This is a genomic window from Neobacillus sp. B24 (assembly GCF_055381825.1).
In genome coordinates, this window is the sequence record NZ_AP035777.1 from 782843 (window position 1) to 840513 (window position 57671).

Below are 57671 nucleotides of genomic sequence, written 5' to 3' on the forward strand. Positions count from 1 at the left end.
GAAAGCGTCTCTTTTGTTGAGGGAGCAGATTGGAGTGAAGAGGAGGTTGGCACAAACGCCATCGGCACTTGTATTAAAGTAAATAAGCCGCTGCAAGTTTTTCATTATGAGCATTATTTAAAAATTTTACAAGAATGGACATGCTCCGCATCACCGATTAGGGGAACAGGAGGAAATATACTCGGTGTGCTCAACGTATCCGGTCCTTATGATAAAGTACATCCGCATACGCTTGGAATGGTGGTCTCCGCGGCAAAAGCAGTAGAAAATCTGCTGAAATTGCAAGAAAAGAACAGGCGAAATGAGGTAATGAAAAGTTACTTAGAGGTAACGATGAATTCACTCACTTCGGGGATTATTCTTGTAAATCAGCAAGGTGGCATCATTCAGGCTAACAAAACATTACAAGACATGATTCAACTGAGCGAGGAAGATCTTGTTGGTAAAAAAATTGCCCAAGTATTTACAAACCAATTATTTCAAACTGATCTGTTTATGTTCGATAACATAAAAGATAGAGACATCACGCTTAAAACGAAGATTAACCAGAATACAAACCATGTTCTGCTAAATTGCAAACCAGTCTATCAAGGAGAAATGCGAATTGGCTCGTTGCTCACTTTTCAGGAGATTCAAAAAGTACGCCAGTTAGTCAATCGTTTTACCGGCAATCGGGCGACCATTGCGTTTAAGGATATTATTGGAAAAAGTCCGCTGTTTCTCAAAAGCATAAATGAAGCAAAGGCAGCTTCGCATTCTCCATCAAATGTGCTGCTTTTAGGTGAAAGCGGTACGGGAAAAGACTTGTTTGCTCAGGCTATTCATAACAATAGCAAACGCAGTTCCATGCCGTTCATTGCCATCAATTGTGGGGCGATTCCAAGAGATTTATTAAGTAGTGAATTATTTGGATACGTGGAAGGCGCTTTTACAGGTGCCAGAAAAGGCGGGAATTCCGGGAAGTTTGAGCTTGCCGATGGAGGAACGATTTTCCTTGATGAAATCGGTGAAATGTCTTTGGATATGCAGGTCCTTCTATTAAGAGTCCTGCAAAATAGAGAGATTAATAGAATTGGCGACCATAAAGTCATTCCCGTCGACGTAAGAATTATTGCGGCAACCAATAAAAATTTGAAAGAAGAAGTTAGAAAAGGAAATTTTCGAGAGGATCTATATTTTCGTCTTAATGTTCTTCCCATCCTGATTCCAAGCTTGCGCGAAAGGGGCGAGGATATCATGTTGTTAGCCTCTCATTTTGTAAAACAATATAATCAAAAAATCCCCAGAGTAATACAATCAATTTCACCCTCATACTTGAATGCAATAAAGAAATATGACTGGCCAGGAAATGTCCGCGAGCTTCAAAATGTCATCGAAAGATCCTTGAATCGATCTATCTCAGGGGTTCTTTTAATCGATTCTCTTCCAGATGAAATCACGGGCCATCAGGTCGAAACAACTGTTGGCCCAAATGTTCCAGGTAAAAAAGATGAGATTCAAAAACAATTATTACTCAATACATTGATGGATTGTCAATATAATTACAGTAAAGCAGCAAAGAAGTTACAAATATCAAGGAGTACTCTATACAGATGGCTGGATCGCTTCAATCTGAAATAATATTGTCCCATTTTGTGTCAGTGTATCATTTATTGTGATACATTTTGATACAGAATGGTACATTTTTTCGAAATATCTAAAAGGTATGAATTTTGCTTCTGGATAGTTGAAGTAGTAATAAGGAAAGAAATGCTAGTGTTCCAGAGGGTTTTCTTGCTGCATAGGAGGCCTTTTATAAAAGAAATGAAAGCGGTTACCAACTTGGCACAAATCTTGCAAATTAAATGAGAGTGAACATCCATTTAATAAAAGGAGGATTCAAGATGTCAATTCCCAAGGAAAAACTGCTTTGGATGTACGAAACAATGGTGAAAAGCCGCTATTATGAAGAATTGCTTGTCGAGGCTTACGCGGAAGGGAAAAAACCAGTGTTTAATATTGGTGCGGGACCTGTTCCCGGTGAAATGCACCTTTCAAATGGGCAGGAGCCTGCTGCTGTCGGGATCTGCGCCCACTTGACAAAAGATGATACTGTTGCTTCGCCACATCGTCCACATCATCACGCAATCGCAAAAGGTGTGGATTTAAAACGGATGACAGCGGAGATCTTCGGAAAGGTAACAGGGCTGGGAAAAGGCAAAGGCGGCCATATGCATTTGTTTGATCCAACGGTGAAATTTTCTTGTGGGGGTATCGTCGGTGCAGGGATTCCTCAAGCGGCTGGAGCCGCTCTGGCAGCGAAGCAAAAAGGAAAAGACTGGGTGGCTGTTGCGTTTATCGGTGAAGGCGCCGCCAATGCCGGTGCTTTTCATGAAACATTAAATATGGCAGCACTTTGGAAACTGCCACTCATTGTTGTGGTAGAAAATAACTCTTGGGGTATTTCTGTTCCTAAGTCGGGCTCAACAGCCATTTCATCAAATGATCGGCGGGCGGCAGCTTACGACAATACCGTGGGTTATTCTGTAAAGGATAATGACCCGCTTGAAATGTACAGGGTTTCTGAGCTAGCAGTCGAAAGAGCCCGTCGTGGAGAAGGCCCATCGATTATTGAGATTGAAACGTACCGCTTTTTAGGACACTTCCAAGGGGATCCAGAATTGTATCGTGACAAAGAAGAAGTTCCTTCTTTACGTGAAAAAGACCCGATTGTTCGATTAAGAAATCATCTGCTATCTGAAAGAATCGCTTCAGAAAATGAATTAGATCAAGTAGAGAACCTTGTGAAAAATGAGGTTGATGCAGCTTTCCAATTTGCACGGGAAAGTGAATATCCGCTTCCGGAAGCAGCACTTGAAGATGTATTTTGTTAATTTACTAGATAGGAGATGAATGAAATGCAAACAACGAAACGTATGCTGACAGGAAATAAAGCGATGGCAGAGGCCATTGCTCAAGAAATGGAACGCAACCCAAATGTAATTGTGATGGGGGAGGATGTCGGTAAATATGGCGGCATATTTGGAGCGACTCAAGGATTGATCGAAAAGTTCGGCGATCAAAGAGTGCTGGATACACCGATCTCTGAAACTGCATTCATTGGAGCTGCCATTGGTGCAGCTGCAGAAGGTATGAGACCGATTGTGGAATTAATGTTTGTTGATTTCTTTGGTGTTTGCATGGACCAAATCTACAACCATATGGCGAAAATTCCCTATATGTCCGGCGGGTCGGTCAAGCTGCCAATGGTGTTAATGACTGGGGTTGGCGGCGGATACAGTGATGCTGCGCAGCACTCACAGACACTTTATGCGACCTTTGCTCATCTACCGGGAATGAAGGTAGTCGCACCTTCCACCCCGTATGATTTGAAAGGAATGATGACGGCTGCCATCAGAGATGATAATCCGGTTGTATTCATGTTCCATAAGACATTGCAAGGCTTGGGCTGGATGGACCAGGTGGAGGAGTCGGTAGGCGAAGTACCTGAAGAGTCTTATTCGGTCCCACTTGGAAAAGCAAAGGTTGTTCGTGAAGGGACAGACGTGACCATTGTGGGAATCCAAATGATGACCCATCAAGCAACGGCTGCTGCAAAAATCCTTGAAAATCAGGGGATCAGCGCAGAAGTCATTGATATTCGTTCACTTGTCCCGCTTGATAAAGAAGCAATTCTAAATTCTGTGCGCAAAACACATCGCTTGGTAGTGGTCGACGAAGATTATCTTTCCTATGGTTTCACGTCCGAAATTGCCGCAATCGTTGCGGAAGAGGCACTTTATGAACTGGAAGCGCCAATTAAACGGCTCGCCATTCCGGATGTACCGATTCCATATAGCCGTGACCTTGAAAAATATGTGATTCCAAACGCACAGAAAATTGCCGATGCAGTAGTTAAATTAATGGAATAAGAGTAAATGGAAATTTTGCAGGCGGCTGTTCCATTCCAGGAATGCCGCTTTTATGCTTAATGTTGGGAGGAATCGGAATGCAAGACATCAAAACATTACATGAGATTACATTACCGCGTCTGTCTGAAGCGGATGAAGAAAGTCTGATCACATTTTGGCATAAGTTGGAGGATGATCGTGTCAAAAAAGGGGACGTCCTTGTCGAAGTTCAGACAGAAAAAGCGGTTACCGAAATAGAATCTGATGTTGATGGTGTGATTGCGAAAATCCATAAAAAAAGGGGAGAAGTCATTGGAATGGGAGAAGTCCTTGTCAGCATAGCCTTAGATGATAAGGGTGAATCGGGACCAATGGCAAACCAAGCACAACCGATAGACACATCAGCTCCGGGTCAGCAAGAAATGGAAACAACCAAGCCGTCATTTGTAAAAGCTTCTCCACGAGTACGGAAAATGGCTAAAGATTTAGGTGTTGATTTAGCAACAATAACTGGAACTGGTAAAAACGGAGAACTAACGATTGAGGATATTCAGAGAGCAGCAAATAGTGTTCTCAACGCCGAAACAGCAATCCAAAACCAACCTCACGAACAACAAAGAGTGATTGCATCACCTTCGGTAAGAAAGCTTGCCAGGGAAAAAGGAGTAGATCTTGAGGCAGTACAAGCTAGTAATGGAAATGGGAGAATTAATCGTGAAGATGTGCTGAAATTAGCAGAAGAAAAAGAACAGCCATTGCAAATGGAACAGGCGATCAAAAAGGTGGAACCAGCTGCCGAAGCAAATAACGGTCAAATCGAACGTGTTAAGCTGGGAGGCATACGAAAAGCGATTGCCAAAGCGATGGCTCATTCAAAACAAACGATTCCGCATGTAACACATTTTGCTGAAGCGGATGTGACAAGTTTGGTCATTCACAGAAACAGGCTAAAGGAAGTGGCAAAAGCAAAGAATATAAAATTAACCTTTCTTCCATATGTGGCAAAAGCACTTATTAGTGCCTTAAAAGAATATAAAGAATTAAATGCTTCCATTGATGAAACGGAAGAAAACATTCTATATAAAAAGTTTTATAATATTGGAATTGCCGTCCAGACCGAGAATGGCCTTGTTGTACCCGTGGTGAAGGACGCGGACGATAAAAACATTACTTCACTTGCCAAGGAAATCGACCTGCTGACAAAAACAGCAAGAGATAACAAATTAACAATCGACCAAATGAAGGAAGGAACCTGTACCATCTCGAATATTGGCACAGCAGGAGGACAATGGTTTACTCCCGTCATTAATTTTCCCGAAACTTCAATCCTGGGGATAGGAGAAATTATTGAAAAGCCGATCGTACGGAATGGAGAAATTACCATTGGCAAAATGATGCCACTTTCCCTAAGCTATGACCATCGAGTGATTGACGGGGTGATTGCCCAAAATGCATTAAACCATATTAGAAGATTATTGGAAGACCCAGAACTCCTGTTGTTGGAATTACAATGAAATTATGGAGTACTATAAGTTAATTTATGACATTCACTGCATCTTCTATTTGGAGATGCAGTTTTTTGTGGTGTATCTGTAGAAAAATATCGGCACCTGACACAGCAGGGCATATTTTGTCCCACGGTGTCAGGCACCATGTTGTTTGGCATAAATATTGCATAAATAGTTGGTAAATGAAACAGGGAGGTGAAATAATGAAACCTAATACCACTTTGGTGGTTTCCGCAATCCAAATGGATTGTGTAATGGGGGATAAAGAAAAAAACCTGGCCCGCGCAGAACAATTGATAACCGAAGCAGCCGCTAAACATGCGAAATTAATTGTCCTTCCAGAGCTTTTTAGTACAGCCTATCGTGTTGAGGAAAAGGATTATGAACTGGCAGAGGCGATCCCGGGCCCTACAAGCACGTGGATGAGCAAACTAAGTCAAAAATATGATGTCACATTAATCGGCTGCATCCTCGAAAGGGGAGAGGGGCGGGGGATTGTGTTTGACACCTCCCTTATTACCACGAAAGATGGATTAATTGGCACCTATCGAAAAATTCACCTGTGGGATCAAGAAAGCAGGCGCTTTAAACGAGGAGATCAACTGCCCATTTTCGAACTGGAGTGGGGGAAAATCGGATTGCAAATCTGTTATGAAATCGGTTTTCCCGAAGGAGCAAGAATACTGGCCTTAAAAGGAGCCGACATTATCGTTTACCCCTCCGCATTCGGCAAACCGCGTTTTTATGCTTGGAACCTGGCAACCCGCTCAAGAGCACTGGAAAATGGCTGCTTTGTCATTGCCCCCAATCGGACCGGGACGGAAAAACAGGAAACCGTTTTTGGCGGCAAAAGCAGGATTGTCGACCCGTCTGGACAGATTCTAGCGGAAGCCAGCAGCGACAATGAAGTCATTATTGCGGAAATCGATTTGAACCTGGTGAAAGAGCAAAGAAGCAAGATCCCTTATCTCAAGGATTTTAACAAGCAATTAATTATTAAAGAATTGGAAAACTTATGATGTAATTAATGTAAGGCTGCCACAGGAAGTTTCAGCTCTTTTCCGGACCGGTTTTGGACTCGGGAAAAAGGGCTTCCTGTGCAGCTGTTTTATTCCTTTTATTCCAGTTTATTTAACTTGCGGCTGATGGTTGATTGATTGACGCCTAAAGCTTCGGCTATTTTGACAGTCGTATGATACCGTTCCTTGGCCATATGCAGGAGCTGATATTCAACCAATTCGACGCATTCTTTCAACGGCATGACATCATATACCTTTACTTTTGAAGGGGGCCGGTTTTTGCTGTTTTTAATAGATTCGGGAAGAAAGCGTTCGGTAATTTCCGGTTCATCAGATATGACCATTAATCTTTCCACCATATTTTGCAGTTCTCTGACATTGCCTGGCCAGTCATAGTTGCAAAGGGTTTCCAGCAGCGCGGGAGAGAAGGTCTTGGAGTCAATATATTTGTGATTATAACTGTCGATAAACTGAAGCGTGAGAGCAAGAATATCCTCTTTTCTCTCCCGTATAGGCGGAATCTGGATGGGAATGACATTAATGCGGTAGAATAAATCTTCGCGGAAGGCGCCTTTCTTGACCTCTTCCTCTAGATTTTTATTGGTGGCGGTAATCATCCGGACATTGACTTTAATAGGTTTAATCCCGCCAATTCTGGTAATCTCCTGTTCTTGAATAACGCGCAAGAGCTTGACTTGAAGGTTAATAGGCATTTCTCCTATTTCATCCAAAAATAAGGTTCCTTGATTGGCAAGCTCAAACAACCCCATTTTTCCTTCTCTGTTCGCTCCTGTGAAAGCGCCCTTAGAATAGCCAAACAGCTCTGATTCCAGAAGATTGTCGGGGATGGCGCCGCAGTTGATTTTAATAAACGGCTTATCCTTCCTTAAGCTTTTCTGATGGATAAAGTTGGCGATAACTTCCTTTCCGGACCCTGATTCCCCGAGAATCAAGATAGTGGAATCCACCTCAGCCACCCTTTTGGCCAAGTCAAGAACCTGCGCCATCTTCCGGCTTTGAAAAATAATCTTGTTTTCTTTTTCGGTCTCCTGTCGAAGTTCTTTCAGTTCTTGTTTGTAACCTTCAATCAGCTTTTTCATTTCTTCAATTTCATTTTTCAATTGACTGATCTCGGTTATGTCCTTGGAGGCATTGACAACCCGGATAATCTCGCCCTGTTCATTTTTGATCGGTGTTCCCACGACCATCAATCTTTTTCCCGTGCTGGTCGTTTGAATGGTCGATACTTTTTCCCCCGTCTCAAGAACCAGGCGGGTAATCGAAGGGCTGTAGACACCCAGTTTCTCAAGGTCTCTGACATTCCGGCCCACCAATTCATGCGCCTTTTTCCCCCATAATTTTTCACAGGCGGAACTGACCCGAAGTGTATTGCCCTTATGGTCGGAAACATAAAGAACATCATATGACAGTTCAAAAATAGCTTTTAAATCAGCGCTCATGTCTCTATATTCTTTTTCAAGCAGTTCATGATGGGGGATATTCACTTTTTCGACCATTTAAGTATCGCCCCTTTGCTAATTCGTTGATAATACAAAATATTCTAAAAACTATTCTAATCGTTTTGACTCCCGCTTTCAAGTTTTACTATGCGGGGGTGCATAAAAGCTATGCATTTTTGCATTTTTTACCAATAATAGAGGAAAAGTTTAGAATATAATGAATAGTTATTAAGAGAGGAAATGATTCTTTTTTCATAATGAACCCTCCTTGTAAATATCAATAGACTTATAGAGAATGTTTGGCATAATTTTTGCATGATAGTGTTAAAGGAAGGTTCAAAAAATATTAAGGGAGTGACGGCTTATGTCAAAAAAGGAAATTTTAGTAGCGTATGGCGTTGATGTGGATGCAGTGGCCGGATGGCTGGGTTCTTATGGCGGTGAAGATTCTCCGGATGATATTTCCCGCGGTTTGTTTGCCGGAGAGGTTGGAACACCACGCCTTTTAAATCTGTTTAAAAAATACAACTTGAAAACAACTTGGTTTATTCCGGGCCACTCCATTGAAACGTTCCCCGAAGAAACAAAAATGGTCGTCGAACACGGCCACGAAATTGGCGCCCATGGATATTCCCACGAAAACCCCATTGCCATGACACAGGAGCAAGAAGAACAGGTGCTGCTAAAATCGATTCAGTTAATCGAGGAATATACCGGCAAAAAACCGACTGGCTATGTGGCTCCATGGTGGGAATTTTCCAATGTCACGAATGAATTGCTGCTGAAACATGGGTTTAAATACGACCATAGTTTGATGCATAACGATTTTACCCCTTATTATGTCAGGGTTGGTGATAAATGGACGAAAATCAATTATGAAAAGTCGGCATCCGAGTGGATGAAGCCGCTCGTCAGGGGGGAAGAAACCGACCTGGTTGAAATTCCGGCAAACTGGTATCTTGATGACCTTCCTCCGATGATGTTTATTAAAACATCTCCAAACAGCCATGGTTTCGTCAATCCACGCCAGCTTGAGGAAATGTGGCGCGATCAATTTGATTGGGTCTACGAAAATATGGATTATGCGGTCTTTGCGATGACCATTCATCCGGATGTCAGCGGCCGTCCGCAAGTATTGAAAATGCACGAACGGTTAATTGAACACATTAACACCCATGAAGGAATCCGCTGGGTGACATTTGATGAAATAGCCGATGATTTCGCCAAACGCTTTCCAAGGGCAAAATAAGAATATGATAGACATTTGTCGTTCGTTTTAAATGACAAATGTCTCCTTTTTAAAGGAGGGACCTTCATGTGTGTCTTATGCGGGGAGTTTATCATGCAGATTCATTGGACGGATTACAAAACGGCCGATTCCGATGAGGTCGTGGTTGGCGAACTCCAGCGTGACAGAAAAAGAATGCGCATGCATCGAACAAAGCTGTGCAATTTGGTATTACAGCCATACAATCTGAAATTGGAAGAATGGAATAATAGTAAATATATTCTCCGCGATAAAAAAGGCCGCACGGTAGTCATTCACGATCTTGGCTCATTGTGGAGGATGGCTGAAAAAATCATTGGCAAACCAATCGATCCTCTTTCACAAGAACTATTGTCCAGATTAAAACAAAATACCGGTTGATGGTGCTAAAAGGAATGAATACCCGTGAAAAAACCAATTATTGTCGTGACAGGATGTTTGGGCAGCGGCAAGACAACGCTGCTGAAAACATGGCTGAAAGAGTACGATGCATTTAAAGATACAGCTGTGATTGTAAATGAGTATGGCAAGGTGGGCCTTGATCATTACTTGCTCCGGCGCGTCGATGAGAGAACTATTTTAATGGAAGGGGGGTGCATTTGCTGCAGCGCCCGGGAGGATTTGGAAGAGGAATTAACCCAGCTGTTGAATCAAGAAAGCAGTTCCTTTCAGAAAGTCATCATAGAGACAACAGGGATGGCAGATCCTGCCCCCATATTATTCACAATCAATACCAATCCATTGCTGCAAAACCATTTCTATGTGCAGTGTGTCATTTCCACTGTTGATGCAGTCAACGGCATGCTCCAGTTGAAGAATAACCCGGAACTAATCAAGCAGGTGGTTTGTTCTGATAAGGTAATTATTACAAAAACAGATATTGCCCCCAAACGGGTAAAGGAAGCTGTAATCGGGCAAATCCGGTCCATTAATCCTGCCTGCGAGATTCTCGAAAGTATTTATGGTGATATTAGTCCAGAAATTATAGACCAATCCAACCATCATAATTTGACAAGAAACCTGACAACTAACGAAGCATCCCCCCATCAAGGCTTGCAAATTAAATCGATCTCCTTCACTTTTAAAGACCAGCTGGATTGGACTGCCTTTGGAATGTGGCTGAGCATGCTCCTGCATGCCCACGGTGAAGATGTGCTGCGAGTCAAGGGGCTGCTGGATGTAGGAGAGCAAGGGCCAATCGTTTTAAACGGGGTCCAGCATATCATCCATCAACCAGACCACCTTAGTCAATGGCCTACAGAAGAAAAATATTCCTATTGTGTTTTTATTGTCCGCACTATTGACCCGAATCTTATTCGGGAATCTCTTCAAACCTTTCAGTTTATGCTGGGTTCAAAGTCAGAGCTAATCGAATTAAAAGTAGAAATATAGACGGAGCATACACACATCATTCCAACTCAGCCTTATCTGCCTGTCAACATAGCGTTTTCACAAATGATCTTCTCAATAAGTGTAATAAAAAATAATTGGATGAGAGGGATTATATGAAAAAAAATACGCTGATACAAAAAGATATTGTACCTACGCTTGCCAGACACCGGGTAGTGTCAGGCCTCGGCTTCTTTAATATCTGGGTTGGAATGGCAGTCATTATTGCTACCTTCCAGATTGGGGCAAATGGAATTGATTCCATGTCCCTTTGGGCGGTTGCAGGGGCGATTTTCCTCGCCAACTTTATCATTGCCATTATTGGAAGTTTAACAGGGGAGATTGGAATTGAACACGGCCTCTCATTTGCTGCCTATTTGCGGGCGCCTTTTGGGACACAAGGGGTCCATATACCTGCTGTCAGCCGTGGAATAGTGGCCTCCATCTGGTTTGGAATCCAAACCTACCTTGGAGCGATTGCGATTAATTATCTTGTAAATAGCTTAACAGGATTTGATTCATGGTTTTTCTGGTATGCCCTGTTTGCCATCGTCCAAATTATAAACACTGCGTTAGGAATTAAGGCGATTGACCGGTTTGCTGTCATTGCCGCTCCATCGATTATAATGATTTCCATTTGGATTTTTGCCAAAATGAATGGGATGGCAGTCGATAAAGGGATTGACATCTTTACCTATGATGGATCTGCTAACAATGTAACCTGGATGGTGATAATGATTGGTAATATGGGCTTTTGGGCAACACTTGCGATTGATATCCCCAATATTACCAGGTTTATTAAAGCGCCGAAAAATGAGCGAAACTGGTTTAAACGGAATAAGAACAACTTCTGGCCGCATATTATTGCTCTTCCGTTGGTCCAAACCTTTATGGGTGTGATTGGGGCTGTCAGTGTCCTAGCTACCGGGTTATGGAATCCGATCGAGGTAATCCAAGTATCCGCTACCGGCTGGACGATGGTCATTCTGCTGCTCATGATTGTCCTTGCGCAATGGTCGACCAATACGGCGGCAAACCTCATACCTGCCGCGTTAACCTTTGTCAATGCCGGTTCCAAAATAAAACTGAATTTTGTCTGGGCACTTGTGATTGCCGGGGTTGTCGGGACGTTGTTCCAGCCATGGAACATCCTGGACCAATTGTTCCTGTACCTCGGTTATTTTGGGGCGATTCTTTCGAGTGTTGCCGGGATTATCATGTGTGACTACTATGTCTTAAGAAGAAGACGCATGAATGTAAAAGAACTGTATGATCCAAACGGCCAATATCGATATGATGGGGGCGTTAACTGGGCCGGGATGATTTCTTGGGTTATTTCCGGCGGACTGGCGCTTTATTTCATCGAATACATGTATTTGGTTGGTTTCCCACTTGGCTTCATTTGTTATTACGTCCTGATGAAGGGCTGGTATTTAAAGCGGCATCCGCAAAAAGAAATCGAATCCGGTTTTTCAGACGAATATTTGGGCATTTCGGCCGGCCGGGATTGGGAGATTATTGATCAGTCAGGCGAAGAAGAGGTGGCGTCAACAAAATAAACGTAAGGATAGGAGCAGGCTTGATGCCAGATGGTTTGCCTGCTCCCTTTATCAAGGAGGCACCATGCTAAATAGAAGGATTGAGGAACATATTCAGACATTGGCGGAGATTACATCCACTCCGGGAAAAGGGGTAACAAGAGTTGTTTACACTCAAGAAGATGTCCGAGCCAAGGACTATTTAAATAAGCAAATGAAAGAACTCTCGCTTGTTGTCGAAGAGGACCAGATTGGAAATATTTTTGGCACATGGAAGGGGGAGAACCCGGACCTGCCGCAATTATGGACAGGATCTCATATTGATGCCCCGACAAACGGAGGAAAATTTGACGGGGTTGTCGGTGTAATCGGAGCGCTTGAAGCCATTCGGTCCCTTAAGGAAAGCGGCTATATGCCAAAAAGGGATATCGTCATGGTCATCTTTGCAACGGAAGAGCCTACCCGCTTCGGAGTGGGATGTATTGGAAGCCGAGGGCTTACCGGCATGATTGGCGATCAGGAATTGGATTCCTGGAAGGATGATGACGGAAGTTCGCTAAGGGAGGTACTTCTTCATGCCGGCCGGAACCCGGAAAAAGTTTTAACAGAACAACTGGAACCGGAACGAATCTCAGCCTTTATCGAGCTGCATATTGAACAAGGGCCGGTACTGGAAAATGAGCAGCTGGCGATTGGTATCGTTGATAGTATTGCGGCACCAACCGAAATTCGGTTATCCATTTATGGTGAGCAGCGGCATGCCGGCAGCACCCCAATGACTGTGCGGAAGGACCCTGTTCCGGCTGCTTCAGAAATCGTTCTTGCGGTTGAAGCGATTGTCAAAAACGTCAGTTCCGCCAGTGTTGGAACAGTTGGAAAAATTGATATTACTCCAGGTGCAAGCAATGTCATAGCTGAAAAGGTCGATTTAACTATTGATATCCGTGATGTCCGGAAAGATACAAAAGACAGAATTGTATCAAAGCTGAAAGAATCAGTGGAAGGGATAACAAAAAACAGGGGATTATTTTACAAGTGGGAGATGAAGGTGGATGATGTTCCCGCTCAAATGAACAGCGAAAATGTGTCGGTCCTGGAAGAGATTGTAAAGGAATCCGGAATGCCCTATAAAATCATGCCAAGCGGCGCTTACCATGATGCGTTAATTATGTCTCAAAAGGTGCCTGCCAACATGATTTTCATTCCAAGCAAGAAGGGGATTAGTCACGCGCCCGATGAATTCACCTCTACTGAAGAAATTGCAAAAGGTGTTGAGGTTTTGGCCAAGGCGCTGAAAAGATTATCGAAGTAAGGTTCATTACTTGAAGGGAGGAATAGTGATATGAAAACCCTCATTAAAAATGGAAAAATCATCACCTCTACAGATCTGTATGAGGCAGATATTTTAATAGAAAATGAGAAAATCGCACTAATAGGTTCGAATATAAAGGGTGATGCCGATACAAAAATCATCGATGCAAAAGGGAAATATGTGTTTCCCGGAATGATAGACCAGCATACCCATGTGGAAAGCCCGTTTGGCGGGACAATCACTGCCCCATGGAGGACAGAAAGTATCGCTGCCGCCGTGGGAGGGACAACGACCATCGTCGACTTTGCCTTGCAGACAAAGGGAAAATCGCTGATGGACGGGATCAACGTCTGGAAGGCGAGAGCGAACGGTCAATCGGCAATCGATTACGGTTTTCATATCGGGGTGACGGATTTACGGGCGGAAGTGATTGAGGAGATTCCCAAGATTGTCGAAGAAGGAATCCCGACCCTAAAGGTATTTATGGCCTACAAAAGTGATCTGATGGTTGATGACCAAACGCTTTACCAAACACTGGAGGCAGCAAAGGATGTCGGAGCATTGGTGCTCGTTCATGCTGAAAACGGGGCCGTGATCGACCTGCTGCAACAAAAATGCCTGGAAAAGGGACAGACAGAACCCTATTATCATGCTGTCAGCAGACCGATTGAAGTGGAAACAGAAGCAACGGGCCGGGCCATATCCATTGCCGAGATCGTCGGTGCACCACTGTTTGTAGTACACGTCAGCGGTGAAGAGCCTGCGCAAAAAATCAGAGAGGCAAAAGCAAAGGGGCTGCCGATTTATGGAGAAACATGCCCGCACTATTTATTTTTAACTATAGATGAATTAAGGAAACAAGATTTTGAAGGGGCAAAATATGTCTGCTCACCTCCGCTAAGAGAGAAAAAACATCATCAGGCATTATGGAATGCATTAAGTGACGGCACTTTGCAAACGATTGGGTCGGACCATTGTGCGTTTAATTTCAGGGGCCAAAAAGAGTTGGGAAAGGATGACTTTACAAAGATCCCCAATGGCGGAAATGGCATTGAACACCGTTTTACCCTCCTTTATACTCATGCGGTGAGAACAGGCACGCTTTCATTAAATAAATTGGTGGATTTGCTCTCCACCACTCCGGCGAAGGTACATGGCCTGTTCCCGAAAAAAGGAACCATCGCCGTTGGCAGCGATGCCGATTTAGTGCTGTTCGATCCCAATGGCAAGAAAACCATCTCGGTTGAAACATCCCATCAAGGGATCGACTACGACATGTTTGAAGGCTTTGAAACGGATGGCCTTGTATCCGATGTATTCCTGAGAGGAAAACAAATCGTCCAAGGGGCCAAATATGTCGGCGAACTCGGCGACGGAAATTTCCAGAAGAGAAACCCGTATGGGTTATGCTATGAAAGCATGCAGCAAACAAAAAAATCGCTCCAAAACGTCTGAGACGCAGCGGAGTAATATGCAGGTGCCTGACACCGTGGGACATGTCCTATCCAGTGGTGTCAGGCACCTTTCTTCAGCCTCGCCACTTAAGTGGTCTCATCAAACAGACTTATTTATTCCAAATTACATTTTCCTGTTTTTTTTCGTTTACAACGAGCTGGAATATATCTGGTCTTGAGTAATGTCCGACTACATCAAAATCAAACTGCGCTTTAGCAATCCTGTCCAAATGAATGTCTGCATAAAGAATCTTTTCCTCTCCCAAAACAGGCTCAACAATAAATTCGCCTAGTGGATCGACAATACAGCTTCCCCCTCGAGTAAGCTCTTCGGGCAAGTTCTCAAATTCTTTTCGTGAAGAAATTTCTCCTGGATACATTTCTTTTGTAGAATACTGATTGCATGACAAGACAAAGCATCTTCCTTCCACCGCAATATGCCTCATCGTAGAGAACCAAGTATCTCTTCCGTCTGCAGTTGGTGCAATGTAGATCTGAACTCCTTTATCGTACATCGCTGCCCGGGCAAGCGGCATATAATTTTCCCAGCAGATTAGCGAACCAATTCTTCCGTACGGTGTATCAAAAACAGGCAGTGTGCTCCCATCGCCTTCTCCCCAAATAAGCCGCTCCGATCCGGTAGGCTTTAACTTCCGATGCTTTCCCAATAGCTCTCCATCGGGACCGAAAAATAATGCTGTACAATAGAGCGTTCCTTGGCTGGATTCACTATCTTTTTCAATCACCCCTATGACAACATAAGCATTCGCCTTCCTTGCTGCCTTGCCGATTTCGGCTGTTTCCTGTCCCGGTACCATAATGGAATTATCCCAATATCGAAAGAAATCGTTCCTCCCTTCATCCGACCGTGAACCAACCACCGTTCCAAAGGACATCCCTCTTGGGTACGCTGGTATGAATGCTTCCGGAAACACAATGATTTTTGCATTTTCTTGGCTTGCTTCCTCAATCAAGCGAACTGTCTTCTTTATTCCTTTTTCCTTGTCCATTACTTCTGATCCAGCCTGAACGACCGCTACTTTAAACTGATTGATTTTCTCCAACATAATCATCCTTTCATTTTGACTCATCAGGGAAGAAAGTGCCTGGCACTACCCGAAGTTTGTCGAAAGTCATCGACATTTTACGGGGAATGACAGGCACTTATTTTGATTTTTTCAACTTTCCCGAACTTCCCCTTATTCCGTATATTGGTTTCTCGCTAGTTCAGTAAGTCCCAGTTTATCCAGATAATTGATTGGGGCAAGGAAGGTAATCGTAACGACCCCAGGGTGGCGGCCAATTTCAATCGAACCGGTTATCGTTGCACGGTTCATCACCTCAGGAACAGTTATTTCAAATAAATCTGCTGCCCGCTTTAGCCCAATTTCTGTTGCCTCATTTAGATTTGCACCCGTGCCGATGATTGAGATTGGAAGTGATTCTTCCAATTCCTCCACGCCCCATTGTTTTGCTACAATCAACGCCCTTTCTTTTTCGGCATCTGTAAATGGCTTTGCCAAGTATGGCAAATCCTCCTCTACCGGTAAAAGTATTGGCCCTTCAAGTTTTAAGCCTTTTATCACATGTGTCTGAAGAGAAACAATACCGGCAACATCTGCAGTATGCCCAGCAATCTCACCATTTCCCTGCATGGCATGCATATCTCCTAAATAAATGCCGCCACCAGGAACTTTTACCGGACATATAAGAATAGCCCCCTCACGGACCCTGTTAATATCCATATGGCCATCCGTTCGCTCTTCCAATTGTTCCTTAGAAAGTCCGTATTCATGTGGAGCATTGATTAAAAATTGCCCAAAATCGCCAGCGTTATGGGAGTCAGGAAACGATCTGGAGGGAGTGGTTCCGAGCTGCCCCAGAAATGGCCTAAGTCTTGCAACGGTTCCAACCAAATCATGTGGTGCAAACGTCACAATTGGGTTTTGAACAGAGTTCTCAGGAGTTGACATGTATTTTTTTCCATCTGCTGCGACCTTTTCAGCAGCTTGTTTATTTAATGTAACCCCTACTTTTCGATCAGAATCGAACGCGATTGTATAGCCGTTTGTAAAAACAAATGGAGTGACATCTGCACCGCACTGTTTACATCGGATTGCTTCTGGCCCCGTTCCTTCAATGATTGTTTCAGGATGCATTTCTCCACATTCGGGACATTTGACCGCAACAAACGGGTCACCTATGAATCTTCCTTCAACAGGTGCATCATTTCCGGAAGAAGTAACGATTGACGTGACTTGAATACTGTTAATCTTGATTGCGATTGCATCACCAACTTCTGCCCCTTCAACATACACAGGTTTGGTCACTTCATGGCCACCGCGAAGGCAAGGTGTTATCATCGGTCCCCAACAACCTGGCGCCGTATTGGCAATAATGTGACCCCCATCTTTAACAGGACCAAGCATCTCCTGGGCAGGATCCAAAATTCCGTTAGTAAATTCGTTTACAAATACTGTTTGTTTTGCTACCATCACAATCCCTCCAAAGAATTAAATTATGTAACCCCTTTTATTATAAATCATGAAAGTGCTTATTTTTTGGAAAATACAAAATTTTTACAAATTATTATTCTTCTAAAAAAATGAAAAGGTTTACCGCAATTTTGTTGGGAAAATATCAAAAAATTACGGGGAATGATAGGCACTTATTTAATAACCTCGCTTGATTTAAAGAGACAAATGAGTTAATGTAATTTTCAGAAAATATGATAGGAAGGTGATAACTTTGGCTGGAAGAAGGACTGAAAGTATAAAAGTTGCAGCCGTACAATTGCAACCAGTAATTGGGGATGTAACAGCGAATTTAGGAGCATGTGAAAAACTAGCAAATGAGGCAGCGGAAAAAGGGGCAAAGTGGATTTTACTTCCTGAGTTCTTCTCAAGCGGGATGGCATTTGACGAACGAATTGCAAATACGGTACTTCCCCCTGATGGTGCCGCTATGAAACTGATGACAAATTTGGCAACACGGCATAACGCGGTGGTCGGAGGGTCTTTCCTTTGCCGTGACAAGGATCGACTTGTCCGCAACGCATTTTTTCTAGTTTCCCCGGAAGGAATTTTGGGCAGGCATGACAAAGATTTGCCTACTATGTGGGAAAATTGCTTTTATGTCGAGGGTGCAGATGATGGAATTATAAATGCAGGCGACATGGCAGTTGGTTCTGCACTGTGCTGGGAATTTATGAGGACCCAAACAGTACGCAGGCTTCGCGAAAAAGTAGACGTGGTCGTAGGCGGAAGCTGCTGGTGGAGTGTCCCTTCATGGTCACCGAAATCATTAACCAATAAATGGGAGATAGAAAATTCACAGACAGCGATGGAATCTGTCCGGTCATTTTCAACATTTGTTGGCGCTCCGGTCATCCATGCTTCTCATTGTGGAAATATAGAGTGTGCCATGCCATGGATGCCTCTAAAATACAGAGGCTACTATGAGGCGGGTGCCATGATCGTAAATGCTGAAGGGGAAGTGTTGGCAATCCGTGACCGGCTAGAGGGACCCGGCATAGTTGTGGGTGACGTGGTACCCGGTAAGGTGACACCTAAACAGGAAGTACCCGATTCTTTTTGGCTCCACAAGAGAGGACCATTACCTGCGTTTGCCTGGAGCTATCAAAAGATTCACGGGAAGCGCTGGTATTCGAAACACATGGGCACGTCCGGTAAGACCGCTTCCGACGGAAACCAATAGTACAGGTGCCTGACCCACCCGAAGTTTATCAATAAATCATAGACAAATTACGTGTAGTGACAGGCACTTATTTTCACCAGATTATGAATTTTTTACTTTATCCGATCAGCCCACGCTGTCACCTTTTCTCGAAGCTGCTGATTTTGTTGTTGGAATTGCTTTATGCGGTGTCCGTTTGCCCCGGACGGATGTGGAAAACCGGTTAGATAGTAGTGATTTGGCAGCTTCTGTTTCTCAGAGAGTCTGGAGATTGTTTGTTCTACTGTTTTTCCAAGCGGTATTACCAGTGCATGTGGAGCAATTTGTGCCAATTCCTTTGGAAACTCCCTGTAGGCATAATGCTGTAATAAAGGTGAACGATCTATAGCTGGATGATGTCCGGTATAGTTTTTCCCCTTTAAAAAAACTGGATATTTAATAATGGAAGTCGTATGGAGGAGATGTCTGCCTTTACCGAACAAATAGGAGGAGTTCGGGATATTTAAGATTTTGTGGATGTTACATTGATTAAGCATACTAATGAGGTTTGTTCTCATTGATCCTGCAAATCCAGCGGACCTCTTTGTTTCGATTAGACACGGTTCCAGATTTTCAACAGATTCATTGCTTTTTATAAATTGCTCAAAAGCGGTTTTCATTTGACTCCACCCTGGGGTAATTCCAACAATAACAATTTTCGCCTCCTTGTTGATGTATTCGTTATGAGGTGCATAGTATATTTCCATATCCCCGTCCTTCCCCATCAAAAACCGATTAGTTAATAAATCTTCTTTTGTGAGTGGTCTATTAGCATCTAATGTTTGAATTGCTGGCAGAAATTGCTGTAGTAATGGATATAACATGTCGACCCTCCTCGTTTACATTTATTAAATCATTTTGAGAGAACAAAGGCTAACTTTTCACAAAGAAAGCTGTAAGGCAAGTAATATTGATTTCTCGGGACCTAATTTCCAATTTAGAGATGTTAATAATAACGATTTGCATCTAGAAGGAGATGATGTTCCTGATACTTTTGGAGCAGGTCTGAAAGGGGGAGTAACTCTGGCGGAAAATTAAATAAGTGCCTGCCACAACCCGGTTCTCCCTCGAAAAGATTCGCGTGGTGACTGGCACTCTTTTTGGGGATTTATTAGTTTGCTAGTTTTAAAGTGAGCAAAAGGCACAACTAGAAATCTAACTAGTTGTGCCTTTTTGCGCGGGTAACGTCCGAATGTCTGCTGAATAGAACCGTCCCCGTGCTCTCACTTCATTAATAAATATCTTGAATAACCTTCTCCAGAAATTTGTGTAAAAGAACTAATTAAAAATTAAAAAGTTTAAAATTGAGATAACAATGAAACAAACTGCATCGTCAAACGACTTGTTATTAGAGACAGGGGGAGAGAACAATGGGAGGTAGATTTGACTTCGGTGACATATATGAACAGTATCATCGTGATGTATATCATTTCGCACTTTATTTTACGAACAACCGCCAGGAAGCGGAGGACATAACCCAAGAAACCTTTATTAAAGCAATGCACAAGTATGACTCTCTTAAAGAGCCGGAAAAGTTAAAACCATGGATTTTGTCGATTGCCAAGTTCACTGCAATTGACCTGAAGCGTAGACAGAAGTTTATCACTCTTTTTCCTGACTGGCTGTCTGACAAAGCGGACGAAGATGGAAAGACAGTTGAGGAACAAGTGATAGATAAAGGGAACTGGCAAGACCTCCAGGCAGCCCTGCTAAAGCTGAAACCACATTACCGATCAGTTATCATCCTTCGGGGGCTTAAGGAACTAACTGTTCAGGAAACAGCCTTCGCATTGGAATGCGGGGAGCGGAAAGTGAGAGTGGACTATCACAGGGCACTAAACCAGTTAAAGAAACATGTAAAGTCTGTTAATGAAGGGTGGGAATTGACCGATGGCCAATTATAGAAAGGAACCGCTTGAACATAGAATGTTGGAACCATTGAAAAACCGTCCAGACCTGGAACCAGATGCACAATTCGTCATTAGAATGCGAGCAAAACTCGCTTCAGATAAGAAGCAGCCTTCACGGTATACAAAAAAAAATCCAGTATTAGGATATGTGCTTGCATCTACATTTGCAATAGCACTGTTTTCACTGATTGCTACTCCATATCTGCTGCCATCTGTTAGTGTTCCAGAGAATGTAGAAAACGTTCATGGCATGGATTTTGAAGAGACTATCGCAGGAAATGATGCTTACAGGGAATTCTATGAAAATATCAGTAAGACGCTCGGTACACCGGAACCTGCTAAGATTGTGATTTATTATTTTGAATCTTTAAGACAGAAAGATGCCGATAGCCTAAAAAAATATTTATTAGAGGGTGACTTACAGACAGCACAGGAATTGATCCTTCGCTATGAAGGGATGGACCATTCATCTATAGCGTTTGAAAATATGGTGCCAGGCAAGGCTAAGCAGAGTTATGAAATTTACTTCTCTTATATGGACTTGGCAGTAGAAGAGAGGAAAAGCGGTAGAATCCTACTCGAAACAATGGATGAGAAAATTGTCTATGTATCTGACCCCCCTGAGGAAGAAAAACGAGCAAAGCCAACCAATTTTGAACTGACCAAGGAAGAAAGTGATGCTTATGGATGGTTCACTCTTGACCATAACCGTCAATATCTGAAAGAACTTTCACCAATCAGTATCGCAAAGCTTTATGTCCAGGCTCAATTAGATAAGGATTATAGCACACAATATGCCCTCTATACTTCCAGAGAAGACCATCGTTTGTGGACATTGGAGGAGGGGCTTGATCAGTCGGAAAAGGAAGACCTTTCAAGGGAAGAGATTCTTGATTCATTGGGCTGGATCACAAGTGGTAAGTTCATCAAAGAGGATGAAATATCCGGCCATATAGAATACACGGATGAGAATGGAAACTTGAAAGGCTTCAGTATGGTTATGGATGAAGATGGCATTTGGAAGGTTGCTTTCCTTCCTGTTCAGTAGTCATTCAGTCTCTGTGAACAGGTATGAGCCATTGTTGGAGAAACCATGCGTATATTCAGGTAACAATAAAGTTAGTTGTTAAAGATGGTAAAAATCAATACACCTTATTCGATGACTATGTCCAAGGATTAGTTTAGTTATATATAGTATATGAAAAGGAAAACCAGAATGCTGTTGTGTTTCAGCAAAAAGGTACCAATTTGAAATTGTCTGTGTTCAGAGGTAAAGACGGTTACTTTGAAAAGGAAGTAGTATATAATTCAGAAATGATGCTTCACCGTTCAACCATTAAGTAAAATTTGCTATTGCATTAACAGGTGCGTTGGTCCAGGAAGGATTTACCACCTTTTTTTATTGAACAAACTTGGCAGCTCGGCTTAATAATAAGCTAATTAAAGTTCCCTTTTCATTAGAAAAGGGAGCCCTTTTTTTAAGCGTACTGCCTTACAATTAGATCGGAAGAAATCGGTTTAAGTTCCAATTCCCGTGACCAAATTGATAATTGTCCAATGTGATGAACCTCATGAGTGATGAGGTGACGGATTACCTTCCCATATGTAAATGAGTAAGATGTACCGCCCTTACCATTTATATGTATTTTTTTGTTTTCATAGTCATTAGGCAAATTACGAAGGAATGTTTCTGTTATTGTTTTTGTAAATATAGAGTACCTTATAACCTCGTCCAAATTAGAAATGGAGTTCTTTTCAGGATAGTCATGAGGTTCTTCAAGCGTGTAATTAATCCATAAAAGTTCACAGTCGATAACATGGATAAGGTTTTTTAAGATACTTCCCATACCGCCAATTCTTTCAGCCTGTAACTCTTCTAAGGATAAAGACTTACACCAATTAAACCAGTCCTCTCTTACCTGCCAATTATATAAAAACATATCTAACAAAACTATCCCCTCCTAAAAGATTTATTAATTATTTTAACAATAAACTTTATTCATTTGGTACAATTTGTTAAAAGGTGCTTTATTTTTTGGAAGAAAAAAGGGGTTTCTATAATGAGTTATAAAATCGCATTTTTTGATGTTGATGGAACTATTACAAATCATGAAGATGGCAGCATACCATACTCGACTATTGAAGCTATAAAAGCCTTGAAAAACAAAGGAATCAAGGTTGTTGCTGCAACAGGAAGACCATTATCCATGTGTAATGCCTTTGACGGGAGCCGCTTATTTCAGTGGGGAACGGAAACATGCCAGCAAGTCATGACGTTTTTGTAGAAGGATTACTCAGCATGTATAGCAAACTGAATAAGGTCACCATTGTTTAAATCGAATAAGAATCGTAGATGGGGGAATGATAAGTATGCTTTTGTTAGGTATTAATATAGATCATTATTGAGGTGTTCATCATGCCGGTAATGGCTGGAGTCGGGAGCGGGCTATTCTATACTATTAAAGGTGAGGGAACACCCCTCATTTTTGTTCACCCCCCGTTACTAACCAGTGCCAATTTCACCTACCAACTCGAAGGCTTGTCATTACAATACAAGGTAATTACTTTTGATATAAGAGGACATGGACGGAGTGGTTTTTCAAAAGAGCCTATCACTTATCGGATGATTGCCAACGATATCGCGAAGCTCATGGACCATCTTAGTATTGGAAAGGCGGTAATCTGCGGATATTCGACGGGTGGTTCGGTAGTGTTGGAATTTTTGCTGTCTCATAAAAATCGGGCTCTAGGCGGGGTGATTATCAGTGGAATGTCCGAGGTTCGTGATTTTTATAATGAAAAAAGGATTGCTATCGCTAGGCTGCTGTCTAAAGCTAAAGCGAAACATCTGCTAGGATTGGCCATATCATGGGGGAATTCAAATACATTTAAAACATTTACTAAGATGTTTCGAGATGCCGTTAAGGGAGATGCACGAAATATTTCCCAGTATTATCATTATAGTTTGCAATATAATTGTACGGACGCCAATTACATACTATTAGCATGCCGGTTTACCTGATTTATGGGAGGAAGGATAAAGCCTTCCATTTTTATGCACAGCTTCTCCACGAAAAGCTGCCGCGAAATGAATTAATATTTTTGGATGAAAAGCACCAAATTCCAACCAAATCACCAGAGGAATTAAATCAGCTTATTCACCAATTTGTAATGGGGATTCAGGAACACGAGTAGAAAGGGATCACTTCCGACGGTTCGGGGTGATCCCTGTTATGTTTTCAGGTTCGAGATATAAAATACCAAGTACTGTTGCAATCCAAAATGGATTGCTGATTTTTGAAAAAAAAGTCCTTTCCCAATTCTTAAGGACTCATAAAAATTAACACCTTATTACTCAGAAACAACCACTGATTAGAAAGCTAGATTATTATTTCTATTCCATGCTTCGCGGCAATCGTAATCAATTTTTCTACTTATTCAACGTTTGGAGGACCATCAGGGATTGGCGGTAGTTGTTCAGGAACGGGAACACTCAATTCCCTTACAAACTTGTCGAATCCAGCCGGATAAGTGGAAACTAATACTTTGGCCTCTTCAGTCTTTAATGCATAAGTATGTTGAATCCCGCGCGGTGCATAGACATAGGTTCCAGGTGTGGCGTGAATGACCTGGTCCTCAATAAAATACGATACTTCTTCTTCTAGTACATAGAAGGTCTCATCTTCTTGAGAATGTATGTGGGGCGGCGGCTCCAGCCCTTTTCGAAGAAAAATGTATAGAATATCTATATCTTTACCGGAAAAACTGGTAGCTTCGTGTATAAACCAGGTTCATATTGCTAAAATTACTAAATGCTGAAATTTTACAAGAAATAAGTGGTAATTGTGCAAATGAATCAAGGCAACATCCAAATTGGTGGGTATCAATTATTCTGTAGAGTGGCTGGAGCCGGAAACGAAACAGTAGTGTTAATGCATGGGATCCCAACTAATTCCTTTATTTGGATGCCAATTATTCAACAGTTAGCTACTCAGTGTAGAGTGATTGCTCCCGATCTTTTAGGCTACGGACTTTCACACCGTGTTCCACGTGCGGAATATGAAAAACTCTCTTTGCCTCATCAAGCTGAATATATGATAGGACTGCTTGATTATTTTGGAATACAAAAAGCCCATTTTGTGGGCCATGACCTTGGGGGAGGAATCGCTCAAATCTTAGCTGTCAAATATCCAGAACGGGTGGCCAGCTTTGTTGTAACGGATGGAGTTACTTTTAGCAATTGGCCACTTGGAAAAGTGATGGCTCTCCGTTACCCTACAGCACCTGAGTTCGAACCTTCTCCAACTTCCATCGAAAGATTTTTAAGGACAGGTACTTACCATCAAGAACTGATAACCCCGGAACTCATTTCGGCTTTGGTTGCTCCGTATAATCATTCTGGTGGAGCGGAAGAGTTACAAACAGCTTCGTTTGCTCTAGAACATCACCAAACACAAGATATCGTTCCCGAACTGCCTAATATAAAAGTAAAAGCGTCATTCATATGGGGACATCATGATCCCTTCTTACCGGCTTATTGGGGCTACAGGTTAAATGAAACAGTTCCAAATTCCACATTCACCATTATTCCTCAAGCCGGACATTTCTGTATGATCGATAATCCTCTCCTCGTTACAGAAGAATTATACAAACATTTGAATGCAAGTGCATCAATAAATCAAAAAATTACAACAAATAGAGTGTAGGGGTTATGGATTAGCATTAATAGTGGAACCTTACCATAAGTAAATGAGGTTTTTTAGGGCTGGGACATAACTAGCTTCTATAAATGAAAAACGTGAGATCGCGGATAAAAAAAAGCCTGTGAAATTTACCCATCGTAAAATTTCACAGGCTCTTTTGGTTCTAGAGGGGGTTTTGTCCCAGCCGCTTCATTTGTCCTATTTTACACTTGCTCAGTCGTAATCCCTAAGGATTCATATAATCCAACTCTACCTGTATTTGTAACCTTTATAGCCCTCTCGGGGAGCTTTTCAATCCAACGTAGATCTAACAACCGCATTAGCACAGCATTTCCTAAAGACCCTGCAAGGTGGTAGCGCCTCTCACTCCAATCAAGACACTTTCGGGCAAAATATCGGCGTTTATTTCTTAAAGCAGCAAGGTCAATATCAAAATCATGAAAGAATTTCTCTCCTGTATCCGTTACATGAAAATCAACCCTGAAGAATTTATGAAATACATAAGGTCAATTAGTATATACGATTTAGAAAATGCAGTAATCGACCTTTCTGACGTAGGATATGTAAGAACACTTGGGGATATGTTTTTCGTATCGATTATCACGAATCTGTTTTTAGAGTTTTTTGAATTTTTCAATACCCGCAATCGGGTCCGTTTGCCTAAACATCTTTGGAAGGAATTATTCAATGTGAGGAAAACTAAGGTAAAAACTAAGCATTCTTAATAATATGAACAATGACATGAATGTAGGCTTTTTTTCATACTATAAACAATGACATGAATGTAGGCTTTTTTTCATACTATATTTGGGGGTAGAAAAATGCCAAGAGTAAATTACCGAAGTTCAGATGTTGCCTTAATGGCAAGGATGATGAGAGCAGAAGCCGAAGGAGAAGGAAAACAGGGAATGTTATATGTTGGAAATGTAATTGTGAATCGAGTTGTAGCAGAATGTTTAGACTTTAAAGGTTTAAGAACCGTTAAGCAAGTTATTTTTCAAGTGCAAGGAGGAAATTTTTCCTTTGAAGCAGTTCAAAAAGGGAATGTATTTTATCAAAGAGCAAGAACTTCTGAAAGAAGATTGGCAAAAAAAAATTTGGATTATTGGAGAGAACACCCAGCAAAATATGCTCTTTGGTATTTTAATCCTCATGCTCCATGCCCTCCAACATGGTATGGTCAACCTCATTCTGGTCAATTTAAAGAACATTGTTTTTATGAACCAAAACCTGGAACATGTGATGATGTTTATAGAGGTTAAGCTTACTCTTTGAGTAAGCTTTAGTCTGTCGACAAATCCGAAAAATCTCGGTTGCTTCGGCCCGTCTTTTTTGATTGTAAAATTAGTTGCTGATATTTTATGACGAAAAAAGGTGCCTGGCACCTTTTTTTTTCACGACTTAGAAACAGAAACCCATTTTAAAATAAGTGCTCTAATTCCAAGTCCAATAAGAATGTAATATAAGAAGGAATACATGTAATTCCATTTAATATAACAAACAAGGTTAATCCAATTGCATAAGGGTTCCCCGATAAAAGCATATACAAAAGCCATGACAATTTGGGCTGAAATAAATGATTTCCATGTTCGGTTATATTGGAAAAGCAACATATAGGCAACAGGTACCAACGAAACATCAAACGGAAATGCACTTGGAATTACGGGCAGAAATTCAATAGGATATTCCCAAAATGAAAATTGCAACCCTATTGTGTCCAATAAAATTGTGATCACCATGACAATAACTCCAAACAGTATGGATTCTACTAGCCATTCTCGTTTCTTTGTGTATATCCACAAAATCCAAGGTGAAATGAAGAAGGACAACAACAGCCACCATTCCCATGTCAAAAATTCATACTCCAACCAACCCGTCGCATCCATCTCAAATAATTTGTCTTCCAACAATCGGACTTTCTCAACATTTTCATGGCGAGTGCTTACTATAATCACCTCAATAGAGAATATTAATATTACTAAATTATTTTAGCCTTTTGGGGATAATGTATTCCTTAAGTGGGACTTTGCTATTTTCTCACGGATCTGGCGACCCATTACAACTTTTTTCTTATGCCGCTAAATTTTTTTCAAGATACGTATAAACAGGTTAGCATTTGGACATTTTAAAAGAGAAAAAAGGAAGGGGCTTTTCTATTGGTATGGATTTTTGGACTATACTTATTAAATACTGGTTTTATGATCATTATGGCTATTCGTGAGGTTCGGCGACCAGCAGTGGCGTTAAATTGGATAGTCATTAGTTTAATATTCCCTGTGATTGGTTTTGGGCTCTATCTGATTACATCTAATCCCATACGTATGAATGGTGGTCAAAAGCCGGCCTCTACTTCTAACAAATCAGAAAAATTGCCTGATTCGTATAGCCACTCAGCAAAAGTAATCGCACAAGCATTGAACCACATGAGCGTGGGAGGATTAAGGTCTGGTCAAATACAAGTGCTAATAAATGGAATGAAAACGTATGAAAGACTTATGGAATCTATAAAGAACGCCAAAAAAACGATTGACCTGGAATATTACATATATAAAGCCGACCAAATTGGAAGGCGTATGACGGACCTGCTGATCGAACGATCAATGGACGGTGTGCACATCCGCTTTATTAGGGACGGTTGGGGGAGCCGGAAATTATCCAGAACTGAGATTTCCCGGATGATGGATGCGGGGATCGAGTTCAGGACCATTTTTCCTTTACGTCCCCCTTGGATATTTTCAGCCCTGAATAATCGAGATCATTGCAAGATCGCCCTAATCGACGGTAGGGAAGCTTTTACCGGCGGGATTAATATTGGGGATGAATATGCGGGATTAAAGCCAAATGCAGGGTTCTGGCGTGATACTCATGTAAGAATAGCTGGTGAAGCATCATCTGATTTGAAAAATATCTTCGAACACCATTGGAATATCGCTTCGCCAGAACAAATAAAGTCAGTATTCAGAATCAAAACAAAGCCAGGAAAAGATGGTTCCCCAATCCCTGCTACAACCAGCTTACCAAAACCATTTACCATGATGGCAGAATGGAGCAACGAGTTGGCAACTATTCAAGAAGCACACGCGCATAAAGATCCGGGCAGTGAGAAAATGAACCAAGCCTATGTACAAACAGTTGAAGGTAATCCTGGGATTCCTACGCCTTTTATTAGGGAAGCCTACTTTATTGGAATAACACAAGCCACAAAAACCATTGATATCACTACACCCTACTTTGTGCCAGATCAAGATATCATTATGGGACTAAAGACGGCAGTGGCACGTGAAGTACGTGTAAGATTGCTGGTTCCCCGGGAAGTCGATCAAAAAATCGTAGACCGTGCAAGCTTTACTTATTATGGGGAGTTGTTGGAAGCGGGGGTTCATATCTACTTATATAACAAAGGAATGCTCCACGCGAAGACAATGGTTATCGATGGGGAAATTGCGGAAGTAGGAGCAGCAAACTACGATATGAGAAGTTTTCGCTTAAATTACGAAGTGAGTGAATTTTTTTACAGTAAAGACGTGGCAAAAGAACTTACACAGCAATTTGAACAGGATTTAAATGATTCTGTCCCTTTGAAAATGGAGGATATAAAGCAGCGCTATCCTTCACAGCGTTTAATGCAGCGGGGTGCCCGTCTCCTTTTTCCGTTGCTATAGCCATCAACATCTGAAGAAGGTTTTCTACTATAAAACACTTTCAAAAAAGCCCTCAGGTAATCTAAAACTGAGGGCCTATTTGAACAATTATGTTTAAAACGAGCCATTCTTTAACTCTGGTAAATACGGTGGTGTTGGTACATTAATGGTTGATGCCGTTATCTCAAGGATCTTTCCAATTTGAATATCGTAGGGTGAAATGAATGCGTTGGCTTTCTGTAGATGTTCAACGGATATGCCATATTGATTAGCCAGCGATTGTAAAGTATCTTCTTCAGTTACGGTATGCTGGGTACGCAACTTTTCGATTTTACATGCTGATTGCTTAAATGTTGGCTGTTTGGATAGTGGGTCGGTAAAATCCGCTGTTAACTCATTTGCAGCTTCCCGTCTTTCCCAACTGCCAAAATGAAATGGAACAAATACTAGTCCTTTTTGTACCACCTTTCCAATTCTTGCAGGAACCTCAATCCATCCACGTGGGGACGAGATACGGATTAGTTCTCCAGGAAGAAGAGAAAGTAACTCTGCATCTGCCTCATTGATTTCCACATATCCCCGGGGAGCAGCTACATGCAAAAAAGGTGATCGAGCCGTCTTTGTCCTGGTATGCCAATGCCAAACAAGTCGTCCTGTTGTCAGCCACATTGGATACTCTTTTGTCGGCTGTTCAGCAGGTGGCAAATAGGTGATTGGATAAAGGATTGCCCGGCCATTTGGATTTTTCCTTTCATATTCTTGTTTTGTTAAAGGCCGTCCTGTCAATTGATGTTTCGTAAAACTCTGGGTATATTCTGTTTCTGTAGGAAATTTAAAATCAGAATATAGTCTGGTTGTACCTTCAGGATGCTCTTCATTTACAGGCCAGCGAAGGCCATTATACTTTTCTAACTTTTCGTAAGTTATCCCGGTCATATCACAAGGACGGCCACGAGAGACATTTTTCCACTCTTCAAAGCATTCTTCTGTTGTAGTGTAATCAATTAACGGATTTCCATCACGATCCTTTAAACCCATCCGTTTTGCAAAATCTAACAAAATTTCAAAATCAGTTCTTACTCCTTCCGGTGGGTTGACGGCTTTTCTTAATAAATTTATCGTTCGCTCTGTATTCTCCATCACTCCCTCTTTTTCCCCCCACAAAGCAGTTGGCAGAACAACATCTGCAACCGTGGCCGTCTCTGTTAAAAAAGGATCCTGAACTACAACGAATGTTTTTTCAAATGCTGCTTTGGCCCGCCGTCTATTCGGAAGAGAAACCATGGGATTGGTGCCGATATTCCAAAAGAAGCCGATTTGGCCCATTTCCATCATATCAATTTGTTCCTCAATACCCTTTTCCGGTCCCACCGGAAGTTTCGCTTCCTCTACATTCCATAGCCTTGCCATCTCTTGTATATGTGACGGATTGGCCGAATTCCGCTGTGCTGGAAAAGTTCCCACCCCGCCTGCTGTCCGGTTGGCGGATGAGCTTGGCTGTCCTGCCATATGGAGTGGTCCGCAGCCTGGCTTGCCAATTAACCCTCTAATCAAATGCAAATTATTGATGGCGACACATGCTGTTGTCGCATCAGCGCTTTGATAGATTCCTTGCAGAGTGGTGGTGATAAGTGATGGTGTTTTCCCTAGCTGTGCTGCCACAAGCAGGAGTAGGTCGATAGGTACCCCCGTTACTTCAGAAGTTTTCTCCGGGGTCGAATTTTTTACGGATTCCTCCATTTCTTGAAACCCAATTGTATGATTATCAATAAAGTTTTGATCAATCCAGCCATTTGTTAAAATCAGATGAAGAATTCCGTTTAAAAGAGCCACATTTGTTCCAGGATAAAGCTGAAGATGGATGTCCGCGGCCTTTGCTGTCAGTGTCCTTCTAGGATCAACAGTGATAATGAACGGTTTTCCTGTTCTCTTCTTACGGTCCATTATCCGTTCAAACAGCACTGTACCCGTTTCAGCTACATTGTGTCCAAACAACAAGAGCGTATCAGTTTCGTCTACATCATCATAGGAAGTTGGGCTGCCATCTGCACCAAATGATTGTAGTAAGCAAAATTCGGTGGTAGCTGTACAAAGCCGGGTATTGGCATCTAGCAAATGAGTTTGCAAGCCGGCCCTGCCGATCTTTGCAATTGTATAGTAATCCTCTAAGAAACCTTGTCCGGTTGAATAGATGGCTATGCTATTTGACCCTTTCTGTTTTAGAGAATCGGTCGCTTTTTTTACTATTAAATTCATCGCCTCATCCCATGTTGCAGGAACTAACTTTCCGGAAGAATCACGGATCATGGGAGTTAACAGACGATCGGGGCTATTATTGGCATACCACTGATTTTCCCCTTTTGGGCCAAGTCTGCCTCTGTTAATGGGATGGGCACTGTTTCCCTTGATTCCAACTATCTTCTCATCTTTCACAGCTATATAGCAGCCGCAGCCGATTGAGCATATATTACAGGTACTGTACACCCACTTATCAATATCTCCCTGGCTGTACACATTTATATCGGTTCTTTCAGTTTCCCAGGACATTGAACTTCCTCCTTGGATATTAGTTGTGAGAAAAAAGATTTTACTGCTAGCGAAGGGCAGATATGTAAAAAGAAGGGATGATATACTTCGTTTGCTCAGCCCCATAAATCCTTTCCAATTCGGCAGCTGAGTGTTCAAGGTTGGTCTTAATTTCCTGGAACAAAGGCTCCAAATTATTCACTGATTCCAGGTATGGAAGACTCATCCATTCAACCGCTCTTTTCCATGCTCGAAATGTAGGATTGGCTATTTCATTATCATGATAAATAATTGTCAGAAATTCTGTGATGTTCTTTAGTTCGGCCCTATCATTTGGAAGCTCTTGCATTAGCTTTTTAATCATTTCCAGTTGCTCTCTCAATATAGTTTGAAGTAAAATCGCAATCGGGTGATCAGAATTTTTTATTTCCTTTATTGCTTTTTCAGTTTGATTTTGAAGATCTGAGTATAACTCTTTTAGTTGTAACAATAAATTTCCTCTCTTTCAAAAATAATTAAAACGCTTGCGCGCAGCGCTCTTATTCCTTACTAAATTTCCCAATCATTTCACGAATATACTTTAGATGGAACTACTTTCCATTTAAAGTTAGAAGTTGGGTGAGTTTTTTAAAACAATCGAATTAGCATTACTCTTACAGAACAGTTTGGACGAGACTTAATGATTCTTAGATTATTGGAGGAGATTACCCAGGTATTGCCTTCCACACTCTATCGACTTTTGCCTCGAGCCTTGATACATAGAAAAACACCGTTTGCGGAACAAACGGTGTTTAATTTTATTCATCTTTATTATCTGGGTCATTTACATCTTTAGGATCTTCAATTGGTTCTTCTTTATCAGTGTTTACATTATTTTCATCAATATTATCTGGATCTGCTGCGTCTTGAGGATCTTCAATTGGTTCTTCTGTCCCTGGATTTACATCCACTTCAGGTGGAGGTGGATTATTATCCTCATCTCTATTATTACACCCCAATAACAGGAAGATAGAAAGAAAAACTGTTGGTAATAGTCTTAACCACTTAAGATTCATTTTTACCGCCCTTTCCATTGTGATTTTCTCGTTTATTCTTTGTTTATTCTAACTGGTAGTATTCAAAAAATTTTTTACCTATATTGGATCATTTTTCCCCAAAAAAAAATGGGACTTCTCAATGAGGTCCCATTTTCTTGTTTATTAAGTGTAATAATCTCTTTAATGGAAAGATAAACCGAACATTTGTTCGTGATGCTAAAAAAGAATATACGGATAATACGGATAATAATAATAAGCATACCAAAATCCATATGGTCGTAATATCAACCCCGTTAATAAGCCACCTAATAAACCTCCTAATAAACCGCCTAGAAAAGGGTTAGCCCAATATGGTCCCCAAAAGAAGGGTCTAAAGGGGAATGGCCTAAAAAAGGGCCTAAAGAAAAATGGCCTTATACCCCAAATCCTTTGGTCTAAATTTTCAACCTGATTATTTTCCTGAGATAAATTGTAATCATATTGCGGTTCTGGATTCATGAAAAGCACCTTCATTTCATTTTTAATCCAGAATATGCATTTACCTATTTTTATTCTTGGGTTAATATCCCTAATTTAAAATGAAAGAGATACACGGTAAAAAAGAACTATGAAGGCAGAAGGAAATTAAAACGTTGTATACCTATAATGAATTATAAATAAATACTGAGGTTGATACCGGGGATAGGAAAATTTTTAGAATTGAGAATAAAACATTTTATTCGAAGAATAATACTTTTGTACTAAATCATAAACGGGAGGAATGGCATGGCAAATCAAATTGATTACTAACCAAATTAAAGCAAAGCAGAGGCAACATCTATGTTTAATGATGTTCACTAAAGGGAACGGTGAAAAAAATTTGAGATGAGACACATTACCCAAAAAGATGATTCATCGCAATCCTATAATCGTCACCAAATAGAAGAACTGATGGGGATCTGGAAACGAGGTTACTACAGAAAAAATCGTGCTATTCGCCAAAAGTAATTTTAGGTCTATATTCCCGAAAAGAATTTGCCAAAGAAGAAAATTCTGATTTGACAATCTAAAAAGGTAAAAAAATTCAAGGAGGATTTTATCATGACAGTGATTACTCAAGTAAAACAGACATTAGCCGGCTTAAAAAGTGCACAAGCAAGTTTCGAAACATTTGCTCTTGGTACAGATAATCAACAGGCAAAGCAACTTTACCAAGATGCTGCTAAACAAACCCAATCTGTTATTGACACCCTAGAACCACGCATTCAACAAATCGAACAAGAAGAACCTCAATACAAACAACAATAATGAGTAAGAAAAAAAGGTTGGTTGGGAGGCCAACCTTTTTTACGCGCCTTAAATAATGGGAAAAACGGAGATGGTTTCATGAAAGACAAAAAAACCAAAATGAAAATTTTTCTTTCCATTTTAGCCGTGATTGGGTTTGGAACAGGATGTAACAATAATCAAAATCAATTAGAGAAGGATAACAATGATTTAGGTGTTTCACTGGTACATACGACTAAACCCATCGATCAATCAGTTGCCAATAGGGCTAAAGAAAAAATTATTGCCAAAGAAGAAATTTCAGATGTAAAGGCTGTGAATACAGAAAAAGAGCTTTTTGCAGCAATAAAAGTTGATAATTTTGATCGCTTTCGATTAAAGAAAATTGAGAAGTCAATAAAATCCGACTTGGAAAAAATGTACCCAAACCATGAAATAATTGTTTCCACAGATAAAAAAATAATTTGGGAATTGGAACAATTAGAACAGAAACTTCAAAAAGGCAACACAGATAAGAAGAGCTTAAAAAAAGATTTAAATAAAATTAAAAATCTAATGAAAGAGAAAACTTAAAGAGAAAGGGGCAAGCTATGTCAAATAATCAAAAGAAACAACTAACCCCGGTGCAACAAGAATATCAAAAATTGCAAAAAAATCGAGAAATCGACAGACCCGTTTTTAAAAATTGTATAAAGGCCTTTATAACAGGTGGTCTGATTTGTCTTATTGGCCAGGTTATTCAAGACTTCTTTATTTATTATTTTGATTTTACAGACCAAACGGCTGGAAATCCAACTGTGGGTACATTAATTTTTATTGCTATGCTTCTTACCGGTTTTGGGGTTTATGACCGAATTGCTCAATTTGGAGGAGCTGGTTCAGCAGTTCCAGTTACCGGTTTTGGCAATGCTGTCATTTCAGCTGCTATTGAACATCGAACCGAAGGGTTTGTATTAGGAGTCGGAGGTAATATGTTTAAATTAGCTGGGGCTGTTATATTATTTGGTGTTTTTTCTGCGTTTGTTATTGCATTAGTAAAGACAATTCTAATTAGGTGGGGTGGTTTATGATACTCGCAGGTCATCGTACATGGATCTTCGAACAAAAACCCGTCATACTTTCTACTGGAACAGTTGGTGGACCATTTGAAGCAAACGGAGCAATCGCAGAAGATTTCGATCTCCTTCATGCTGATTTATGGCTTGGACAGGATTCCTATGAAAAGGCGCATAAAATCCTTTTTGAAGAGGCCTGTCAAAAAGCCATGGAAAAAGGGGGCATCCAAAAGGATCAAGTTCAATTTATCCTAGCTGGGGACCTAATCAATCAGATCACCCCAACAAGTTTCGCTAGTCGAACAATTGGAGCCCCGTATTTTGGTTTATTCGGTGCCTGCTCTACGTCTATGGAAGGATTGGCCCTAGGTGCTTATATCGTGAATACCAAAGGAGCGAAATATTTATTAACCGGAGCATCCAGCCATGATGCAGCTGTTGAAAAACAATTTCGTTATCCAACTGAATACGGCGGTCAAAAACCCCCTACTGCACAATGGACCGTCACTGGGGCTGGTGCGGCTCTTTTAAGTGATTCTGGGGAAGGACCGTGTGTCACCTCTGCCACCATTGGCCGTGTGATTGATATGGGTTTGACAGATCCATTTAATATGGGAGGAGCTATGGCGCCAGCTGCGGTTGATACAATTGAAGCCCATTTAAAGGAACGAAATGTTGAGCCATCTTATTACGATTTAATTGTAACCGGGGACCTGGGCCGGATTGGACAGGAAGTTTCAATGGACCTATTTAAAAAGCACGGAACTCCTATTAGTGAAGAACGATACCAAGATTGTGGTCTTATGATTTATCGGGAGGGACAACCTGTTTTAGCTGGGGCAAGTGGTGCAGGCTGTTCAGCAACAGTGGTATATGGCCATCTGTTAAACCGGATGAAAAAAGGTGAATTTAAACGAATGTTAATCGTGGCTACAGGTGCTTTGCTTTCACCGTTATCCTTTCAGCAAAACGAAACCATTCCCTGCATTGCTCATGCGGTTTCAATTGAATATGGAGGTGAACAATAAGATGATCTATTTTTGGGCTTTTGTCATAGGCGGTATCATTTGTGTCATTGGTCAAATTATGTTTGATGTGTTTAAACTTACACCAGGGCACACGTTAAGTACCCTTGTAGTGATTGGTGCCCTTTTAGATGGGATTGGATTATATGAGCCCTTAATTGATTTTGCCGGGGCGGGAGCTACAGTGCCTATTACAAGTTTTGGAAATTCACTTGTACATGGGGCCATGCAAGAAGCTGAACAACATGGACTAGTTGGACTTATTACAGGTATTTTTGAAGTCACGAGTGCGGGTATTTCTGCTTCTATTATCTTCGGTTTTATAGGTGCCTTGATATTTAAACCAAAAGGATAAGGAGAATATTAAATGACAATCGCATCAAATGTAAAACAGTCACTTGCCAGCCTTAAAGGTGTAGAAGCCAGTCTTTCAAGTTTAGCATTACGAACTCTGGATTTTGAATCGAAACGTACACTACATGAAACTATGATGATTTTACATGAGGTAGTAACGGATTTAAAAAAACGAATAGGCGAAATTGAGCATGAGGAATTTCAGTACAAAGGTTTTTAGTAAATTATATTTACAGGGGGTATCAAGCAGTGCCTGAATGGTTAGATATAGCTTTACGGTCAGCATTATTTGTTGTGGTTTTATTTATCATTACAAAGTGGTTAGGGAAAAAGCAAATTTCTGAACTATCTTTCTTCGAATATGTCACCGGTATTTCAATTGGAAGTATTGGTGCAGAAGTAGCTATGGGACTTGAACGGAGTATTTTTCACGGTGTCATTGGAATTGTCATCTTTGCTGCTATCCCCTTTTTCGCTGGTTTAATTTCCTTAAAAAACAAAGGTTTTCGTAATTTTATAGAAGGGAAAGCAACTGTATTTATCAAAGATGGAAAAATAATGGAAGATAATTTAAAAAAAGAAAGATACACGATAGATGAATTATTAGCATTACTTCGTAAGAAGGATGTCTATCAGGTAGCTGATGTCGAATTCGCTGTATTAGAGGCAACAGGAGATTTATCCGTTATGTTAAAAAAGGAGAACCAACCTTTAACAGCAAAAGCCTTAAACTTATCAGTCCCTTCCGTCAAAGAGCCTCAAACTGTCATTATGGATGGTGTGATCATGGATGAACCACTAGCTACAATTGGAAGAAGTCGCGCATGGTTACATACAGAGTTAGATAAATTAGGGGTTACGGTTGAAAATGTATTTCTTGGACAAATTAATTCTTTTGGAGAGTTAATGGTTGACCTTTTCGATGATAAGTTGCAAGTTGCGTCCCCCCAAGAAAGACCTTTAATTCTTTCAACTCTAAAAAAATGCCAAGCTGACTTAGAGTTGTTTGCTCTTGGAACTGAATCAAAGGAGGCCAAACAAATGTATAAGTTAAACAGTCAAAAATTACAAGAAGCTATTGATAAAGTGACCCCTATTTTAAAAGCTTGAAATTATAAAAATACATTGATTTTTCAAATTTCCAAAAAAATGAACAACATATATGGGTTAATAACTTTATTAAGTATTGCCCTTATCCTGCATTATGATTATCGCTTTCCAACAGGATTAGGTTTGTTTCTTTTGAGTCTTCCTTTATTTATATTTGCATGGTTCCATAAACGAACATTTTTTATTTTCTTAATTGATATCTAATTGTAACAGCAGCGTTTAATATGTAGGATAAAAAGCATTCTTTTTTTCCTGCATGATAATTTGTATTATTGGAATGATTACTTCCTTGATTGTTAATCCTAGACTTACTGAGGATAACTAAAATAACAAAAAACGATTAAAAGTAAAAATGATATAGAATAAAGTGGAATAGACACTATTCTATATCATTTTTGCCTTTTTATATGTTTAATTGAAAATTTCGTTCAAAAAGAAACCGCTTTCTCGAGACGCGGTCAAAAACAAAGCCATTGGTCCCGAACTAAGCGAATGGGATCGCTTTCCTTGACGATGGTTCATCTTAAAAACTTTGCATAACTTGTTACAGTCCTAGGACTAAACGAACTAAAATTCATAAAAAAGAAGTTTAGTTTGTTCTTCTAAGATTTCAGGATAGCATCTAGGGCAATAATATTTACGCGGGTCAGTACGAAGCCAATCATTAGGTAACAGTGATAGTTGATTTATCCAAAAATAGTTTTCACAAGAGGTGCAAATTTCCCTATTCATAGTAAAAAACAACTCCCTTTATGATTTTAACTTTCTAAATATTCAAAGCTATACTATGCTCCCTTAATGATCAAGGTCTAGACATTTACCTATATAAAGCGCAGAGTTTTTTCTAATTTCGATGGCCATGAAAAAGACTTGCTTTAAATAACAGAGGAACAAACAAACAAAATCGACTAGGCATTCGTCCTGGACGATTTTGTTTCTCTTGGTACAAACAATCAACAAGCCAAACAGCTCTACCAAGATGCCGCTAAACAAACCCAATCCGTTAGCAATAATGTAGAACCACGTGTTCAACAAATTGAACAAGAAGAACCTCAATACAAACAACAATAATGAGTATGGCGAAAAGGTTGGTTGAGAGACCAACCTTTTTTAAGCATTCCATTACTGGTAAAACATGGAGGGAATTTAATAAAGGTTAGCTTTTGGTCCCATAAAAGATTATTTTCCTTTAATTAAGGATGTTATGAAACCCACAGCGATAATAGCTATACATGAATAAAGGAAGGCATCTAATTTTAATAAAGCCAGACCTGCCAACACAATAATTCCATCTATCAGTATAATTACAAGTGCAATATTTAACGAAAAAGTTTCGGAAATAATTTCAGCTAGTAAGTCAGTTCCTCCAGTGCTTGTTTTATATCGCAGCATTAGACCAACTCCAACTCCAATTATTGCACCTCCAATTAGTGCACTTGCAAGTTGGGGAATAAAAAATTGAAAACGAAGAGGAGCAAGTAAATCAATAAATAAGGACGAAACCAATAAGCCTTGCAAACTACTAAAAAAATACTCTTTTTTATTTAATGAGGAAAATATACAAATAGGGATACTCAACCCCACCATTATAATACCAGTTGGAAATTTAAAAAAATAATGGAGTAATAGTGCGATTCCAACAATTCCACCGTCTATTAAATGATGAGGAACTAGGAACCCATTCACACCAACTCCTAATAACAGACTTCCAATAAGAGTAGCAATTAATTTCTGAAAAATAACAATCACCTTGTCTCATTTTTAATCTAATAATATGTCGGGGTTTTAAGGTTAAGAATGAGGTAAGAATGCAGAGGAAAAATTAAACCTGAATTATTCACAGATTTTCTAAAATAGGCTATTATCGCCTATCTAATGGGCTTTCTAGTGAATCGTTTGTGCACTAAATAAATGAAAAAAGAATCCATTTCTGATAAGGTTAAATCACCACAAAATAACCACCAGAAAGGATTCTTATAATGGCTACTTTACCGCAATTACCGCTTAATTTCAATCGTCAAATTAAATTGTCAAATGATGGAGGTTCACTTTCTTCTGATACTGGTGAATTCATTTTTAGAGAATTCGATGAGAAGCTCGGGTTTTCAGCGACAATAACTAAATACCTACAACTAAAAGACGAAAGACTTTACTTTTTTCATTCGAATGAAAATTTGCTTCGTCAAAAGATTTATCAAATTATTGCTGGATATTCCGAAGATGATGCTGCTGATCAATTAACGAAAGATCCCGTGTTTACGCAAATCATTGGAACTGAAGCTTTAGCTTCCCAACCTAGTTTATCCCGCTTTTTTACAAGGTTTGATAAAGAATCTATTGTGCAATTAAATCGAGCTAATCAAGAACTTCTAGACAAAGTGCATCAAATTAGAGATTCAAAGGCACTTATCATTGATTTGGATTCAACACATGCCGATACGTATGGAAAACAGGAATCCGCATCTTACAATTCTCATTATGGAACAGTTGGTTTCCATCCATTGGTTGCTTTTGATGGCATAACAGGTGATTTTCTAAAAGCTCAACTAAGACCGGGAAATAGAACCTTTCCAATTGGGTCATTCGTGCCTCACACGATTGGCTATTGCCTATTTACGAACGAATGAAGTCTTTGATGATGGCTAAAACCATTCTACATGTCGATGAAACGTATTCACAAATTATCAACCGTTCCGATGGCAAATCTGGTCAGTCTAACGCCTACAATTGGGTCTATCGAAGTGTGCCCAGTCAAGGTCCAACGATTGTCCTGTTTCAAAGTTCATTATCACGTGCTCGGTCTGTTCTCGAAAGCTTCATTGAAGATTATTCCGGAACGATTGTCTGTGATGGTTATTCGGCCTATGACAAAATAGAAGGCGTCACCTTCGCAAATTGTTGGGCGCATGTTCGCCGTTATTGGATGAAAGCGAACAGCAAGAACGGACAAATCGGTGTCAGCTATTGTGATGCTTTGTATCGACTTGAAAGGAAATTCAAGCATCTGTCTCCCAGTAAGCGAAGAAAGAAACGTCAAAAGTTTGCGTTGCCAATCGTTAAGAAATTCCTTGACTGGGTTGAAAAATCACCATTCTACGGCAAAAATGCGCTTGCGAAAGCAGCTGAATATACTCTGAACAGAGCGAATGGACTAAAAGCATTCTTGAAGGATGGCCGTATCGAAATTGATAATAATCCAGCCGAAAATGCCATTCGTCCAAATGTGATGGGTCGAAAAAACTGGCTCTTTTCCGTCAGTGAAGCTGGTGCAAAAGCCAACGCCATCTGTTTAAGTATCGCAGAAACGGCAAAAGCAAACGGAGTGGATTTCTATCGTTATCTCTTGAAGTTACTGACGGATTTTCCGAATCTTGATATCTATCAACATTCGGAAATTTTAAATCAATATATGCCTTGGTCAAAAATGATCCAAGCAGAATGTGGCAGATAAAATGAAATCACCGTATATCTGATTAAAAAAATCATGATATACGGTGATTTATGATGCGTACGGTTAAGGTATGCTTATTTTTTATAGTTCGGGCTTACAAAAGAAAAGCATTACCTCAAAGGAAGTAATGCTGGTAGGAATTTTTAATATTATTAGTCAGCTCATTTAAAATAATTTTTTTCTTTGCCTGAGGTAAATGGCAGCTTAAAATTAGCAAATCAACTAGGTCAGGTTGTTCCTCAGCAATTTCCTGCAAGTAATCCCTGCCAAACTCTTTCATAACAGGTAGCAAACTGCTCATTTTTAATGGAAATCCACATCAATTCTCTTTTTATTTGTTTGAGTTTGTTTAGGCATGATAACTTCTAGTACACCATTCTTATAAGAAGCCTTTATACCTTCCTCAGAAACAGGAGTTGGTAGTGTAATAGCTCTGTGAAAGCTACCTGTGTATCTTTCTCTCCTATGCATATTCTCTTCTTTAATCTCATTAGTTCTGTTAATTGAGCCACTAATTCTCAATACATTATTTTCAATATCAATGTTTACATCTTCTTTACTCTGTAAGCCTGGAATTTCACAAGTTGCTACTACCTCTTTATCTGTTTCATGAACATCCACTCTTATATTCCCCAATTGATTCATTTCATTGTCTAAATGAAAAGGGAAATCATTGAATAATCTGTCAAAATCTCTCCTAATGTTAGTTAATTGTCTAAATGGATCATAAGGTATTAATGCCATTTGTATCATCTCCTTAGTTATTTTTAACAAATATATTTTTTACATTTATTATGTAATTATTCATTTAAGGGATAAGCTGAGTCAGTTTTAGAAAAGCATCCTATTACAGAAAAAGGAGAGCCTAATTAGCTCTCCTCAGTGTCATTAGTTTTAACCTCATATCCAAAAAGCTGTGACCTTTCATCAGGTATCCATTTTCCATCTCTAATCCTGCTCAAGCCCTGATACAAAGAGCCTCCTATAATATTCTCTAACCATTTGGAGCATTCAGTCATAGTATCAAAATCATGTAAGTATACTCCATTTTTATACAGTGAATACTTTTTATGTTGCATACTAACACCTCCTTTGATTGATACATGTATCGTACCAGGAGGTGCTGCGTGTTTATATGCGTTGTTTGAATGGGGGCTTACTTTAATCCAGAATATGCGTTTACCTATTTTTATTCTTGGATTAATATCCCTATTTTAAAATTGAAGGGACACATAGTAAAAAACAACTCTACAGGGAGAAGGAAATTAAAACGTTGTATTAACATTTTCACATTCCTCACCAGTCTACATTGGGTACCGTCAGGAACCGCATTTTCCTGACACTACCCCTTCTTAGAACAACTCGGGAATCCTTGATTGAGGATTTTAAATCAGGCTTAAGTCTGTAATTTGTGCTTTGTTAAGGGGTAGAACATCGCATCTTTTTTATAAACGTCGCGACTTTCTTAAAAATATCGCGACTTTTTTATTAGTATTGCAACTTTATTTCAAAGCTACAGAAGATTTATTTTAGTAATATTTTGGCTTAATTTTAAAACGAAAGGAATCTCAATAATTGTCTATCCAAAGGAATAATTGCTATTTAGAATTGAGGATAAAACATTTTATTCGAGGCATTCTATCTTTTGTACTAAACCACAAACAGGAGGAAGTAGCATGGCTAATCAAATTGATACAAATAAATTAAAACAAGCAGAGGCAGCCTCTTCTATAGTAAAAGATATGATAACTTCAGCGATTGAACAATCTGCTGCTAATACTACTCTTGCTTCAGAAGCATTAAAACAAGCATCAAATGAGGTTGCACAAATACAAACATTAATTAGTCAAGTACAATCACGAATTAGCATTAGAAAAGAAGAATATAAGTATTATCGTTATTATGGAGGCTTGAGCAAAGCAAATAACTAAATCTTTTTTCCAAAAGGTTTTACCGAATATGCTCCATTAACCCCCGAATAAACAAAATACCCTTGCTATTATAAAACTACAAAACCATATACTTAATAAAGTAATGATAAATCCCAATAGCTATTCTCCATATCGAAAAATTTTATATGTTTCCACAGTAATTAAGCCAATTCAATCGTTTGTAAAAAAAATAGCATCTTTTTTTTAAATCTTTGTTAAAAGATGGTGTTTATAAAAAAGACTCAGCACAAATTTTTTTGTTTTCTTTATATCAATTTTTCGTTGTGCTTTTTTATTTACCTTAAATGTGTATAATGTTAATCTGCCTTTTAATTTTTTTGTAATGTTCATCCTCTTTTTTTCAAATAAAGCCATTCATTGTTCCTTGAGAACCATGGGTAACCAGCCAAAAGCCCTGTTGGACTCGCTTCATCATTTCAGCACTCATATTCACATAGTGGGTTAATTTCATCGATCACATTTCCTGGTTCATCACCATTCTTAGTGGGTTCGCGAATCTCCTTTACCAATTGAGGCTTCATACCGTAGCCGCCATTCGCTATGGTTGTAATATACTGGGCAATCTGCATCAGTGTTCACCAACAATAATGTTTGTAACTAGAACATTATTGTTGGTAACTTTTAATTATAGTTGGTAACTAAACAATATTGTATGTAACTACAAAGAGTTATTTTATGATTTGAATAAATTAGATTGAAATTGGAAAATATTGTTTTTGTAATAGATAATTTAGGGCTAAAGCATTACCAAGGGGCTAAATTGTTGCATTTAGTTTATATCTTGAACTAGAAGCACCAATTAACAAAAAAACTTTAAGAAAAGGCAAAAATTAAATAGCATTAGGAATTGTTAGTTTAAGACTAATGCTTTTTTAATTTGGCCTTTTTTAAAAGTCAATGTTAATTGGTGCTTTTTGTTTTGCCCTTTTTAATCAGTATTCTTTTGAGAGGAAGTCAAACCATGTCAAAAGGGAAAAGGATTCAGAAGTTACAACAAAATCAAATTAGGGACGGAAGAGGTCAGGGAACTGGAAAGGATTATAAACCATTTATCCAAGCACATGACAACAAAGTAGCCTCTGAAGGTTGGATATCTAGACACTTAGGGTGGAAAACCCAAAGAATTCATAACACTCTGTCTAACCATGAAAGGAGATTTTTATACTTCTTAGAATGGATTGATGAAGTAGTTGATATAAGAGAGCAGTTTCCTTTACTTCCACAAAGCAGGACAGAGGAAATTGCAGAACAGCTTGGTATTAAACATGCAAATGTTGAAGGGGTCCCTGTGGTAATGACTACTGATTTTATGATCACAATACAAACTTCAAAAGGGTTGGTTGATATAGTACGAACAGTGAAACCTGCTTCGAAATTGAGTAAGCGCACATTGGAGTTGTTTGAAATAGAAAGGAGGTATTTTCTAGAACAAGGGATTGATTGGGGCATTATTACCGAAAAAAGAATGCCAGATATACTAATATCAAATATTGAGTGGTTTTATGAAGGGCGATACTTGAGTACTAGACCAACAGTGGATGAAGAGTTAGTTTCACTAATCAAACACGACCTTTTTAATATTATATTTCGGGATGAAGGAAATACTCCTATAAGTAAATTATGTATTAGATGCGACAAAATCTTTGGAATAGAATCTGGAACAAGTATGTTTATCCTGAAACATATGCTTGCCAGTAAGAAGTGGAGCGCCGATATGAATCTAAAATTAAGAAATTCAAATCCATTAAAAATAACGAACTTGGAAGAATCTCAATCTGTAAGCACTGATAACGTTGGTTAGAAAGGGGTTAATGAAATGCAAATTTATCAAAATACTGTTATTGAGTTGTTAGATTTGGAATTGAAAACTAACCAAATTATTCGAGTTTTATGGATATCTCCGAATAAAGAAACGACTTATATAGTGAATATAACTGACCATAAAAATTTGCGTTTTCCCTACATTATAAACTATCACGACCTTTTAAACGATCTTGAAGAAGATAGAGCGAAAATATTAGAGATGGATCCAGATATAAGGCTTATATCACCGGAAGAAGAATACTTACAAAAGTACAAAAGAAATCGAGATGCTAATTGGGAAGTAATAAAGGACATTGTCAGCCTTGAACCCGAAATATATTTATCAAAACACCGGGGACCATTAATTGAAGAAACCAAAGAAAGAACAGGGAGATCAAAGAAGGAAATATATAGACTTTTAAAAAGGTATTGGTTTTATGGAAAAACAAAAAATGCCCTCTTAAATAACTATTTTGAATGTGGTGTTACAACAAAACCAAAACAGTTTAAGAAAAACCCCGGACCTAAATCAAAGGATGGGAATGGATGGATTGTTACAGAAAAGGATAGGGAAATCTTTAAAAAGGCAGTAAGAAAATTTCACATTGAACAAAAAATGAATCTTACAGCCACCCATCAACATATGCGTGAAGAATGGTATCATACTGGTTTTTATCGGAAACATGGTGTAATGGTTCCGATAGTAGAGACGGATAAAGCCCCTTCTTTAAGACAGTTTATGTACTGGTATAATAAAGAGTTTTCATATGTTCAAAAGTATTCCAATAGAAAAGGTAAAAGAAAGGCAGAAATGGATATCAGGCCATTGGGCGGAGATGCAACAGAAAGGGCATTAGGTATTGGTTACGTATACGAAATCGATTCAACTCCTGCAGACATCATTTTGGTAGCAGAAGACAGAAAAACCATAATTGGGACCCCTACATTATATATTGTAAAAGACGTATATAGTCGAATGATAGCGGGGTTTCATGCAAGTCTATCTCCTGCTTCAAAAATTGAGCTTATGGTTGCAATGATTAATGCAGCATCCGATAAAGTTGAATTCTGTAAACAATATGGGATTAATATAGATGAAAGTGATTGGCCATGTAAAAACTTACCTGTATATCTAGCAGGTGACCGTGGTGAATTAAAAGGAAAATGGGCAGAAAACCTTGTCAATATTAAAGTTGATGTAGACAATGCTCCCTCGTATCGAGGGGACTTAAAACCTTTTGTAGAACAGCATTTTAGGTTAACCAATGATGAAATTCGTGAATTATTATATAGGGCTGGAGCAAAACCACCTAAAATGATAGAGCGTGGAGATGAAGACCCAACTCGAAAAGCTGCCTTGACTATTTATGAGTTTATTCAATTTATGATTGTTCAAATTCTTACATTTAATAAATGTGCACTTCCCCAAACTTTCCTAGTAACTAAAGAAATGTTTGATGAAAAAGTAGAATTAACACCAAAAGGAATTTGGGAATGGGGAGAAAATACTTCTCTTTTACATGAGGAACCACGTGATGTACTTATATATAATTTATTGCCTAGAGGAGAGGCAACTGTGACGAGAGGAGGAATTAAGTTTTCTGATATGTATTATACAAGTGATAAAGGCTTAAAAAATGGCTGGTTTGTAGAGTGTGAAATTGATGGAAAGAAGGATATTAAAGTAAGTTATGATCCAAGAAATGTTAGTAGCATATTTATCCGTTTAAAAAACGGGAAAATAGAGCAATGTTTTCTTACAAGTAAGTATAACGAATATGAAGGATTACATTTAGAGGACGTTAAGGCAATTATGAAATACAAAAAAGATGAAATCAAAAGATTGGAGAGAGAAGAAAAGCAAGATAAAGCGGTTTTGCATGCTTTCGCTAAAAATCTGGTTAAGGATGCTATTACAAAAACTAGTGATGCTACTGAAGGAATGAGCATTGCAGAGAGGCAACAAAGCAAGAGAGAAACAAAAAAATCTGAAAGTAGAAAAGTTGGTAGCGAGTATGCTATAACTGCTGCTACAACAAAAAGTAAAGAAATTACTACAGCAGAGGTAATTTCCTTTCCATTAGAAAGTCAGACAACTATCTTTAGCAATGTGAATCAAATTCAAAAAGTGTTCGAAGAAAAAAGCAAGAAAGGAAGAAGAGGTCGTGGAAAATTGGAGTGAGGATCTAAAAGATTTAAAAGGTATACATTGTAAAGCAGAATATAAAGAACAAATAATAGAAGAGCATAAAGGAAATCCTTTCATCGAGGCAATTCCACGAAAAGTCAAAGTTGAAGATTTTTTTGAACGACTGTATTCTGTACCTTCTTTTAAAGATGAATACTTGGACTTAGATGCTGAAGAAAGATTGTCATTAGTACAACAAATCAAGCCTAGTTTCTGGTTACCTTTTCCTAGCCACTATGATAAGTACAGAGCTCTATATAACATGATTAAAATAGGATATCAATCAAGAAATCCGTTGCTTCCAATGTATAACCGTCAATTCGCAATTGGTTGGGATAAGATTTTTGAGAAGGGCTTAGATAAAAATGGTGCTAATTTTGCTGGAAATATTCAGACAGCACAGAGTTTAGCTGAGATTGGGTTAAGTGGAATGGGGAAGAGTAAAATATATGAACGTATTCTAAAGTCTCTATTTCCTCAGGTTATACACCATACCGAGTATAAAAATAAACAATTAATAATGAAACAGGTACTTTGGCTACATATTGAATGCCCAAGTGGAAAATCAGTAGGGGCATTAACTAGAAATTTTTATGCCAAGGTTGATGAATTATTAGGTACTAATTATTACGAAAAAATTGGTGAAAAAGGAGGGACAATAGATAATTTAGCAAAGAGGATGGTTAAGGTTGCGGCTCTAATAAATCTTGGCGTTTTGGTTATTGATGAAATACAAAACGTTCATAAAGCTCATTCGGGCGGTGATGAACGAATGATTAATTTTATTACAGAATTGGTAAATACAATTGGTATACCTGTAATCATAATAGGTACATTCAAAGCGATGTACCTTTTTGAAAAATCTCTAGCAAACTCTCGTCGAGCAGTTTCGGATATGTATGTGGAGAATGTAACAAGTTTTTTTTTAGAGGAAAGCTGGGAATGGAAAGAATTTATAGAGAATCTTTGGGATCAACAGTATACAAAAACATATACTCCGTTAACTGCTGATATTAAACACACTATGTACCATCAAACTCTAGGAATTCCGGATGTAGCAGTTAAGTTATTCATACATGTACAAGCAAAAGCAATATTAAATGGGACAGACGAGAAAATTACAATATCACTTATTAATGAAGTAGCTTCAAAAAGTTTACGTATTCTGCAACCTGTTTTTAATAAGATTTTAAGAGGAAATACTTCAGAGGTTGACAAGTTAGACGACATACAACCTGATTGGAAATCGTTTAATGAGTATATTAAAGAAGCTTCACATCGAATGAATTTTTATGGAAAAACAGCTATAGATCATTCCAGGGCCATTCAACAAAGAAATAAAGAAAATCTTCTCGAAGAATTAATAATGTTTGCCTCTAATCTTATATCTGAACCGGACCTGGCGAAATCTATTGCAAAATCTGTTTACGAAGCGAGCAATGGAATGGGAGTAAAGGAGACGATGTGTGCACAAATTGCCAAAACCGCAATTGCAATAAAAGAAAGTGCCCAAGCAGTAAAATCGGACGAAAAAGATAGTATTATCTTTAAAACCAAAAATTCTACAAAGATAGCACCTATGTTAGAAGAAGGAGATATCAGATTCGTTGTAAATCAAGGTCAGGCAAGAAAGTTCACAGCAGAAGAGTCATTATATGAAGCTGGGATAGTAAAAGACTGTAAAGAATTGCTAAGTCATATAAATTAATTTAGAGGTAACACAATGTTTATTTATTTTCCTTGTCCATATCCAAATGAAGACTACAGAAGTGTAATATTTCGTTATCACAATCGAGTTGGGAATATAGATATAAAAGAGACTAAAAAAGAGTTATTTGATATTGATTCGTCAAAGTTGGGACTTTTTCCAAGAAACATATCCCATCTGATAAAAAAACTATCTCAGGAAGCTGAGGTATTAAAAGATGGAATTCTTAGGTATACTTGGTATTCTTTATTTAAACCCTTCATTGAAGCTGATAGATTAGCAAAAGTAGAAGAAGATATATTATTTGGGAGATGTTCACAAAAGAATTATGTAGGTAAAATAGCTATTCAAAGACATACACCGGTATTGTCAAAAACTGTAAAGTATTGTATTGAGTGCATGATAGAAGATTATGAAAGAAACGGGGAAGTATTTGCACATTTAGATCACCAAGTTTATTTTCTAGATTTTTGCCCAATCCATCTAATTAAGTTAAATGAAAAATGCCCTGAATGTAATATGCCTTTCTCTAATACTTTGAGTGGAACCTTATCTATAAAGCCATGTTGTTCTAGCCCGAATTCTCAAAAGGTAGAAGTAAGCAAAATAAATAAGTTAAAGTTAAGGCTATTTAGTGAACTAAAATATTTTAAAAAACACGCAGGTAATATGGAATCCCATTTTTTATTTTCAAGAATTATCGCTATGATTGGAAAAAATGGTTATATAGATATAAGAGGATTTATTGATAGGAAAAGGTTAATTGATGATTTAACAAAATACTTTGGAAAAGAAACTCTTGAATCAGTAAGTATATATTCGGAATCTTTAACAAAGGAACATCTAGCTTATTTTATAAATCAGAAATATATGTCAAAATTTATTATTCTTTACCTCCTTGTAATATTATTTTTAGAAGGAACAGTAAAGAAATGGCTAGAGGAAGCTGAGTATTTTTCGATACCTATACCATTTGGAAACGGACCCTGGCCGTGTTACAATACCTTTTGTCCTTCATATCAGTTAAATTCAATAACTAAATGCAAACGAACTATTACAGGGAAAATTAATATTGGGAGGTTTACCTGCGATTTCTGTGGGTTTGTATACACGCGTAAACAACTTTTGGAAGGTAGTTTACCTGAACGTTTTCAATTAGAACGGTGGGGGTTTTTATTAAAAGAGAAAGTTAAAGAATTATACGATTCTGGAAATAAAATAAATGATATTGCTGCCCTTACAGGAACTCCTATACCTACAATAAAAAATTTCCTAAAGCTGTATAAAGAAAACGGAAAGTTTAAAGGAATTGACATAGAAAGTAACGATACAGTAGATGAACTGTTAATTGGGTTTAATGAGGTTGCAGCTTCTTTTGATCAAATTCAAAAAGAATCATATAAAGAAAAAATAAGCATTCTAGTGACGTCTCAGAAAGACCTAACAAGGAGCAAATTAAAAAAAACTGCTCCAACCGAATATGCGTGGATATTAAAAAATGATAGGAAATGGTTAGATGAAATCCTTCCACCATTAAAAATACAAACACTAGACTACTGTTCAATGGATGTCGATTTAAGGTAAGCGTAAAATAATCCCCACCTGTGAACCAGGCGGGGATCGCGTTATTATTTAGGTAAGTTTTTAAAATCTCTACAAACAATTGGAAGTGTTGTTGACCAAGGCAGCACTTTATCCAGGGCATTTTTATCTGTTAGATCAATGTTGGGTAACCTCCCAAAAAGAAAGCGAAGATAACAATATGGATTTAACCCATTTTCCTTTGCTGTCTCCACAATACTATAAATAATTGCACTAGCCCTTGCACCTCTCGGTGTATTTGAGAATAAGAAGTTTTTTCTTCCAATCACAAAGGGCTTGATTGAACGCTCACTTCGATTATTATCAATCTCCAAACGTCCATCCTCTAGGTATGCCACTAATTTATCCCATTGATTAAGACAGTAAGTTACCGCCTGACCTAAAGCACTTTTTGGTAACGCTTGTTGCTGCTGTATTTTTAGCCATGACAAAAAAGCATCCAAGACCGGCTTGCTGCGTTCTAAACGTTTTTCGTATCGTTCTGCATGGGATAATTCTTTTAGATCACGCTCAATGCGATATAGTTGGTTACAGTATTGGAGACCTTCTATTGCTGCTGCTCCTGATGTCAGACGCTTTGAAGAAGGCAATACTTTTAAAGCCTCATCAAATTTACGTCGAGCATGGGCCATGCAACCGACTAGTTTTACATTAGGTACCTTATGGTACCCGGCGTATCCATCAACCTGTAAATATCCTTTAAACCCTGACAGGAATTTCTCGGCATTTTTACCTGACCTAGTTTCCTGATAATCGTAAAGGATGATTGAAGGTCCTTCCTTTCCAGTGCGGTAGAGCCAGAGATATGATTTTGACGTGGCTGGCCGACCGGGTTCGTGAAGTACCTGCAGAGTCGATTCGTCCGCATGCAAAATATCCTTTTCCAAAAGAAGTTGATGCATGCGATCATAAAGTGGACTCAACCACCGGCTGGCCCCGTGAATCATCCAATTGGCAAGAGTTTGGCGTGATAACGGTACCCCCAATCTGGAAAATTGCTTTTCTTGGCGATATAATGGCAGCCCATCCACATATTTTTGATTCATAATATGTGCCATTAGAGATGGAGATGCTAAACTTCCCGAATGAACCGGTCTAGGCATTGGTGCTGTTACAATCGGAGTTTCCAATTCCTCTCGCTCACAATGGCGACAAGAATAAATGTGTTGAATATGCTTGACCACTTTCAATTCCGCAGGAATGTATTTCAGTTCCTGGCGTACTTGCGTACTCATTTCATGTAGGTTTCCACCACAACACGAACAAACCTGCTCTTCAGGGGATAGACGATAGTCAATCGTCTCCACAGGCAAGTTTTCTAACATCATTTCACGTTGGCCGCTAACTTTGCGGCGCCGTTGATAGGTAATGGAGTCCAAAGTAGGTTCTGGCAAATCTGGATTGGCTTCTTTTTCGACTTCATTGAAAAGTTCCAATTGATCGGGGTTAGTTCTTTCGCTGGAAAAGCCGAATCTATTTTTCTGCAGAAGGCGAAGCTGTTCTTCAGTCCATTTTAATTTTGCCTCTAACGAGCTCTGCTTTTTTAGCTTCGCCTCTAATTCTGCATTTTGCTTCTCCAGCATTTCCAAGCGTTGCAGAAGTTCTTCAATTGTAGGGGTTGGGGTAGTAGAATTCACTGTCTTTTTCATAAATTTATTATACGACAAAATGGGCGAATTCCCTGATTTTTCATTATTTAAATTACTGTTCTTGCCGTTACAACAGGGTGAGCATGTTTTTGTTCCAATGATAATCCATCGAGGAGCCACCGCAATTGTCGAGGACTAATTTTCAAAGGAGCTGTACTATTACTTTCAGATGGCCAATGAAAATTTCCTCTCTCCAGCCGGCGATAATAAAGCCAAAAGCCGTTATGCTCCCACTGAAGAATTTTTAACTTGTCCCGCTGCCGGTTACAAAAAACAAATAGACTTGAAGAAAAGGGATCTAGTTCGAATTCTTCTTTTACAAGTGCAGCCAATCCATCGATAGATTTCCGTAAATCTGTGCTACCTCGTGCGAGGTAGACACGATCTACCGTAACTTCTTTTAACATACTGATTTCAATGCCTTTACTACTTCCGCCAGTAGTTTTGGATTGAAGCCAGGTTTAACCTCGATGGATGCTGAACCAACTTTAATATTTAATGTTTCATTTTGTTGCTCATCAGATTCTTCTAATGCTATCGGTATCCACTTGTTATTGGATTTTTGGCTTGAATCAGAACTATCGATTTTATAAAGCCAATACTTTAACTGATGAATACTTATTTCATTGATTTCACACCATTTGGATTGGGTTAGACCACTCGTCTTGTAAAGGGCGATCCTCCGCTCCCATTCTTTATACAATTCTAGATTATTTCTCTTGGACATAGAAAACCTCCTCAAACCTTGATTTGAAGAGATTATCTCACAGGTACTATATATGTTAATAGGTGGATTCTATTTGACGCTTACGATTTAAGGTTGCAAGTTAGAAAGGCCGCAAAGATGTTATTAGCGTCTAATCCGCCAACACGAATTAAACAATATTCAATTTTAAATAAATTAAACGTTAAGGATAAACATCGGATACTAAGCCATAAAGAGAAACTTCCGTTAACCGTAGCCGAATTAAACTCTCACATTGAAAGTATAGAAGACTATCAAGTTAGACATATACCGTCACTTTTCTCTCAACTTAAAGCAAGCGGATATGTTAATGTTACGGTGGAAAGCATTCTTGCATTTCGGAGATCATATAGAAGTTGTTCTGAAGAAACTAAACACAGAATAGAGAAGGTACTTAGTGAATTACAAGGTGAAGAATAAAATAATGAGGTTCTTAAAACCATAAAAATAGGGAAGGATATCAATAATTACTCTAGGAGTGATAATAATATGATATCCTTTCCTTTTCTTTATGAAGATGAATTATTATATAGTGCGTTTGCGAGATATCATCAATGCTCCGGTAATGAAAATCCAAAGCATTCGGTTGAGGATATATATGGTGTAAAAACTGTTTGTGCATCAACAACCATCCCAGCAAACTTACAAAAGTTGTGTCAAAGGCTACCTCAAACAAAAATAAATAATCCAAGTTTTTTTATTGATAAACATACAATGCTGCCTTACTACGCCCCATTTCTCCAAAAAGATAGGTATCGAGAGCTGGAAAGGGTAATGAGTGAAGATAATGGAATATCCATTTTTATGAAGTTGGGGAGGGTTGCAAGTACTATCAAGAGTAATGAGTATCTTAAATATTGTTATAAGTGTGTTACTGAAGAAATAAAAACTAACGGAGAGGCATTTTGGCATAGGACACATCAAGGTGAAGGCGTGAAAATATGCCCCAAACATAAAACATGGTTAATAGATTCCGTTGTTAGGTATTCTGAAAGAAAACATAAACAGGAGTTCGTCCCAATTGAATTAGGATTGAATGTGAGGGAATCCATTAACGATGTAATACAAATAATGCATATGAACATTATTTATTTATTGCTGAACAGACATATTACCTACTAAATAACAAAATTGAACCTTTGGAATTAAAAAAATTACAGAAATATTACGTAGCAAAAGTGCAGGAAATGGGGATGACGTCTGTACAAGGAAGGATTAGATGGAAGGAGTTAATCAGTTCGTTCAGCAAATACTATGGAGAAGAGTTACTTCAAAGTTTAAGCTGTTATGTTGAATCGGGAGAGGATACGTGGCTACATAAGTTATTAAGAAAACCTGAAATATGTTGTCATCCTTTAAGACATATTTTATTCTTGGGCTTCTTAGGGGAAACAGTTCCTAAAATGGTGAACCAAATAGAGACTGTCTCCTACAGCTCGTTTGGAGATGGACCTTGGATTTGCTTAAATAAAGCAGCGGAACATTTTCAAAAACCTGTCGTAACTTCATGTGACATTACCAGGGATTATAAAACAGGCCATCCTATCGGCACATTTTCTTGTTTGTGTGGATTTGTTTTTTCTAGAAAAGGGCCAGATAAAACAAATGAGGACAGATATAAAATTGGTCGGATAAAAGAATTTGGTAGAGTATGGGAAGATAAGTTAGCTGAGTTGGAACAAAAAAAATTATCTTTGCGGAAGATGGGAAAACTGTTAGGCGTGGATCCAAAGACAATAAAAAGAAAATTAATCAGAGAAGTTGATGAACAAATAAATATTAACTCAAATTATAATACCATTAAAATTAAGAACTACAGAAGAGAATGGGCGATACTTCTGAAAGACTACGTAGGTAAAACAATTACAGAGTTAAGAGCTATAAGTCCAAAACTTTACATCTGGTTATATCGTAATGATAGAGAGTGGTTAAAAAACAATTATCCATCCAATGAACAAAGGCTTAATTCAATAAATGGTGTCGTAAGGGTGGATTGGAATAATCGGGACGAAGAAATCGCAATGAAGGTAGAATCAATTGTTTATAACATTTTATCTGAAAATAATAAATTAACTAGAGTAACTAAAAATGAAATAGGTCGAAGACTAGGTAGGTTGGCGTGGTTTCTAAAATATATAAATCGGCTCCCTAAAACACTGGTAATTGTCAATAAAAGTATAGAAACGGTGGAAAAATTTCAGATAAGAAGAATCAAGAATGTAGTCAGGGAGTTAAGAAAAACTAATGCATCGATTAAAGAATGGCAAGTAATTCGTGCAGCAGGATTAAAAAAAGAGTTCGCAGAGAGTTTAAAAGAGGTAATTACCTATGAAATCCATAGTTACCCAACGAAAGAAGAGCATACGGATGTAGAGGATATTAGTGAATAATATCCTCTGTTTTTTTATGGACTTGTACAATTCCTTTTGATCCTAACTTAAGCATAATTTCTTGAGTTATCGGGTGCTAGAGTTTAAGAAGGATCGTAACTTAGCTACGTTTCTTTTTTCTTATTGAAGTAGCGGGCAGGAGAGTTCAACAAGGATTATAGATTCAGATGTTGAATTTATAAAAGAATCAAAGGCTGATTAAGGATGTGGAGGTAAGGGTGAGAAAAAATCTTGAAGAAAAAATATTTACACAAGGTTATCCTAATGCAAAAACAGCACCAATCGTTACACTAGAAGATTTCTTTGAAGGAAATACAGATGAATGCCCATTGGCTGTAATCTGTTAAAACACCCTGGGATTAGTACTTTTTATAAAACATCAGATGCAGAGTATTGGGCTTTTTCAGAAAGAGTTTATATATTAACAAACGCAGAAAAATCAACGGTAGAACAATGGGTTAATGTATTGGAACCTTCTGAAGTAGATGAAGGGTACGCTTTTGGTGTTCCTCCGATAGCACCCAAGTTAATCACTGATTATAAAGTTTTTTCAGTATGGTGGGACTAGAGTAATTTGTTCCTCAACTATTGGAGGCGATGAACCAAGAAGGATTGTCGCCTTCTTTTTAAATGTCATATTGAACAAACGGTCAGGTTAATTTAAGAAGGAAATGCTCTATCCAACGTCGAATATAATTGGCTAGACTCGGTACATGAGAAGATACCCATAATAGTTGATGAATATGTCATCAAAAAACCTATTATTTTAAGATGCTTTTGTTTTCTAACTTAAGGGGGACAAGTATGTCTAGAATACCAATTGGACCAGTTATTGAAGGTGTTAAAAAAACAGGAAAATTCGTTAAAGACAACAAAAAAGAGATTGCTGCATTGATAAGTGTTGTAGGTAGTATTGGAGGAGTAGCAAAAAAGTGGAAAAAAGAATCCAAAACAGACGAAAAATTGCATCCAAGGCATAATAGTTATTTACATTATAAAACTAAAATACTAACGGAATTGGATAGTCAAAATAGGAATGAACTTTTTCAATATATAGATGAAATCGAACAGTTTATCCAACAGATAAGACATGAGGAAAAAAAAGAAATTGGCGTAAAAAAGCCAATACATAAAAAAAGAATTAATAATTGGAATGATATACTTATTCAAATTAAAGATAAGATGTCTACAAAAGATTATCTTGAATTTATTAAAATTTATAACAACCCAAATTATCAAAGTGAATATTTTAAAGGTTTTGAGGGGTATGTCGAGAAATTCAAAAAACTCAATAATGTTGAAAATTATGATGACCTATTGAAATATATTGCAGAAATAACCAGTAGGAATATTGAAAAAATCAAGAAAGATTTTTTACTAAAAGACTAAAATATTACCCAAAATAATAAGCCAAAATGGTTAAAAAAAGGGCTGCTGCTTGATCCTTTTAATTTGTTAAAAGGGAAATACAATACAGTATAGGCATGCTTCTTGTATGAATTTTTTGAGCTTTCTCTGAGCAGAAAAGATAATGAAGGTTATAAAAAAAGTGTAATGTGCATATTAAAGTATCGGGTGCATAAGTTAAAGAAATGACCGCTGCGGCGGTCATTTTTTATTGAACTAATGGTGCAGTTTAATTCAAGAAGGATGTTACGCCCCCTTGGGTGAATTTTTAATTTATCCTAATTTAAAGAGAAGTGATCTATTTATGAAATATCAACAAAAGGATTTCACAGAAGAACTAAAGATAAAGATTAAGGATACTGAATCTGAATTAAAAGAACATATCGAAAAATTGTTAAAAGAGAATAAATCCGTTTTTTCAAAGAAGAGCCTAGAATTAGATGCTGATTTCGATAAGGAGGGTGATGACCCTTTTAAGCCAGGGTACAGTTCCTCAGTTGCAATTGGCATATCAGATAAAACTGACAAAAACGGTGAATTTATTGACTTGCATATAATAAAAATTTGGGAATGTGAACGGACTCTCTTAGGTATGCCGATTTCAAAAAACATCTCTGGAAGCAAGATAAACGGTGAACTACTTGATGAATCAGTGAAAGAAGTAAAAGAGGATTTGAAGGAATATATTGAAGAAATATTAAATGAAGTTTAAACGCTTTTCTTAAGCAAACAGGTGCAAGCATTTAACAAGGGGTTGCTGCGGCAACTCCTTTCTTTATTGAGCTAACGGGGCAGGTTACTTTAATAAGGGTTAAATTTAAATGGCTGTAAATTACTTTATGGAATATAATGTAAGGGAGAGGGGTGTTTTAATTTGACTGCAATTTGGTTCTTTATTATTTTTATTCTCGGTATTTTGGGATTTGCTTTAATAATCGACTTCAAACGAAAGAAAAACAATAATAACCCTCATATTCCAACCAATCCAAATGCTAAGCCTGGGGACAGTTCAAACTATTTGATGGGAGATAATAGATACACTGGTGGAGGGCAATAGTAACTGAATCCTTATTGAAGTGACGGGTGCAAGAGTTCAAAGGGCTGCGGTGGCGGCTCTTTTTCTTGTTCCGCTACGGGGCGGTTTAGTTGAATAAGAATACGTATTTGACACATATTATTCACTTGAGAATTCCGAGACATAATCAAAAAAAGAGGGAGATCCCTCTATGTTATCTTGAAAGTTGAAAAATGAATTGTTCTTTAAACTTTCGTTGGTCACTATTTTTATGTTTCCACGTTACAGATACCATTATTTCTATTGCCTTAGTATCTAAAGGAAAATTGGAATGATGAAATGAAGAACCTAAAGGCTTATCTTCGTCATATTCGACAGTAAACAGTTCATATAACGTTGATGCTGACTTAGGTATGACTTTAAAAGCCTCTATTCTTACTAATTCAATATTTTCGTCACCAATATTTTTAATGTCTAGGCTGTATACATTATACAACGAAGGTCTTGTAGACTTGTTGAGCTTTTGGTCGGGATGGTCTGGTTTCCCAACAGTTACTTTCCA

The 57671-nt window shown here is 38.8% G+C and carries 56 protein-coding genes and 5 pseudogenes (2 of these 61 running past the window's edge); 41 read left to right on the forward strand and 20 right to left on the reverse strand.

Translation table 11 applies throughout. The features are described from left to right. From ACZ43M_RS03730 to ACZ43M_RS03750, 5 genes are all read left to right on the forward strand, one after another. Nucleotides 1–1620: the 3' portion of a sigma-54-dependent Fis family transcriptional regulator gene (locus tag ACZ43M_RS03730; RefSeq protein WP_464506115.1), read on the forward strand. 321 nt of this gene lie to the left of the window's left edge; only the last 1620 of its 1941 coding nucleotides appear in the window; its start codon lies beyond the left edge, outside the window; its stop codon occupies nucleotides 1618–1620. 263 nt (nucleotides 1621–1883) lie between these two features. Next, the gene (locus ACZ43M_RS03735; protein ID WP_464506116.1) at nucleotides 1884–2873 is read left to right on the forward strand and encodes a thiamine pyrophosphate-dependent dehydrogenase E1 component subunit alpha; all 990 of its coding nucleotides are present in this window, start codon (nucleotides 1884–1886) and stop codon (nucleotides 2871–2873) included. Nucleotides 2874–2897: 24 nt separating this feature from the next. After that, the gene (locus ACZ43M_RS03740) at nucleotides 2898–3911 is read left to right on the forward strand and encodes an alpha-ketoacid dehydrogenase subunit beta (protein ID WP_464506117.1); all 1014 of its coding nucleotides are present in this window, start codon (nucleotides 2898–2900) and stop codon (nucleotides 3909–3911) included. Nucleotides 3912–3988: 77 nt separating this feature from the next. Further along, nucleotides 3989–5404 (forward strand): 2-oxo acid dehydrogenase subunit E2, encoded by a 1416-nt coding sequence (locus ACZ43M_RS03745; RefSeq protein ID WP_464506118.1) that lies wholly within the window; start codon nucleotides 3989–3991, stop codon nucleotides 5402–5404. 197 nt (nucleotides 5405–5601) lie between these two features. After that, nucleotides 5602–6417 (forward strand): carbon-nitrogen hydrolase family protein, encoded by an 816-nt coding sequence (locus ACZ43M_RS03750; protein ID WP_464506119.1) that lies wholly within the window; start codon nucleotides 5602–5604, stop codon nucleotides 6415–6417. A 98-nt stretch (nucleotides 6418–6515) separates the two neighbouring features. On the opposite strand, the gene ACZ43M_RS03755 is transcribed toward ACZ43M_RS03750, so the two are convergent. After that, on the reverse strand, nucleotides 6516–7934 hold the full coding sequence (locus ACZ43M_RS03755; protein WP_464506120.1) for a sigma-54 interaction domain-containing protein: 1419 nt from the start codon (nucleotides 7932–7934) through the stop codon (nucleotides 6516–6518). Nucleotides 7935–8241: 307 nt separating this feature from the next. Here ACZ43M_RS03755 and ACZ43M_RS03760 point away from each other — a divergent pair, with 307 nt between their 5' ends. The 6 genes from ACZ43M_RS03760 (at nucleotide 8242) to hydA (ending at nucleotide 14838) form a co-directional block, all read left to right on the forward strand. Continuing rightward, complete coding sequence (locus ACZ43M_RS03760; protein WP_464506121.1) at nucleotides 8242–9126, forward strand: polysaccharide deacetylase family protein; 885 nt, start codon at nucleotides 8242–8244, stop codon at nucleotides 9124–9126. 66 nt (nucleotides 9127–9192) lie between these two features. Beyond that, the gene (locus ACZ43M_RS03765; RefSeq protein WP_464506122.1) at nucleotides 9193–9525 is read left to right on the forward strand and encodes a hypothetical protein; all 333 of its coding nucleotides are present in this window, start codon (nucleotides 9193–9195) and stop codon (nucleotides 9523–9525) included. 24 nt (nucleotides 9526–9549) lie between these two features. Continuing rightward, complete coding sequence (locus ACZ43M_RS03770) at nucleotides 9550–10536, forward strand: CobW family GTP-binding protein (RefSeq protein WP_464506123.1); 987 nt, start codon at nucleotides 9550–9552, stop codon at nucleotides 10534–10536. Between the two features lie 113 nt (nucleotides 10537–10649). Next, complete coding sequence (locus ACZ43M_RS03775) at nucleotides 10650–12092, forward strand: NCS1 family transporter (protein ID WP_464506124.1); 1443 nt, start codon at nucleotides 10650–10652, stop codon at nucleotides 12090–12092. Between the two features lie 64 nt (nucleotides 12093–12156). Next, nucleotides 12157–13383, forward strand: a complete 1227-nt coding sequence (locus tag ACZ43M_RS03780) for a M20 family metallo-hydrolase (RefSeq protein ID WP_464506125.1) — start codon at nucleotides 12157–12159, stop codon at nucleotides 13381–13383. 30 nt (nucleotides 13384–13413) lie between these two features. Beyond that, entirely contained in the window at nucleotides 13414–14838 is a 1425-nt protein-coding gene (hydA, locus tag ACZ43M_RS03785; RefSeq protein ID WP_464506126.1) for a dihydropyrimidinase, read from the forward strand. 109 nt (nucleotides 14839–14947) lie between these two features. On the opposite strand, the gene ACZ43M_RS03790 is transcribed toward hydA, so the two are convergent. Together ACZ43M_RS03790 and ACZ43M_RS03795 are read right to left on the reverse strand one after the other, a co-directional pair. Then, the gene (locus tag ACZ43M_RS03790; protein ID WP_464506127.1) at nucleotides 14948–15904 is read right to left on the reverse strand and encodes a carbon-nitrogen hydrolase family protein; all 957 of its coding nucleotides are present in this window, start codon (nucleotides 15902–15904) and stop codon (nucleotides 14948–14950) included. 132 nt (nucleotides 15905–16036) lie between these two features. After that, nucleotides 16037–17332 carry an acetamidase/formamidase family protein gene (locus ACZ43M_RS03795; RefSeq protein WP_464506128.1) on the reverse strand — a complete coding sequence of 432 codons (1296 nt, stop codon included), beginning with the start codon at nucleotides 17330–17332 and terminating at the stop codon, nucleotides 16037–16039. A gap of 253 nt (nucleotides 17333–17585) precedes the next feature. Here ACZ43M_RS03795 and ACZ43M_RS03800 point away from each other — a divergent pair, with 253 nt between their 5' ends. Beyond that, nucleotides 17586–18554 (forward strand): carbon-nitrogen hydrolase family protein, encoded by a 969-nt coding sequence (locus ACZ43M_RS03800; RefSeq protein ID WP_464506129.1) that lies wholly within the window; start codon nucleotides 17586–17588, stop codon nucleotides 18552–18554. Between the two features lie 92 nt (nucleotides 18555–18646). Here the strand turns inward: ACZ43M_RS03800 and ACZ43M_RS03805 are convergent, their stop codons facing one another. Next, nucleotides 18647–19396 (reverse strand): hypothetical protein, encoded by a 750-nt coding sequence (locus ACZ43M_RS03805; RefSeq protein WP_464506130.1) that lies wholly within the window; start codon nucleotides 19394–19396, stop codon nucleotides 18647–18649. Between the two features lie 34 nt (nucleotides 19397–19430). On the opposite strand from ACZ43M_RS03805, the gene ACZ43M_RS03810 reads away from it, so the two are divergent. From ACZ43M_RS03810 to ACZ43M_RS03820, 3 genes are all read left to right on the forward strand, one after another. Continuing rightward, complete coding sequence (locus ACZ43M_RS03810) at nucleotides 19431–19610, forward strand: DUF4839 domain-containing protein (protein WP_464506131.1); 180 nt, start codon at nucleotides 19431–19433, stop codon at nucleotides 19608–19610. A gap of 332 nt (nucleotides 19611–19942) precedes the next feature. Next, complete coding sequence (locus ACZ43M_RS03815; protein ID WP_464506132.1) at nucleotides 19943–20476, forward strand: RNA polymerase sigma factor; 534 nt, start codon at nucleotides 19943–19945, stop codon at nucleotides 20474–20476. Further along, the gene (locus ACZ43M_RS03820; protein WP_464506133.1) at nucleotides 20463–21530 is read left to right on the forward strand and encodes a hypothetical protein; all 1068 of its coding nucleotides are present in this window, start codon (nucleotides 20463–20465) and stop codon (nucleotides 21528–21530) included. Before ACZ43M_RS03815 ends, ACZ43M_RS03820 begins: the two co-directional genes overlap by 14 nt. A gap of 430 nt (nucleotides 21531–21960) precedes the next feature. Here ACZ43M_RS03820 and ACZ43M_RS03825 read toward each other — a convergent pair whose 3' ends face one another. Continuing rightward, nucleotides 21961–22422: a DinB family protein gene (locus ACZ43M_RS03825; protein WP_464507940.1), complete on the reverse strand. Its 462-nt coding sequence runs from the start codon at nucleotides 22420–22422 to the stop codon at nucleotides 21961–21963. A 120-nt stretch (nucleotides 22423–22542) separates the two neighbouring features. On the opposite strand from ACZ43M_RS03825, the pseudogene ACZ43M_RS03830 reads away from it, so the two are divergent. Both ACZ43M_RS03830 and ACZ43M_RS03835 read left to right on the forward strand, forming a co-directional pair. After that, nucleotides 22543–22698 (forward strand): annotated as a pseudogene (locus ACZ43M_RS03830) (HAD hydrolase family protein); the annotation flags it as partial. Between the two features lie 200 nt (nucleotides 22699–22898). Beyond that, a pseudogene (locus ACZ43M_RS03835) lies at nucleotides 22899–23677 on the forward strand (alpha/beta fold hydrolase). A gap of 239 nt (nucleotides 23678–23916) precedes the next feature. Here the strand turns inward: ACZ43M_RS03835 and ACZ43M_RS03840 are convergent. Next, nucleotides 23917–24264 carry a cupin domain-containing protein gene (locus ACZ43M_RS03840; RefSeq protein WP_464507941.1) on the reverse strand — a complete coding sequence of 116 codons (348 nt, stop codon included), beginning with the start codon at nucleotides 24262–24264 and terminating at the stop codon, nucleotides 23917–23919. A gap of 69 nt (nucleotides 24265–24333) precedes the next feature. Between ACZ43M_RS03840 and ACZ43M_RS03845 the strand changes: the two genes are divergently transcribed. Both ACZ43M_RS03845 and ACZ43M_RS03850 read left to right on the forward strand, forming a co-directional pair. Further along, nucleotides 24334–25188, forward strand: a complete 855-nt coding sequence (locus ACZ43M_RS03845; protein ID WP_464506134.1) for an alpha/beta fold hydrolase — start codon at nucleotides 24334–24336, stop codon at nucleotides 25186–25188. An 818-nt stretch (nucleotides 25189–26006) separates the two neighbouring features. After that, nucleotides 26007–26447 carry a cell wall hydrolase gene (locus ACZ43M_RS03850; RefSeq protein WP_464506135.1) on the forward strand — a complete coding sequence of 147 codons (441 nt, stop codon included), beginning with the start codon at nucleotides 26007–26009 and terminating at the stop codon, nucleotides 26445–26447. A 132-nt stretch (nucleotides 26448–26579) separates the two neighbouring features. On the opposite strand, the gene ACZ43M_RS03855 is transcribed toward ACZ43M_RS03850, so the two are convergent. Beyond that, nucleotides 26580–27038 (reverse strand): CBO0543 family protein, encoded by a 459-nt coding sequence (locus ACZ43M_RS03855; RefSeq protein WP_235372160.1) that lies wholly within the window; start codon nucleotides 27036–27038, stop codon nucleotides 26580–26582. 303 nt (nucleotides 27039–27341) lie between these two features. Between ACZ43M_RS03855 and ACZ43M_RS03860 the strand changes: the two genes are divergently transcribed. Further along, a complete protein-coding gene (locus ACZ43M_RS03860) occupies nucleotides 27342–28847 on the forward strand; it encodes a phospholipase D-like domain-containing protein (protein WP_464506136.1) in 1506 nt (501 codons plus the stop codon). A gap of 93 nt (nucleotides 28848–28940) precedes the next feature. Here the strand turns inward: ACZ43M_RS03860 and ACZ43M_RS03865 are convergent, their stop codons facing one another. From ACZ43M_RS03865 to ACZ43M_RS03880, 4 genes are all read right to left on the reverse strand, one after another. Then, nucleotides 28941–31373 (reverse strand): molybdopterin-dependent oxidoreductase, encoded by a 2433-nt coding sequence (locus tag ACZ43M_RS03865; RefSeq protein ID WP_464506137.1) that lies wholly within the window; start codon nucleotides 31371–31373, stop codon nucleotides 28941–28943. 46 nt (nucleotides 31374–31419) lie between these two features. Then, a complete protein-coding gene (locus tag ACZ43M_RS03870) occupies nucleotides 31420–31842 on the reverse strand; it encodes a hypothetical protein (RefSeq protein ID WP_464506138.1) in 423 nt (140 codons plus the stop codon). Between the two features lie 307 nt (nucleotides 31843–32149). Beyond that, on the reverse strand, nucleotides 32150–32425 hold the full coding sequence (locus ACZ43M_RS03875; protein ID WP_251473389.1) for a hypothetical protein: 276 nt from the start codon (nucleotides 32423–32425) through the stop codon (nucleotides 32150–32152). 180 nt (nucleotides 32426–32605) lie between these two features. Continuing rightward, the gene (locus tag ACZ43M_RS03880) at nucleotides 32606–32887 is read right to left on the reverse strand and encodes a hypothetical protein (protein WP_464506139.1); all 282 of its coding nucleotides are present in this window, start codon (nucleotides 32885–32887) and stop codon (nucleotides 32606–32608) included. Nucleotides 32888–33469: 582 nt separating this feature from the next. Here ACZ43M_RS03880 and ACZ43M_RS03885 point away from each other — a divergent pair. The 8 genes and pseudogenes from ACZ43M_RS03885 to ACZ43M_RS03920 all read left to right on the forward strand — a co-directional run. Beyond that, nucleotides 33470–33676, forward strand: coding sequence for a DUF1657 domain-containing protein (locus tag ACZ43M_RS03885; protein WP_066321969.1), 207 nt, complete (start codon nucleotides 33470–33472; stop codon nucleotides 33674–33676). 78 nt (nucleotides 33677–33754) lie between these two features. Next, the gene (locus tag ACZ43M_RS03890) at nucleotides 33755–34228 is read left to right on the forward strand and encodes a YhcN/YlaJ family sporulation lipoprotein (protein ID WP_464506140.1); all 474 of its coding nucleotides are present in this window, start codon (nucleotides 33755–33757) and stop codon (nucleotides 34226–34228) included. A 17-nt stretch (nucleotides 34229–34245) separates the two neighbouring features. Further along, entirely contained in the window at nucleotides 34246–34725 is a 480-nt protein-coding gene (gene spoVAC / locus ACZ43M_RS03895; protein WP_066321952.1) for a stage V sporulation protein AC, read from the forward strand. Next, complete coding sequence (gene spoVAD / locus ACZ43M_RS03900; protein ID WP_464507942.1) at nucleotides 34725–35738, forward strand: stage V sporulation protein AD; 1014 nt, start codon at nucleotides 34725–34727, stop codon at nucleotides 35736–35738. The genes spoVAC and spoVAD overlap by 1 nt, the downstream gene beginning before the upstream one ends. A 1-nt stretch (nucleotide 35739) precedes the next feature. Beyond that, complete coding sequence (gene spoVAE, locus ACZ43M_RS03905) at nucleotides 35740–36090, forward strand: stage V sporulation protein AE (RefSeq protein WP_066321951.1); 351 nt, start codon at nucleotides 35740–35742, stop codon at nucleotides 36088–36090. Between the two features lie 12 nt (nucleotides 36091–36102). Continuing rightward, nucleotides 36103–36309 carry a DUF1657 domain-containing protein gene (locus tag ACZ43M_RS03910; RefSeq protein WP_464506141.1) on the forward strand — a complete coding sequence of 69 codons (207 nt, stop codon included), beginning with the start codon at nucleotides 36103–36105 and terminating at the stop codon, nucleotides 36307–36309. Nucleotides 36310–36338: 29 nt separating this feature from the next. Next, nucleotides 36339–37199 (forward strand): DUF421 domain-containing protein, encoded by an 861-nt coding sequence (locus ACZ43M_RS03915; RefSeq protein ID WP_464506142.1) that lies wholly within the window; start codon nucleotides 36339–36341, stop codon nucleotides 37197–37199. A gap of 936 nt (nucleotides 37200–38135) precedes the next feature. Continuing rightward, nucleotides 38136–38270, forward strand: a pseudogene (locus ACZ43M_RS03920) (DUF1657 domain-containing protein); the annotation flags it as partial. A 108-nt stretch (nucleotides 38271–38378) separates the two neighbouring features. On the opposite strand, the gene ACZ43M_RS03925 reads toward ACZ43M_RS03920, so the two are convergent. Further along, a complete protein-coding gene (locus ACZ43M_RS03925) occupies nucleotides 38379–38948 on the reverse strand; it encodes a YitT family protein (protein WP_464506143.1) in 570 nt (189 codons plus the stop codon). 230 nt (nucleotides 38949–39178) lie between these two features. On the opposite strand from ACZ43M_RS03925, the pseudogene ACZ43M_RS03930 reads away from it, so the two are divergent. Beyond that, nucleotides 39179–39760, forward strand: a pseudogene (locus ACZ43M_RS03930) (transposase); the annotation flags it as partial. A 2-nt stretch (nucleotides 39761–39762) separates the two neighbouring features. Next, a pseudogene (gene tnpC, locus ACZ43M_RS03935) lies at nucleotides 39763–40650 on the forward strand (IS66 family transposase); the annotation flags it as partial. A gap of 115 nt (nucleotides 40651–40765) precedes the next feature. Here tnpC (ACZ43M_RS03935) and ACZ43M_RS03940 read toward each other — a convergent pair. From ACZ43M_RS03940 to ACZ43M_RS03950, 3 genes are all read right to left on the reverse strand, one after another. Next, complete coding sequence (locus ACZ43M_RS03940) at nucleotides 40766–40951, reverse strand: hypothetical protein (RefSeq protein ID WP_058005451.1); 186 nt, start codon at nucleotides 40949–40951, stop codon at nucleotides 40766–40768. 2 nt (nucleotides 40952–40953) lie between these two features. Beyond that, nucleotides 40954–41394, reverse strand: coding sequence for an Hsp20/alpha crystallin family protein (locus tag ACZ43M_RS03945; protein WP_464506144.1), 441 nt, complete (start codon nucleotides 41392–41394; stop codon nucleotides 40954–40956). A 125-nt stretch (nucleotides 41395–41519) separates the two neighbouring features. Continuing rightward, nucleotides 41520–41729 (reverse strand): hypothetical protein, encoded by a 210-nt coding sequence (locus tag ACZ43M_RS03950; protein ID WP_025910116.1) that lies wholly within the window; start codon nucleotides 41727–41729, stop codon nucleotides 41520–41522. 597 nt (nucleotides 41730–42326) lie between these two features. Here ACZ43M_RS03950 and ACZ43M_RS03955 point away from each other — a divergent pair. Then, a complete protein-coding gene (locus ACZ43M_RS03955; RefSeq protein WP_464506145.1) occupies nucleotides 42327–42581 on the forward strand; it encodes a hypothetical protein in 255 nt (84 codons plus the stop codon). Nucleotides 42582–43018: 437 nt separating this feature from the next. Here ACZ43M_RS03955 and ACZ43M_RS03960 read toward each other — a convergent pair whose 3' ends face one another. Further along, complete coding sequence (locus ACZ43M_RS03960) at nucleotides 43019–43171, reverse strand: penicillin-binding transpeptidase domain-containing protein (protein WP_464506146.1); 153 nt, start codon at nucleotides 43169–43171, stop codon at nucleotides 43019–43021. 392 nt (nucleotides 43172–43563) lie between these two features. Between ACZ43M_RS03960 and ACZ43M_RS03965 the strand changes: the two genes are divergently transcribed. Genes ACZ43M_RS03965 through ACZ43M_RS03980 form a run of 4 tightly spaced genes read left to right on the forward strand, consistent with a single transcriptional unit; the run spans nucleotide 43564 to nucleotide 49885 of the window. After that, a complete protein-coding gene (locus ACZ43M_RS03965) occupies nucleotides 43564–44403 on the forward strand; it encodes a TnsA endonuclease N-terminal domain-containing protein (protein ID WP_464506147.1) in 840 nt (279 codons plus the stop codon). A 15-nt stretch (nucleotides 44404–44418) separates the two neighbouring features. Next, nucleotides 44419–46587, forward strand: coding sequence for a Mu transposase C-terminal domain-containing protein (locus ACZ43M_RS03970; protein ID WP_464506148.1), 2169 nt, complete (start codon nucleotides 44419–44421; stop codon nucleotides 46585–46587). Next, a complete protein-coding gene (locus ACZ43M_RS03975) occupies nucleotides 46571–48301 on the forward strand; it encodes an ATP-binding protein (protein ID WP_464506149.1) in 1731 nt (576 codons plus the stop codon). Before ACZ43M_RS03970 ends, ACZ43M_RS03975 begins: the two co-directional genes overlap by 17 nt. Nucleotides 48302–48316: 15 nt before the next feature. Continuing rightward, nucleotides 48317–49885 carry a TnsD family Tn7-like transposition protein gene (locus ACZ43M_RS03980; protein ID WP_464506150.1) on the forward strand — a complete coding sequence of 523 codons (1569 nt, stop codon included), beginning with the start codon at nucleotides 48317–48319 and terminating at the stop codon, nucleotides 49883–49885. 44 nt (nucleotides 49886–49929) lie between these two features. Here the strand turns inward: ACZ43M_RS03980 and tnpC (ACZ43M_RS03985) are convergent, their stop codons facing one another. The 3 genes from tnpC (ACZ43M_RS03985) to tnpA are packed head-to-tail and all read right to left on the reverse strand — an operon-like array spanning nucleotide 49930 to nucleotide 52279. Continuing rightward, entirely contained in the window at nucleotides 49930–51552 is a 1623-nt protein-coding gene (gene tnpC, locus ACZ43M_RS03985) for an IS66 family transposase (protein ID WP_464507943.1), read from the reverse strand. Between the two features lie 47 nt (nucleotides 51553–51599). After that, on the reverse strand, nucleotides 51600–51959 hold the full coding sequence (gene tnpB, locus ACZ43M_RS03990) for an IS66 family insertion sequence element accessory protein TnpB (RefSeq protein ID WP_464503325.1): 360 nt from the start codon (nucleotides 51957–51959) through the stop codon (nucleotides 51600–51602). Beyond that, nucleotides 51953–52279 carry an IS66 family insertion sequence element accessory protein TnpA gene (gene tnpA, locus ACZ43M_RS03995; RefSeq protein WP_464503324.1) on the reverse strand — a complete coding sequence of 109 codons (327 nt, stop codon included), beginning with the start codon at nucleotides 52277–52279 and terminating at the stop codon, nucleotides 51953–51955. The genes tnpB and tnpA overlap by 7 nt, the downstream gene beginning before the upstream one ends. Before the next feature lie 507 nt (nucleotides 52280–52786). Here tnpA and ACZ43M_RS04000 point away from each other — a divergent pair. The 6 genes from ACZ43M_RS04000 to ACZ43M_RS04025 all read left to right on the forward strand — a co-directional run bounded on the left by ACZ43M_RS04000 (nucleotide 52787) and on the right by ACZ43M_RS04025 (nucleotide 57151). Further along, a complete protein-coding gene (locus ACZ43M_RS04000; protein WP_464506151.1) occupies nucleotides 52787–53419 on the forward strand; it encodes a TniQ family protein in 633 nt (210 codons plus the stop codon). A 17-nt stretch (nucleotides 53420–53436) separates the two neighbouring features. Next, a complete protein-coding gene (locus ACZ43M_RS04005) occupies nucleotides 53437–54687 on the forward strand; it encodes a TnsD family Tn7-like transposition protein (RefSeq protein ID WP_464506152.1) in 1251 nt (416 codons plus the stop codon). 218 nt (nucleotides 54688–54905) lie between these two features. Continuing rightward, nucleotides 54906–55034, forward strand: coding sequence for a hypothetical protein (locus ACZ43M_RS04010; protein ID WP_464506153.1), 129 nt, complete (start codon nucleotides 54906–54908; stop codon nucleotides 55032–55034). Nucleotides 55035–55491: 457 nt separating this feature from the next. Continuing rightward, nucleotides 55492–56076: a hypothetical protein gene (locus tag ACZ43M_RS04015; RefSeq protein ID WP_464506154.1), complete on the forward strand. Its 585-nt coding sequence runs from the start codon at nucleotides 55492–55494 to the stop codon at nucleotides 56074–56076. A 274-nt stretch (nucleotides 56077–56350) separates the two neighbouring features. Continuing rightward, nucleotides 56351–56806 (forward strand): hypothetical protein, encoded by a 456-nt coding sequence (locus ACZ43M_RS04020; RefSeq protein ID WP_464506155.1) that lies wholly within the window; start codon nucleotides 56351–56353, stop codon nucleotides 56804–56806. A 162-nt stretch (nucleotides 56807–56968) separates the two neighbouring features. Then, entirely contained in the window at nucleotides 56969–57151 is a 183-nt protein-coding gene (locus ACZ43M_RS04025; RefSeq protein WP_464506156.1) for a hypothetical protein, read from the forward strand. 172 nt (nucleotides 57152–57323) lie between these two features. Here ACZ43M_RS04025 and ACZ43M_RS04030 read toward each other — a convergent pair whose 3' ends face one another. Continuing rightward, a protein-coding gene (locus tag ACZ43M_RS04030; RefSeq protein WP_464506157.1) for a hypothetical protein crosses the window boundary here: on the reverse strand, nucleotides 57324–57671 show its 3' portion. Its footprint extends 114 nt past the window's final position; 348 of the gene's 462 nt are visible here — the last part of the coding sequence; its start codon lies off the right edge, out of view; the stop codon is at nucleotides 57324–57326.

Coding starts and splice junctions, on each gene's coding strand:
- ACZ43M_RS03955 (WP_464506145.1), top strand. CDS start 42,327: ATGGCTAATCAAATTGATACAAATAAATTAAAACAAGCAGAGGCAGCC.
- hydA (WP_464506126.1), top strand. CDS start 13,414: ATGAAAACCCTCATTAAAAATGGAAAAATCATCACCTCTACAGATCTG.
- ACZ43M_RS03945 (WP_464506144.1), bottom strand. CDS start 41,394: ATGGCATTAATACCTTATGATCCATTTAGACAATTAACTAACATTAGG.
- ACZ43M_RS03765 (WP_464506122.1), top strand. CDS start 9,193: ATGTGTGTCTTATGCGGGGAGTTTATCATGCAGATTCATTGGACGGAT.
- ACZ43M_RS03970 (WP_464506148.1), top strand. CDS start 44,419: ATGCAAATTTATCAAAATACTGTTATTGAGTTGTTAGATTTGGAATTG.
- ACZ43M_RS03735 (WP_464506116.1), top strand. CDS start 1,884: ATGTCAATTCCCAAGGAAAAACTGCTTTGGATGTACGAAACAATGGTG.
- ACZ43M_RS03825 (WP_464507940.1), bottom strand. CDS start 22,422: ATGTTTTTATATAATTGGCAGGTAAGAGAGGACTGGTTTAATTGGTGT.
- ACZ43M_RS03960 (WP_464506146.1), bottom strand. CDS start 43,171: ATGCAGATTGCCCAGTATATTACAACCATAGCGAATGGCGGCTACGGT.
- spoVAC (WP_066321952.1), top strand. CDS start 34,246: ATGTCAAATAATCAAAAGAAACAACTAACCCCGGTGCAACAAGAATAT.
- ACZ43M_RS03805 (WP_464506130.1), bottom strand. CDS start 19,396: ATGTTATATCCATTACTACAGCAATTTCTGCCAGCAATTCAAACATTA.
- ACZ43M_RS03745 (WP_464506118.1), top strand. CDS start 3,989: ATGCAAGACATCAAAACATTACATGAGATTACATTACCGCGTCTGTCT.
- ACZ43M_RS03910 (WP_464506141.1), top strand. CDS start 36,103: ATGACAATCGCATCAAATGTAAAACAGTCACTTGCCAGCCTTAAAGGT.
- ACZ43M_RS03755 (WP_464506120.1), bottom strand. CDS start 7,934: ATGGTCGAAAAAGTGAATATCCCCCATCATGAACTGCTTGAAAAAGAA.
- ACZ43M_RS03885 (WP_066321969.1), top strand. CDS start 33,470: ATGACAGTGATTACTCAAGTAAAACAGACATTAGCCGGCTTAAAAAGT.
- ACZ43M_RS03740 (WP_464506117.1), top strand. CDS start 2,898: ATGCAAACAACGAAACGTATGCTGACAGGAAATAAAGCGATGGCAGAG.
- ACZ43M_RS03795 (WP_464506128.1), bottom strand. CDS start 17,332: ATGGTAGCAAAACAAACAGTATTTGTAAACGAATTTACTAACGGAATT.
- spoVAE (WP_066321951.1), top strand. CDS start 35,740: ATGATCTATTTTTGGGCTTTTGTCATAGGCGGTATCATTTGTGTCATT.
- tnpB (WP_464503325.1), bottom strand. CDS start 51,959: ATGTTAAAAGAAGTTACGGTAGATCGTGTCTACCTCGCACGAGGTAGC.
- ACZ43M_RS03750 (WP_464506119.1), top strand. CDS start 5,602: ATGAAACCTAATACCACTTTGGTGGTTTCCGCAATCCAAATGGATTGT.
- tnpA (WP_464503324.1), bottom strand. CDS start 52,279: ATGTCCAAGAGAAATAATCTAGAATTGTATAAAGAATGGGAGCGGAGG.
- ACZ43M_RS03950 (WP_025910116.1), bottom strand. CDS start 41,729: ATGCAACATAAAAAGTATTCACTGTATAAAAATGGAGTATACTTACAT.
- ACZ43M_RS03890 (WP_464506140.1), top strand. CDS start 33,755: ATGAAAGACAAAAAAACCAAAATGAAAATTTTTCTTTCCATTTTAGCC.
- ACZ43M_RS03815 (WP_464506132.1), top strand. CDS start 19,943: ATGGGAGGTAGATTTGACTTCGGTGACATATATGAACAGTATCATCGT.
- ACZ43M_RS03780 (WP_464506125.1), top strand. CDS start 12,157: ATGCTAAATAGAAGGATTGAGGAACATATTCAGACATTGGCGGAGATT.
- ACZ43M_RS03850 (WP_464506135.1), top strand. CDS start 26,007: ATGCCAAGAGTAAATTACCGAAGTTCAGATGTTGCCTTAATGGCAAGG.
- ACZ43M_RS03775 (WP_464506124.1), top strand. CDS start 10,650: ATGAAAAAAAATACGCTGATACAAAAAGATATTGTACCTACGCTTGCC.
- ACZ43M_RS03865 (WP_464506137.1), bottom strand. CDS start 31,373: ATGTCCTGGGAAACTGAAAGAACCGATATAAATGTGTACAGCCAGGGA.
- tnpC (WP_464507943.1), bottom strand. CDS start 51,552: ATGAAAAAGACAGTGAATTCTACTACCCCAACCCCTACAATTGAAGAA.
- ACZ43M_RS03760 (WP_464506121.1), top strand. CDS start 8,242: ATGTCAAAAAAGGAAATTTTAGTAGCGTATGGCGTTGATGTGGATGCA.
- ACZ43M_RS04000 (WP_464506151.1), top strand. CDS start 52,787: ATGATATCCTTTCCTTTTCTTTATGAAGATGAATTATTATATAGTGCG.
- ACZ43M_RS03940 (WP_058005451.1), bottom strand. CDS start 40,951: ATGAGCAGTTTGCTACCTGTTATGAAAGAGTTTGGCAGGGATTACTTG.
- ACZ43M_RS03790 (WP_464506127.1), bottom strand. CDS start 15,904: ATGTTGGAGAAAATCAATCAGTTTAAAGTAGCGGTCGTTCAGGCTGGA.
- ACZ43M_RS03880 (WP_464506139.1), bottom strand. CDS start 32,887: ATGAATCCAGAACCGCAATATGATTACAATTTATCTCAGGAAAATAAT.
- ACZ43M_RS03875 (WP_251473389.1), bottom strand. CDS start 32,425: ATGGAAAGGGCGGTAAAAATGAATCTTAAGTGGTTAAGACTATTACCA.
- ACZ43M_RS03965 (WP_464506147.1), top strand. CDS start 43,564: ATGTCAAAAGGGAAAAGGATTCAGAAGTTACAACAAAATCAAATTAGG.
- ACZ43M_RS03820 (WP_464506133.1), top strand. CDS start 20,463: ATGGCCAATTATAGAAAGGAACCGCTTGAACATAGAATGTTGGAACCA.
- ACZ43M_RS03980 (WP_464506150.1), top strand. CDS start 48,317: ATGTTTATTTATTTTCCTTGTCCATATCCAAATGAAGACTACAGAAGT.
- ACZ43M_RS03845 (WP_464506134.1), top strand. CDS start 24,334: ATGAATCAAGGCAACATCCAAATTGGTGGGTATCAATTATTCTGTAGA.
- ACZ43M_RS04015 (WP_464506154.1), top strand. CDS start 55,492: ATGTCTAGAATACCAATTGGACCAGTTATTGAAGGTGTTAAAAAAACA.